Genomic DNA, 57,671 nt, shown 5'->3' with positions numbered 1-57,671 from the left:
GCAGACGGTGGCCGTATATTTATCGAGTTTGGACCGAAGAATGTATTAACCAAATTGGTTGAGAATATTCTTAATGATAAATCTGATGCTGTGGCTATCGCAGTAAATGCTAATCCAAAACAACCTGCTGATGTGCAAATGCGTCAGGCAGCCTTGCAAATGGCTGTGCTTGGTGTTTCGTTAGAAAATCTTGACCCGTACGACGCGGTTAAGCGCCCATTAGCTGCGCCGAAAGCGTCGCCTATGTTGATGAAACTGTCTGCTGCCTCGTATGTGAGTCCGAAAACCAAAAAAGCGTTTGCAGATGCCTTAACCGATGGTTGGACAGTGAAACAAGCAAAAGCTGCTCCAGTTGCCGTTCCACAGCCTCAAGTTATTGAAAAAATTGTTGAAGTCGAGAAAATAGTAGAAAAAATCGTTGAAGTAGAGAAGATTGTTTACGTTAATGCCGATGGTTCATATGTAACGCCAAATAATAACAATAGCACTAATAGTGCTGTTGCTAACAATGCCATTAGCAATAGTGATGCCGACCTTGTTGCCTCTATCGAGCGCAGTGTTGGTCAGTTTGTTGAACACCAGCAGCAATTATTAAATGTGCATGAGCAGTTTATGCAGGGACCACAGGACTATGCTAAAACAGTTCAATCGGTACTTGCAGCGCAAACGAATAATGAATTACCAGAAAGTTTAGATCGTACGTTGTCTATGTATAACGAGTTCCAATCTGAAACCCTGCGCGTACATGCAACTTATTTAAATAATCAGACGAGTAATATGACTTCAATGCTGACGGGCTCTGAAGATCACGAGATTACTTCGTCAACAACGCCTGTATTGGACACAACACAGCAGTCTGTACAAACTGCATCGCTAGTAATACCGGTTGTGGTTAATGATAAGGTGGAAAGTCCTGTTGTAAATACTGTTACTCATGTTGCTAGTAATGCAGCTGTTGCAGTTCAAACTGTGGCTGTAGCGCCTGTTCCTGTTAGTTCTCCGGTTGTTGCCGCTATATCTGCACCTTCATTGGTTGCTGTTGTGGCTGAACAGGAAGTTAGTCCTGCTGTTGCAACTGTGACTGAATCAGTTGTTATACCTGAGGTTGCTCAAGTTAGCATTGATGTAGCAACGATCAATAAAGTGATGTTAGAAGTTGTGGCTGATAAAACCGGTTATCCAACAGATATGCTTGAGCTGAGCATGGACATGGAAGCTGACTTAGGTATCGACTCTATCAAACGTGTTGAAATATTGGGTGCTGTGCAGGAACTGCTCCCAAATCTTCCAGAGCTTAACCCTGAAGATCTCGCTGAATTGCGCACGCTTGGTGAAATTGTTGATTACATGAATGCTAAAGCTCAAGCGATAGTATCAACAACAGTACCAACAATCAGCGCATCAGCTACACCAGCAGTAGCTGGCATTGATTTAGCCCACATCCAAAATGTAATGCTGGAAGTTGTTGCTGATAAAACCGGTTATCCGACAGGCATGCTTGAACTGAGTATGGATATGGAGGCAGACTTAGGTATTGATTCAATCAAACGTGTCGAAATCTTAGGTGCCGTACAGGAGATTATTACTGATTTACCTGAGCTAAACCCAGAAGACCTAGCAGAACTACGTACTCTAGGTGAAATTGTTACTTATATGCAAAGCAAGGCTCCTGTAGCAGAAAGTGTACCTGCGGTAACGACAGAATCTACAGACGCTGTCGTAACAAGTGCTACACCAACTATCGACTTAAATCATATCCAAACGGTAATGATGGAAGTGGTTGCAGACAAGACGGGTTATCCAACAGACATGCTTGAACTAAGCATGGATATGGAAGCTGACTTAGGTATTGATTCAATCAAACGTGTAGAAATCTTAGGTGCAGTACAGGAAATCATCACCGATTTACCTGAGCTAAACCCAGAAGACCTAGCAGAACTACGTACTCTAGGTGAAATTGTTAGCTATATGCAGAGTAAAGTGGAATCTCCGGTTGTAGCTGACGTTGTTAATACTGTAGTGACTACCGTGATTGATTTAGACCGTATTCAAAATGTAATGATGGACGTTGTTGCGGATAAGACAGGTTACCCAGCCAGTATGCTAGAGCTAGCAATGGATATGGAAGCGGATTTAGGTATTGATTCAATCAAACGTGTCGAAATCTTAGGTGCCGTACAGGAGATCATTACTGATTTACCTGAGTTAAATCCAGAAGATTTAGCCGAATTGCGAACACTAGAAGAAATCGTTACTTACATGCAAAGTAAGGTTACTGGCAGTGTTGCAACTAATGCTTACTCTACTTCTGAACAAAGTTCTGTTTCAGATGTATTTATGCATGACAGTGTTGCAACAATCTCTGCAGTAGAACAGAAAATAGCATTTCAACCAGCCCCGAGTGCCACAGTTGCTATTACGAGACTTAGTTCTATCACTAAAATCAGTCAAGATAGTCAAGGTGCTAATGCCTTAATTGTGGCGGATGGTAGTGATAGTGCAGTGCTATTAGCGGATAAGTTAATTCAGTCTGGCTGGAATGTCACTGCATTACAACCGAGTTGGATCACAATGAATCGTACTAAAACGTTTGCTAAGTCAGTAAATGTTGTTGTGCTAAACGCTGTTGATGAAATTGAAATTAACAATATCATTACTACTAATGCTCGACTTGATGCGGTTATCTACCTGCATGCAAGCACCGAGATAAACCATATTGAATACCCGCAAGCATCTAAGCAAGGCTTAATGTTAGCGTTCTTATTAGCTAAATTGAGCAAAGTGACTCAAGCAGCTAAAGTACGTGGCGCTTTCATGGTTGTTACTCAACAAGGTGGTTCATTAGGAGTTAGCGATAGTGATAAGCCTGAGTTAGTAAATAGTGACTTAGTACAAAGTGGCTTAAACGGTTTAGTTAAAACACTATCACACGAATGGGATAACGTATTCTGTCGTGCAGTCGATATGACAACATTATTAACTGCAGAACAAGTAGCTAGTTTTGTTAGCGATGAATTACTCGATGCTGACACTACATTAACTGAAGTCGGTTACCAGCCCGCAGATAAAAATGGCGTTGAACGTGTCACTTTAGCAGGCGTAGTTACTGACAGTTATGCACTCACTGCAGGTAATAACATTGATGCTAACTCAGTATTCTTGGTTAGTGGTGGTGCTAAAGGTGTTACTGCACATTGTGTTGTTCGTATTGCTAAAGAATATCAAGCTAAGTTCATCTTATTAGGACGTTCGAAGTTCTCAACAGACGAGCCGAATTGGGCACAGGGCATTAGCGATGAAGTTGCGTTAAAAAAAGCTGCTATGCAGGCTTTAATTGTTGCTGGTGATAAACCAACACCAGTGAAAGTAGTGAAACTGATCAAACCTATCCAAGCTAATCGTGAAATAGCACAAACTTTAGCAGCCATTACCGCTGTCGGTGGTCAAGCTGAGTATGTTTCTGCTGATGTAACCAACGCGGTAAATGTACAGGCAGCAGTGAAACCATCTATCGCTAAATTTGGCGATATCACAGGTATCATTCATGGTGCTGGCGTTTTAGCTGACCAATTCATTGAGCAAAAAACACTGAGTGATTTTGAGTCTGTTTACAGCACCAAAATTGACGGTTTGTTATCACTGCTATCAGTGACTAAGGCAAGTAACATCAAGCAATTGGTATTGTTCTCGTCAGCCGCAGGTTTCTACGGCAACCCAGGGCAGTCTGATTACTCAATTGCCAATGAGATCTTAAATAAAACAGCGTATCGTTTTAAATCATTGCACCCACAAGCACAGGTATTGAGCTTTAACTGGGGTCCTTGGGATGGTGGGATGGTTACGCCAGAGCTGAAGCGTATGTTTGATCAACGTGGTGTGTATATTATTCCGCTTGATGCTGGCGCGCAGTTGTTACTGAGTGAGTTAGCAGCGAATGATAATCGTTGTCCACAAATTCTAGTGGGTAATGATTTATCAAAAGATGTTGAGAATGATGTAAAGAGTAATGCTGTAAAAAAGCCACAAGTTAGTCGTTTATCAGATGCTTTAGTTATTAAAAGCATCAAAGCGACTAACAGTAATTTCCAAGTCAACAACAATTACTTTTTAGCTGATCACATGATCAAAGGCAATCAGGTATTACCTACGGTATGCGCGATTGCTTGGATGAGTGATGTGGCACAAGCAACTTATAGTAAGCGAGACTGCACATTGAAATATGTTGGCTTCGAAGATTATAAATTGTTTAAAGGAGTGGTTTTTGATGGCAACGAGGTGGCTGATTATCAAATTCAATTGTCGCCTATAACAGCTGTTTCGGAACAGGAAAACCTTGTCCGTATTGCTGCAAAAATATTTAGTCTGAAAAGTGATAGTAATCCCATTTTTCATTATGCTGCAACGATATTGTTAGCTCCTCAACCGCTAGAAGCTGTGAAGGTTAATTTACCTTCATTAGTTGCGGATATTGAGGGCTGTGCCGTTAACGAAAGCGTGGCTGGTGAAGCACAAGCCTTATATAGCAATGGCACCTTATTTCATGGTGAAAGTCTGCAGGGTATTAAGCAGATATTACGCTGTGATGAGCAAGGACTGTTATTTGCCTGTCAGGTAAGCGATGTTGCGGCGGCTAAGCAGGGCGGGTTCCCCTTAGCAGCGAACAATATTTTTGCTAATGACTTGGTTTATCAAGCTATGTTGGTATGGGTTCGTAAGCAATTTAACTTAGGTAGTTTACCTTCCGTAACAGCAGCCTGGACTGTATATCGTGAAGTGGCGATTAATGAGTTGTTTTATTTGCAGCTTAACGTTGTTGAGCATGATCTGTTGACATCACGAGGTAGTAAAGCCTGTTGTGATATTCAATTAATTGGTGCTGATATGCAATTAATTGCAGAAGTTAAATCAGCGCAAGTCAGTGTGAGTGACATTTTAAATGACATGTCTTGAGTCTGTACTTGTAAATAAGTAAACATTAGCAGTAGACGTCATGGTCAACATGGCGTCTGCTTTTATTAATCATTTCAATTTTTCAACAATGTTAATAGCTAAAGCAGTTGGCTTAAATTCCTGTGGCCAGTGTTTTTAGCTATTACTATTCGAGATAGGGTATTACAGAGAATATGACGGAATTAGCTGTTATTGGTATGGATGCTAAATTTAGCGGACAAGACAATATTGACCGCGTTGAACGTGCTTTTTATCTAGGTGCAAGTATTTGCACGAACACTCGCGGTATTAATAATGCTGAGGATCAACATAGCGCTGAGAATAAAATGGCGACGACAGTGTTAACGTCTGTAGCATTATTAGCAGAAACTAATCAGTTGGATATGGCTAACATAGCGGTATTACTTATTACTGATGTGAGCAGCTGTGCTGATGACCAGCTTGTACAACAAGTGGCACAACAGTGTGCGAGCTGTGTTGTTATTACTGATCTAGGCCAAGCATTAAAGCAAGCAACCGATTTAGTTAATAACCAAGATTGTACTGTTGCTGTGATTGGTATTAATAACGCGGTTAATGTGCCCAGTACTGATATTAAAGCTAACAGTGATATCGACGCTGCTGAAGAAGCCGTGGCGACAATCAGCTTTGATGAAACGTTTAGTGGTTATAACAATGTGACTGGCTTCGCTAGTTTACTTATCTCTTCAACCGATTTTGCGAATACTCATCAATGTTATATATATGCCAACATTAAAGGTTTCGCTCAGTCGTCTGAAAACACTGAACTCAATGTTGCAAACATTGCTGATACTGCGAGGCTCGCATTACAGCAAGCTCAAGTCACCGCCGAGCGGGTAGGTTTATTAGAAGTAACAGCAGATTCTAAATCGGAATTGGCGTTATCTGAAAGCCAGGGATTAATGTCTGCTTATAATCATACTCACACTTTACATACAGCATTAAGCTGCGCGCGAAGTGTGACCGGTGAAGGCGGATATTTCTCGCAGGTTGCGGGTTTATTAAAAGCAGTTATTAGCTTACATCAGCGTTATATACCAGCTATTAAAGATTGGCAGCAACCTATCCAAACACAAATTTCACAGTGGCAACGTTCGTCATTCTATATGCCTGTTGATGCCAGACCTTGGTTTCCACATACAGATGGCAGTGCACATACAGCTGCTTATAGTTGTATTAGTCACTCCTTACCTTCATCGGCATTAGAGCAGGGCTATTGTCACGTCATTTTACAAGAAAATAAGGTCAGGATTGATGGGCAAGATCATCCAGTTAGCGATGTGCGTGGTAATGGTTTTTTTGCCGCCAGTGACTTAGCTCTGGTTATTATTCAAGGTGATGACGAAGCGCAATTACGCAGTGAATTAGAGCGTATTGCCGGTCAATCAATGACGACCGGTATTAAAAAAATAGCGACGGATTGTTATGTTCGTAGTGATAGCAACAAAGTTTATAGCGCAGTGCTCATTGCTGAGACAGCCGAAGAGTTGAGTAAAGAGATCACGCTTGCGTTCGCTGGCATTAGCAGTGTATTTAATGATGCGAATGTCAGTGAATGGAAAACCCCTAAGGGCAGTTATTTTACTGGGCTGCCAGCTAACCGCGGAACAGACCACTGTACACAAGGTGGTATTGCATTTTTATACCCTGGGATTGGTGCGACTTATGTTGGTTTAGGCCGTGATCTATTTCATTTATTCCCACAAATTTTTCAGCCCGTTGCGGCCTTAGCGGATGACATTGGTTCGAGTCTTAAAGATACCTTACTTAGCCCACGCAGTATCAGTCGACATAATTTCAAACAGCTGAAACAGCTGGATCTAGATCTACGCGGCAACCTAGCTAATATTGCTGAAGCAGGTGTTGGTTTTGCTTGTGTGTTTACCAAGGTTTTCGAAGAAGTATTTGCGGTTAAAGCAGACTTTGCCACGGGTTATAGCATGGGTGAAGTGAGTATGTATGCAGCATTAGGATGCTGGCAACAACCGGGGCTAATGAGTGCACGTCTTGCACAGTCAAATACCTTTAATCATCAGCTTTGTGGTGAATTAAGAACCCTACGCCAGCATTGGGGGATGGATGATGTTCCAAGCGGTACTTTTGAACAGATATGGGAAACGTATACCATCAAGGCGACTATTGAACAGGTAGAGATTGCAGCTGCAGATGAGGACCGTGTGTACTGCACCATAATCAATACGCCAGATAGTTTATTACTGGCTGGTTATCCAGAAGCTTGCCAGCGGGTGATCAAAAAATTAGGCAAACGGGCGATGGCATTAAATATGGCCAACGCGATCCACAGTGCCCCAGCTTATGCCGAATATGACCATATGGTTGAGTTATATCATATGGATGTCACTGAACGTATTAAAACCAAAATGTATTCAAGCTCATGTTATTTAGCTATTCCACAACGCAGCAAAGCGATCTCACACAGTATTGCTAAATGCTTGTGTGATGTGGTGGATTTTCCGCGCTTAGTGAATACCTTACATGATAAAGGCGCGCGGGTATTTATTGAGATGGGGCCTGGACGCTCGTTATGCAGCTGGGTAGATAAGATTCTTGCTCATGAGCAAGATGATAGTCGCCATGTATCCGTCCCTGTGAATGCTAAGGGCACCAGTGATGAACTGACTTATATTCGCGCGATTGCTAAATTAGTTAGCCATGGCGTGAATTTGGATTTAGATAGTTTGTTTAACGGGTCAATCCTTGTTAAAGCTGGCCGCCTCGATTGTTAATACATGACGCTTTGCTAGTGCGGGCAGATATTAAAAAATCAACAAAATAAGATAGACAGTCCAGGCGGGGTGTTCTCCGTCAGTTGAAATATGGATTTAAAGAGAGTAATTATGGAAAATATTGCAGTAGTAGGTATTGCTAATTTGTTTCCGGGCTCACAAGCTCCGGATCAATTTTGGCAGCAATTGCTTGAACAACAAGATTGTCGCAGTAAAGCGACAGCCGTTCAGATGGGCGTTGATCCTGCGAAATACACCGCTAACAAAGGTGATACGGATAAATTCTACTGTGTTCACGGTGGTTATATCAGTGATTTTAATTTTGATGCAGCAGGTTATCAACTTGATAGCAGTTATTTAACGGAGTTAGATGATCTAAATAAGTGGGGGCTTTATGTTACTAAACAAGCCCTTGCAGATGCAGGTTACTGGGGCAGTGATGTGCTGGACAATTGCGGGGTTATTTTAGGTAATCTGTCATTCCCAACCAAGTCATCGAATCAGCTGTTTATGCCGTTATATCATCAAGTTGTTGATAATGCATTAAAGTCAGTATTGCATCCAGACTTTCAATTAACACATTATACGGCACCAAAAAAAACACATGCTGATAATGCCTTGGTCGCAGGTTATCCAGCTGCTTTGATCGCCCAAGCTGCTGGTTTAGGTGGTTCACACTTTGCATTAGATGCGGCTTGTGCGTCATCTTGTTATAGCGTTAAATTAGCCTGTGATTACCTGCATACCGGTAAAGCTGACATGATGTTAGCTGGTGCGGTATCAGCAGCAGATCCTATGTTTGTGAATATGGGATTCTCGATTTTCCAAGCTTATCCAGGCAATAACGTTCACGCCCCGTTTGATAAAAATTCACAAGGTTTATTTGCCGGTGAAGGCGCGGGCATGATGGTATTAAAACGCCACAGTGATGCAGTACGTGATGGTGATAATATTTACGCCATTATTAAAGGCGGCGCATTATCGAATGATGGTAAAGGTGAATTTGTATTAAGCCCAAACACCAAGGGCCAGGTATTAGTTTATGAACGCGCTTATGCGGATGCCGGTGTGGATCCCGCGGCTGTTGATTATATCGAGTGCCACGCTACCGGTACCCCGAAAGGTGATAATGTTGAATTACGCTCGATGGAGACCTTCTTTAGTCGAGTTAATAACAAACCGCTGTTGGGGTCGGTTAAATCTAATCTTGGTCATTTGTTAACGGCTGCTGGTATGCCGGGCATGACCAAAGCTATGTTAGCATTGGGTAAAGGCCTTATTCCAGCCACGATTAATCTGAAAGAACCACTGCAGTCTAAAAATGGTTACTTTACTGGCGAACAGATGCCGACGAGTACTGTGTCTTGGCCTACTTCTCACGGGTCAAAAACGACTGGTCTACGAACAGCTGGTGTCAGTGTCTTTGGTTTTGGTGGCAGTAACGCCCATTTGGTATTACAACAACCAACACAGGCGCTTGAATCTAACTTTGGTGTTGCTAAGCCCCGTGAGCCACTGGCTATTATTGGTATGGACAGCCATTTTGGCAGTGCGAGTAACTTAGCGAAGTTCAAAACCTTATTAGATAATAACCAAAACACCTTCCGTGAGTTACCTGAGCAACGCTGGAAAGGGATGGAAAGTAACGCTAACGTCATGCAGTCGTTACAGTTAACCAAAGCGCCTAAAGGTGGCTATGTTGAACAGCTAGATATTGATTTCTTGCGCTTCAAAGTGCCACCAAATGAAAAAGACTGCTTGATCCCACAACAATTAATGATGATGCAAGTTGCTGACAATGCTGCGAAAGATGCAGGACTCGTTGAAAGTAGTAACGTTGCCGTGTTAGTTGCCATGGGGATGGAACTGGAATTACACCAGTATCGTGGTCGTGTTAATTTAACAACACAAATTGAAGACAGTTTATTACAACAAGGTATTAACTTAACGGTTGAGCAATGTGAAGAACTGACTAATATTGCCAAAGATGGTCTCGCCTCTGCCGCGCAGCTAAATCAGTACACCAGTTTTATTGGCAATATCATGGCGTCACGTATTTCGGCGTTATGGGATTTCTCTGGCCCTGCTATTACTGTATCGGCTGAAGAAAACTCGGTATATCGTTGCGTTGAATTAGCTGAAAACCTATTTCAAACCAGTGATGTTGATGCGGTTATTATTGCCGCTGTTGATTTGGCTGGATCAATTGAAAACATTACCTTACGTCAGCACTTTGGTCCGGTAAGTGAATGTGGTCCAGTAAATAAAAAGGGTACAAGTAACAACATTTTTGATGAGCAGAAATGGCTGGTCGGTGAGGGGGCTGCGGCTATTGTCGTCAAGCCTGTATCTCAAGTTGCATCACAACAAGTTTATGCCAGCATTGATGCGGTTAGTTTTGCATCAGGCTGCGATGCTCAAGCCATTGCGAGTGCAGCGGATAAAGCCTTAACGTTAGCAGGTATCAGTGCTGCGGATGTGGTGTGTGTAGAAGCACACGCCAGTGGTTTCAGTGCCGAAAATAGTGCTGAAAAAACCGCATTATCACAATTGTATCCAAACGTTAATATCAGTTCTGTAAAATCTACTATTGGGCATACATTCAATGCGTCAGGTATTGCCAGTATTATTAAAACTGCGTTGATATTGGATCAACAGAATACTTTATCCTCAGATCAAAAAAACAAACATATTGCTATTAACGGCCTCGGTCGTGACAACAGCTGTGCACATCTGATCTTATCTGGTTCAGAACAGGTACATCAAGCTGCACCTGCTCCTGTCGGTAAACGCCGTCCGCAGCTGGTCAAAACCATCAAGCTCGGTGGTCAGTTAATTGCCGACGCAATAGTGAATAGTGCCAGCTCATCTTTAGATGTTATCAAGGCGCAGTTTATTGGTAAAACGTTAGGTGAGGTTAAGCAACCTGTCGTTATGGATAACCTGATACCTCAGCATATTCAACTTCATTCAAAAAGTGAACATAAAGCAGTTAATACCAAAGCTTCTAATATCAACGTTGCGCCAATTAAAGTTCCAACTGCAACGTCGACCATTTCCCAATATCAACATACAGCGCAGCCCGTAACGGCTCAGAGCGTTGTTGGAGTGACAGTGAAAAGTAAATCCAGTACAGAAATTTATCAGCAAGCGTCTACGCATCAGGCATTCTTACAAAACCGCTTAGCTGCACAGAAAAACCTTTCACAACTTATCGAACTGCAAGCGAAAATATCGGTTGGTTCATCAGTGCAAGGTCGACCTGAAGCTTCAGCCTCAGAAGTGGCTACGCCATTAACGGTAGTATCGACTGTTGTTTCAGAGAAGCCAGTAGTCGTTGTTAATCTGACAAGTGTAGAAGCACTGGTACAGGCTGAAGCGACACAAGCTGGTTTCCAGATCAAAGGACCTGTTGGTTACAACTATCCGCCATTGCAGTTGATTGAGCGTTATAACAAACCAGAAAATGTTATTTATGATCAAGCTGATCTGGTTGAGTTCGCTGAAGGTGACATTGGTAAAGTATTTGGTGCAGAGTACAACATCATTGATGGTTATTCACGTCGTGTACGTTTGCCAACCTCGGATTATTTGTTAGTAACACGCGTTACCGAGCTTGATGCTAAGATTAATGAATATAAAAAATCATACATGTGTACGGAATATGATATCCCGGTCGATGCACCGTTCCTTATTGATGGTCAGATCCCTTGGTCAGTAGCGGTGGAGTCAGGTCAGTGTGACTTGATGCTGATTTCCTACATAGGTATCGATTTCCAAGCTAAAGGAGAGCGTGTTTACCGATTACTTGATTGTGAATTAACTTTCCTTGAAGAGATGGCTTTCGGCGGCGATACATTGCGTTACGAGATCCACATTGATTCTTATGCACGTAATGGTGAACAGCTATTATTCTTCTTCCACTATGATTGTTATGTGGGTGATAAGAAAGTACTTATCATGCGTAATGGTTGTGCTGGTTTCTTTACTGATGAGGAACTTTCTGATGGTAAAGGTGTGATTCAAAACGATAAAGATAAAGCTGAATTTTCAAATGCAGTTAAATCATCATTTACACCGTTATTGCAGCATGGCCGTAGTCAATATGACTACAGTGATATGATGAAGTTGGTTAACGGTGATGTGGCTGGTTGTTTTGGTCCGCAATATGATCTTGATGGACGTAATCCATCGTTAAAATTCTCATCAGAGAAGTTCTTGATGATTGAGCGCATTACCAAGATAGATCCAACAGGTGGTCACTGGGGCTTAGGGCTATTAGAAGGCCAAAAAGACTTAGATCCTGAGCATTGGTATTTCCCTTGTCACTTTAAAGGTGATCAAGTGATGGCGGGGTCTTTGATGTCGGAAGGCTGTGGCCAGATGGCGATGTTCTTTATGCTCTCACTAGGCATGCATACCAAGGTTAATAATGCACGTTTCCAACCTCTGCCTGGTGAATCGCAAACGGTACGTTGTCGTGGTCAGGTATTACCGCAGCACAATACGCTGACTTATCGTATGGAAGTGACCGCGATGGGGATGGCACCGTACCCGTATATGAAAGCCAATATTGATATCCTTCTTGATGGCAAAGTTGTTGTTGATTTCAAAAATCTTTGCGTGATGATTACTGAACAAGATGAAAACTCAGATTATCCAGTAACGCTGCCGAGTAATGTGAAGCTGAAAACGCTCACGTCCCCAGCGGTTCCAAATGTTTCAGCACCTGTGGTTGTAACAGCCAACAGTGCGGATCTGGACGAACGTGGTGTTGAACCATTTAAGTTCCCCGAGCGCCCATTAATGCGCGTAGAATCAGATTTGTCAGCACCGAAAACGAAAGGTGTAACGCCGATCAAACATTTCGAAGCACCAGCGGTTGCAGGACACCATAGAGCGCCTAATCAAGCTCCGTTCACGCCTTGGCATATGTTTGAGTTCGCAACCGGAAACATTTCTAATTGTTTTGGTCCTGACTTTGATGTCTATGAAGGTCGTATTCCACCGCGTACGCCTTGTGGTGATCTACAAGTCGTCACTCAGGTCGTTGAAGTGCAGGGTGATCGCCTTGACCTGAAGAATCCGTCAAGTTGTGTGGCTGAATACTATGTACCGGAAGATGCTTGGTACTTCACGAAAAACAGCCATGAAAATTGGATGCCATATTCATTGATTATGGAAATTGCACTACAACCAAATGGCTTCATTTCAGGCTACATGGGCACGACGTTAAAATATCCAGAAAAAGACCTGTTCTTCCGTAACCTTGATGGCAGTGGAGCACTACTGAAACAGATCGATTTACGCGGTAAAACTATCGTTAACAAATCGGTATTGGTTAGTACTGCAATAGCTGGTGGCGCGATTATTCAAAGCTTCACATTTGATATGTCAGTTGATGGCGAGTTGTTTTATACCGGTAAAGCGGTATTTGGTTACTTTAGTGGCGAGTCTCTGACTAACCAGCTGGGGATTGATAACGGTAAAACCACCAATGCTTGGTTTGTTGATAACAATACACCGACAGACAATATTGATGTGTTTGATTTAACTAATCAGTCATTAGCTTTGTATAAAGCACCTGCTGACAAGCCTCATTATAAATTGGCTGGCGGTCAGATGAATTTTATCGACACTGTGTCAGTCGTTGAAGGTGGTGGTAAAGCTGGTGTTGCTTATGTTTATGGCGAACGCACTATTGACGCTGATGATTGGTTCTTCCGTTATCACTTCCATCAAGACCCTGTTATGCCTGGTTCATTAGGTGTCGAAGCCATTATTGAGTTAATACAAACTTATGCACTGAAAAATGATTTAGGCGCGCAGTTTAGTAATCCACGTTTCATTGCAGCAATGACTAAGGTTGATTGGAAGTATCGTGGACAAATTACGCCGCTGAATAAGCAGATGTCACTGGATGTTCATATTACCGAGATCATTACTGAAGCAGGTGAAATACGTATCGTCGGTGATGCTAATCTATCTAAGGATGGTCTGCGCATTTATGAAGTGAAGAATATTGTATTAAGTATTGTTGAGGCGTAGCGTCTGCTCAATGTCGCATTGGTTAAAGACGCTTAGTTGGCTTACTTTAATCAATACGACCGAGGTGCTCCCATTAGAAACACTGTGAACTCATTAGATAATAAACGGAATAGTTCGGCTGTTGAACTCACTATTATTTAAAATATAAATAAAGTGTTAAGCAGCTGCAAAAATAGGAATGAAGTATGTCGAGTTTAGGTTTTAATAATAGCAACACGATCAATTGGGCTTGGAAAGTCGATCCAGCGTCAGTGCATACGCAAGATGTAGAAATTAAGGCCGCCTTGATGGATCTGGCTAAGCCGCTTTACGTGGCGAATAGTGTCGCTAATAATTCGGGTGTTATGGGTATTACTAACCATACTTCAGTATCTGGTGCAATCAGCAACAATGTTGACGTTGATGTACTGGCATTTGCACAAAAACTTACCCCAGAAGACCTAGGCGATGCAGCTTATAAAAAGCAACACGGGGTTAAATATGCCTACCATGGTGGCGCAATGGCGAACGGTATTGCGTCGGTTGAACTTGTTGTCGCATTAGGGAAAGCGGGACTGCTATGCTCTTTCGGTGCCGCAGGTTTAGTTCCTGATGCAGTTGAAGATGCAATCCGTCGTATTCAAGCAGAATTGCCTAATGGCCCATACGCGGTTAACTTGATCCATGCACCAGCGGAAGAAGCACTTGAACGTGGCGCGGTTGAACGTTTTCTAAAGCTTGGGGTTAAAACCGTAGAAGCTTCAGCTTACTTAGCGTTAACTGAGCATATTGTTTGGTACCGTGCTGCTGGCTTATCTAAAAATAGTGATGGCACTATTAATATCGATAACAAGGTTATTGCTAAAGTATCGCGTACAGAAGTTGGCCGTCGCTTTATGGAACCTGCACCGCAAAAATTACTGGATAAGTTATTAGTACAAGGGAAGATTACACCACAACAAGCGGCATTAGCACTGTTAGTGCCAATGGCCGATGATATTACTGCGGAAGCTGATTCAGGTGGTCATACTGACAACAGACCATTTTTAACGCTATTGCCGTCTATTATTGGCCTGCGCGATGAAGTTCAAGCTAAGTATAACTTTTCTCCTGCATTACGCGTAGGTGCTGGTGGTGGTATCGGTACGCCGGAGGCTGCACTCGCTGCATTTAACATGGGCGCAGCTTACATAGTGTTGGGCTCTGTTAATCAGGCTTGTGTCGAAGCTGGTGCATCTGAATATACTCGTAAACTATTATCTACCGTTGAAATGGCCGATGTGACAATGGCACCTGCGGCTGATATGTTTGAAATGGGCGTTAAACTACAAGTATTAAAACGTGGTTCTATGTTCGCTATGCGTGCGAAGAAACTGTATGACTTGTATGTCGCTTATGACTCGATTGAAGATATTCCTGCAGCGGAACGTGAGAAGATTGAAAAACAGATTTTCCGTTCAAACCTTGACGAGATTTGGGCTGGTACTATTGCTTTCTTTACTGAACGAGATCCTGAAATGTTAGCGCGTGCGATGAGCAGCCCTAAGCGTAAAATGGCACTCATCTTCCGTTGGTACCTTGGTTTGTCTTCACGCTGGTCAAATACAGGTGAGAAGGGCCGTGAAATGGATTACCAGATCTGGGCTGGTCCAAGTCTAGGTGCATTTAACAGTTGGGTGAAAGGATCTTATCTTGAAGATTATACCCGTCGAGGTGCTGTTGACGTAGCTTTACACATGCTAAAAGGCGCCGCGTATTTACAACGTGTAAACCAGTTGAAGTTGCAGGGTGTGAGCTTAAGTACTGAATTGGGGAGCTACCGAACTAGCGACTAATATTAGTTACTGAAATTAAAATATAAAAAGCTTCTTGGGAGACTGATGATCCCCTGTTATAGCTGCTTAAGCGCAGGTGACGGGGGAACAATAAGCTAAGATGATAATTAAAGTTGTAGATTTACCAGCCGCTAAGGTCGAACTTTTTATTAGATGTTTCTGACGCTACGTATGGTTAGCCTCAGAATTATACATTATTCATTCTAAGTAAATAATGTATTTGATTTTATGCGTATTATGATTATCTCATGTATATGTTATAAAAGTTTTTCGGCTAATAGCTTTACAGAGAATTTTATGAACAAAATATTAAAAAGCATTGTTATTTCATTACCCTTACTATTTATTTCAAATGCGTATTCAGCTGAACTGAAGCCGGAAGTTATAGTTTCGGAACAATTATCGGATACTACTTCGCAGTTAGAAATAAAAGCAGCAATGACGTATGCTAAATTTTGGAATACAGGTAAGGAATCCTATGCCCGTGAAGCATTAGCAAAAGACTTTATTGATATGACACCACCCGAGGGGCGAATTCCTGGTGTTGAAGGAGTACTAAAAGCATCGAAAGACTTTCGCAGTGTTGTCCCTAATCTTTCGGTTGATGTCGAGCACCTTTTAGTTGCCGGTGACTATGTGACAGTTCGTTACCGTTTCAAAGGTAACTTTACTGGAACAATGGGGAATATAAAAGGAAGTGGACAACAAATCAATTTTAATGCTGTTGACGTATATCAAATAAAGAATGGCCAAATTTATAAAAACTGGCATTTAGAAGACTATGCAACGTTTAATCAACAGGTTGAAAGTGCTATTTAGACAGAGGTATCTCATTATATTTCAGGTGGTTAGCTAGAGTTTTGGAGTCTATCGCCAGTTGATTCGTTGCCAGCATCTGCAATTGATATAATTACGTCTGCGTTACTGTACCGTGCTACTGATTTATTTTTCGCAGATTCTACTCCCTGTTTAACTAAAACTGTGATTTGATCAACTATTTGGGGCGTAGTTTTGCAGGATGATGTCTGACCAATGGTTCCGTTTTATTATTATATTAATTAATGGAATAACTTAGGTTTGAAGATGAAATTAAATAAAATAAGTCTTGTACTCATGCTTGTAAGCCCAAGCTTGTTTGCTTCACCCAATCTAACCATCTCAACCAGCACTACTAGTCGAGATTTCTTGCTCACTAGTGAGTCTCCGCTGGTGGTTCCACTTACCAAAGCAAGCTATACCTTAAATGTTACTGGAATTGAAGGAAGCTGCATTAAGCCAAAAGAACAAAAGGTAAGGTTTAGTCAACCACTGGCTTTAAATTGCGATTCACCGACTGAATTGCCTATTAAAATCAGGTTTAATGGTGATTATGCATTCATATTTGATGCTGAAAATAAAACACTGTTAATAAAACGTCAGCCCAAAAAATCCACTGACAAAGCATTCAAACGTCCTTTACCACAAGTGCAATGTGACGTCTATAAAGGTGGAGAGGTTACTATTAACCTTGCCGATACCTATAAAGATGGCACTCAATTAAAAGATAAACTAAGCGGGCAAGTTGTCACTGTTATTCAACAGCAAGTAACCATTACGCCTGCAATTAATAGTGGGGGATTAATATTATTAGAGCCACTAAAAGGTCAACTCAAAGAAGCTAAATTTAACTGGCGCAACGCAAATATTTATTTTGTTATGATTGATCGTTTTAATAATCAAGATACAAGCAATGATAATAGTTATGGTCGCCGTAAAGATGGAAAAGATGAGGTTGGAACCTTTCATGGTGGCGATTTAAAAGGGGTTATTGAGAAGCTTGATTATATTAATAGCTTAGGAACAAGTGCTATTTGGCTTTCACCTATTGTAGAACAAGTACGGGGATTTGTCGGTGGTGGTAACGCTGGCTCGTTTCCATTTTATAGTTATCACGGCTATTGGGCTCGTGATTTTACTAAAATAGATGCGAATTTTGGTAATGAAAATGATCTCAAGCGTTTGGTTGAAGAAGCGCATAAGCGGGGCATTAAAGTGTTACTCGATGTCGTCATAAACCACCCCGGATATGCCACTTTAACAGATTTACAGTGTGATCAAATTCCTGTCGTAATTCCCTCTCAAAGCTGGCCTGCGCAATGGAGCGATTGGCAACCTATTGCGGGGCGAAATTGGCATAGTTTTAATGACAATATTGATTATGATAATGCTGCATGGAGTCAGTGGTGGGGAGGTGATTGGGTCCGTGCTAGTTTACCTAATTATCCAAAACCAGGCTCCAATGACCTTACGCTTTCACTTGCAGGGTTGCCTGACTTTGTCACAGAATCCACCAAGTCTGTTACTCCTCCACAATGGCTATTAAATAACCCCGGAACACGAGTCATTAGCCGTGATAACTATACTGTAGCGGATTACTTGATAGAGTGGCAAACCGACTGGGTGAAGCGTTTTGGTATTGATGGTTATCGTATAGATACTGTAAAACATGTGTCTGGTGATGTATGGATGCGCTTAAAACAAGCTGCAACCAAAAGTTTAAATGATTGGCGCGAAGCGAATGATGAAACAGGACAACCATTTTGGATGATGGGAGAGGTATGGGGGCATAGCGCTTACCGTGGCCCTTACTATGATGACGGTTTTGACGCTCTGCTCAATTTTGATATGCAGAAAAAAATGGATGAAGGGGCTCTCTGTTTTAGCAAGATGGCCGATACTTACCAACATTACGCAGATACACTCAAAGAAAAACCCGACTTTAATCCTGTGAGTTATATGTCATCTCATGATACAGAGCTTTTCTTTGGACGATTTAAGTCATTTGAAATGCAGCGTAATGCAGCCAGTGCCTTATTGCTAAGCCCTGGTGCTGTTCAAGTTTATTACGGTGATGAAGTGGCAAGAAATATAGGCGCTTATGCAGATGATTTCCATCAAGGAACCCGTTCTGATATGAATTGGTCATTGGATGCTAACCGCCAGCAATTACTTAAACACTGGCAAACACTCGGACAATTTAGACTGGCTCATCCAGCTATTGGTGCCGGGACTCATAAGGAGATTAAGCAACAAAAGGGCTATGCATTTTCTCGTACGTTAGGTGATGATAAGGTTGTTGTTGTATTTGTAGGTAAACAGGGTACAGAGACATTAAAATAATCACACCTTTGTGGTTATGATTACCTCAATGCTGGGAGTTGGCTATGGCTGACTCTTGGTCAAGACTCTAGCGCTAACACATTACCCTGCTTAATATTACATTCAGCATTATTTTCCCTACAACGTTTTATTTGTAACTGCGTAATAAACTGTTACAAATTATTTAATTAGAGTAAAAAATCAACAGTCTACTTGTTTTGTTATAACTATTGTCACTAAAGTGTGAATTAATTATTACAATTGTAAATGTTGTTTGCTAATATCGGCGCCGAGTAATTTTGACGGTATATTGATTCGAATGCATAGAATAAGAAATAAGCATGTATTTCAACAGGTAATGGCATTTTTTGTCATTATTGCTTTGCTATTTCAAATTTATATCGCCGCTACAATCGCTTTAAACCCAAGTGAAGTACTGCAAAAAAATTGGTTGAGTAAATTACAAGGTGAAAAGATCTTGCTGTGTACACCGCAAGGCTTTAAGTGGGTTAGTGTGAACGAACTCATTACTCAAAATAGTGACGGTTCTCATTCCGCAGAGGAAGACCATCAATCGCTGCAATTTAGCTGCCCACTTCTTAAAGCATTCCAACATTTTATTGTTTTTGCCGTTCTACTAGTATATTTACTGTCGGTATGGCTTAATCGCTCGACTCCTCGTGCCCCACAATATAACTATACAAGTTACCAACAAAAAGTATATTTATCATTCGCGCCTAAACAATCACCGCCTTTTGCCTTTTATGCATGATATATGGCGACAAGGCTAAGTTAACGTTTAAATATAACTCAGTCTAGTTATCCCATTATTACGCATTTCCATCACTAAACATTTATTTTCACTTGCTCCAATCTCGTGATGATTTTACGCACGTTTTTAACGATGTTTTGCGTCTATTACCATTGGTCTTGTGATTTTTTGGCTGCCTGTTAGCAGCCTATATTTTGGAAAAAGAGTTAAAAGGAAGTCAAATATGTGGACTAATAAATTATTGGCAATGGCAATTGTTGGCGCTTTATCTGGTTGTGCTAGCAGTACTACTAGTTCTGAAAATTCGGTGCAGCAACCCCCAACCCCAAACGTGATAACCACACAGAACGTCGAAATAAAATTTGCTGCTCGTGTCGGTAACGAAGATATTTCATGCGTGCCTATGTTGGCTCCTGTTGGTCTAAGTAACCAGATCCCTGAGTTTAAAGATGCGCGTATCTATATTTCAGAAGTCGCGTTGCTGAATGATGCTGATGAGCTGGTTAGCGTAACGCTAAATCAAGATAAAAAATGGCAGTACCAAAATGTTGCTCTTCTGGATTTTGAAACCGGGACAGACAGTTGCAGCAACGGTAATACAGCGATTAATAATGTGATTAAAGGTACCGTTCCAAGTGGCAACTATAATGGTATTCAATTTACCTTAGGTGTTCCTGCAGAGTTGAATAACTATGGTATTGATGGCGATGATGCAGTATCTCCGTTAGATGTTATGGGGATGAATTGGAGTTGGCAGATGGGGCATAAACATCTGAGAATGGACATTAAAGGCTTGATGATTCACCTCGGCACTACGGGATGTGAACTTGTAGATGCGGATGCTGAAAGCGTGGATTGCAGCAGCTCTAGACCAAATCGTCCGAAATATCAATTTGATAGTTTTAATCCTGCGAACAACAGTATTGTCTTTGACTACCAAGAATTGGTGTCAGGTATTGACATTTCTGATACAGCATCGTCAATGTGCATGTCATCAAATTCAGGTAGTGTTTGTCAGCATATTTTTGATCGCTTAGGTTTAGATCTAACGTCAGGCCAATGCGTTGATGGCGACTGTAGCGCTGTGCAAACTTGGATCGAAGTGGAGTAATAATAATGTCAGCAAACCATATGATTCGTTTGCTGACATTACTCGCCATGGCAATCATGGCGGGTTGTGACAGTGAATCGAGCTACGAAGTTATACCACCGAGTACGCATAATACCAACCAGTTTGATTTTCAAACCGGTTCATTACCTATGCCTAAAGAACCTGCAGATAACTTGGCGACCGAAGCTAAGTTTCAGTTAGGTCGGCACCTGTTTTATGATAAACAATTATCGGGTAATCAAACATTCTCATGTGAGTCTTGTCATCATCAAGAACTTGCATTTAGTGATGGCTTAAAAACGCCGAAAGGTTCAACCGGAGAAGTGTTGCACAGGAACTCTCAAACACTGACCAATATCGGTTATAACGCCAGTTATACTTGGGCAAATCCTTTGCTCAAAGAGATTGAAGACCAATTGATTATTCCTATGTTTGGAGAGTTTCCGGTGGAGATGGGGATCCATGATGCCAATCGTGATGATATTAAGGCTCGTTTTAATAACGAGGCAAAATACCAGAATATGTTTGATATGGCGTTTCCAGACCAACAGCAGGCAATTTCCTTTCCAAATATAATTAAAGCACTAGCGGTGTTTAACCGTGCCCTTATTTCCAAGGACTCTGATTTTGATAAAGGCCGACTAAGCTCCTCTGCGCAGCGCGGTCAAAATTTATTTAATAGCGAAAAAATGGAATGCTTCCATTGTCATAATGGTTTTAATTTTAGTGACTCGACACTCCATGATAAAACGGTATTTGTGAGTAGACCCTTCTTCAACACCGGGCTTTATAATTTGGATGAGGAGGGCGGCTATCCTGCAATTGATCATGGCTTGTTTACTGTAACTCAAAAAACTGAGGATAAAGGTAAATTTAGACCACCGACATTACGAAATATTGCTTATACCGCACCGTATATGCATGACGGCAGTGTAGACACATTGGAAGAAGTATTAGCCTTCTATGCTGCAGGCGGCCGTAACATCACCAGTGGCGAATATGCTGGTGATGGGCGACAGAATCCGAATAAAAGTGAGTTTGTAACGGGTTTCTCAATGAGCGAGCAAGAGCGTGATGACTTGTTGGCTTTTTTGAATGCGCTCAGTGATCCTGTTTTTATTCGTAATCCCCGTTATTCCAATCCATTTAAGGCGGAGTAGGTACAATGAAAAAGAAGTATATTTTAGGTTTGGTCTGCACCCTGTTTAGTGCATCCCTATTGGCACATGGAGATGAATCAAATCTTCTTGAACGTAGTGATTTTGGTGGTAGCCTGTTTGCCCAATTTGGTTATTATCAAGACAGTCGACAGGCTGAGACTTGGTCTATTCCTGGGGTTATCACAGGTGATAACGCTGTACACCGTGAGCAAGGATTACAGCTGATGCATGGTGAAGTCGCTTTCACCGTGAGTATCGAATCAGTACTGGCCGGACACCTTATACTTGGTAGTCATCATGCTGAATCTGCAACTGTTGAAGAACTCTGGTTACAACCTGATATTGGGGAAAACTGGCAACTTCGGATTGGCCGACAACTGACAGATATAGGTCTGTATAACGCTACTCATGACCATGATTGGTTGTTTGTTGATGCTAATTTATCACAACAGGCGTTTTTAGCCAGTCAATATAGTGATGATAGTATTCAATTGAGTTGGTCCGATGATACGCAGCAGTTTACTACTTGGATTGGTCGTGGAAACGGCTACCCGGCATCAGTGGATAAAAGCAGCGCTATACCACATGCTTATGGTGTAGCATATGAGTGGCAGTGGTTTGGAGAGCAAAATAGCGTGTTGCTTAAAAGCTCGTTGACGCACTTTAACGCATATCAGCGCGGTGACGATGAGAAAACTGGACATACGCACGGTAACGGTAACGATATTAGTTTTACGGGGGATACAAACTTAGTCAGTCTGGGACTACAGTGGCAGTGGATGGCGTTAGGCTGGGATATTGAATGGATGGCACAACAAATTGATGCAGACCTAATTGATAGCCAGCAATTTCAAACTAAACTCGATGCTACAAACCAGGGCATAAGCTCACAGTTATATTGGCAATGGCAGGATGTCCAAGTGGCATTTCGTTACGACGCCTTACTCACTGATAATAAAGTGACCCAAAATAGTACTGAATTTGCGAACGTATTAGACAGTAAAGGCCATAATCCTGAGCGACTCAGCCTCGTTATGAACTGGTTTGTTGACGATAATCAAATCTTGCGTGTCCAAGGTAACTTTGACCAAACCCAAGAACAAAAAGAGCAAGCTTTCTGGTTGATTTATCAAGGTAATTTATATTGGTAAATCGTGCTTTCTAAAAACAAATAAATAATAGGTTTAATATGATAAAGAAAATAATTAGTGCATTCCTGATCATGACAAGTTTTGCTTTTTCTACACTCGCCGTAGCCCATGATTATACTCAAGCACATATGCGAATTGACCATCCTTGGAGTCGATTAGCAGCACCAAACAGCAAAGTAATTGCGGGATATTTTCAGCTTAAGAATAACTCAACGAAAGACGATTACCTGATTTCGGCATCTACGCCTATTGCTGATAAGGCTGAGATCCATATGCATGCTATGCAAGATGGCATGATGATAATGAAAAAGATTAACAAGGTAAAAATTGGCTCGATGAAAACAAAAAACTTTGAACCAGGTGGATTGCATTTAATGATCTTCAATCCTAAATATTTACCGAAAAAAGGAGAACGATTTCCATTAGAGTTGAATTTTAAATATGCAGGGAAAATCACCGTTGACGTCGCGATTGAAATGCAAGGCCATGTACATGACCACCATTAGTGATTAATATAGTTAATTAAGCTACGTCAGGGGGATTCCCTCTGACGCTTGATAGCAGGTAACTATGTTAACAAGCGCAGTTCTTCACTGTTCAATGCGATAGTGTGAATTCTCAAAAATCATACGCAGAATTATCAGGCTTAATCCGAATAATGCCACCCATAAGCCTGAAGTCGAATTTCTAGACGCCAAAATAAACCTCTCTTAACAAAATTGGGAAGGTTATGAGCTCAGATAGACTCATTACCAGTCAGTACAAAAAGCCCAGTGAATAAACAACATTTCAACCGAGCCTTATCAATTTTAATATTCATTTTTCTCAGCCAAAGCTATAAGCAGTAAGATAAAGACCTATAGACGTAATGGATAATGATGCCGTAAGTCCGAATGTTATTAGTTCAATCATATTTTTACTTTAGTGGTGGGGGATGCACTAAAGCTAGCCCTCGATTTATCATTGGCAAAAGCAATGAATACTTTGGTTTAAAGTTGTGAGTTAGTTTACTGTCATTAACATTGGGGTGTGATGCTTGTCTTTATTTTGAAGATAAAGCTTAAAAATTGTTGTTTTACTTGGGAATTAAATAATGTAGCATTCTCTATGAGGCTTGCTCCGAGCCGCCTGCTCGCGGAAAGGATATAAAAACCAGGGGTTGGTATTACACTCATTTGAGTGGTGAGAAATTGCATATTTACCTTTTCTTTCTAATGGCGAGCTTAGAAATAAAGAATGGTGAATTTATGAATACACGAAATACATTTGTATTAAATTTAGGTTATCTAAAATCTCAAGCTAAACGCCGTCTTAGGCTTCTCAAATCAAACGAAGAGCGACAATGGACTCTCGTTAGACAATATCATCCAAAGCAAAGTCTCACATGAAAATCAATAAAGTTGACAGATATTCAGCTAGTTATTGCGAGGGATATGTGTGTCAACAGTTGGTCAGCGCTTAAAGCACATATCCAAAATAAGAATGCTCACCTAACAGCAATAAAGCTTGGTGATGAACCACTTGATAGTGACTTAAACACGCTGCATGTGCGGTGCGGTCATGATTTACAAAAACTACTGACCTCGGCAGGATTTGTGGGTAAGTTTCTTCCATGGATTGATCCTTATTGTGTTGGACCTCTTTATCTCAACGAAGACAAAATGTCAGTTACCAGAGCCAAATACGTTGTCGATAACTATTTGTCTGTGATGACACCAAATGAAGCTGTCTGTTTACTCATATCACATAATTTACAAGAATTAATTGAAAAATGGCCTGTATTACTTAGTGACTTCAATTGCAAAAAGTAGATTAAGTAGTTGAAAAACCACCTTAAATGAATAAATTTTAATGTCCTCTGACATGACGCATGTTATTCTTATTTATCAATCTATGTTCTGATTAATAAACGGAGATAGAATATTTGAGTTATTGTCACCTGCTGATTTTAGATGATAACAAATGAAGTGAATACAACGTATTTAATTTATTTATCTGGATGATAGTACTAAGGATTTCGTATATGAAAAAATTAATATTAATAACGGTATTTATTATGTTCGCTATCGCAGCAATAACAAGTATCACCTCTACCTCTTATATATCCAATCAAAAAATTGATGAGATTATATTGAAAAAATCTCAAGCAAAGGCTGAAGTAATTGCTAAAAACGTCGAGTATGTATTACAAAAGTCTTCCCAGCCATTGGTTGATTTACAAGAGTTAGTACTGTCACTTTCAGAGCGTTCAGATATTATCTACGCGGTTTTCATAGACCGAAAAATTCAGGCCGTTGCACATAGCGATATAAACAAGTTAAATAAGATTTATAAAGATACCTACACTATTGAGGGGGCTGGGAAAGGAGAGCAAAAGTTCTCTAAATGGTATGCGGATGTACAAAAAATGTGGGTGTATGACATAATGGTTCCCGTTTATGATAAGAATGGTGAGCTATTGGGTGCTTTTGATATTGGCATCCCAATTTCAGAAGTAGATAATGCTGTAGTAGATATTGTTATCACTCAGTTAATTGCAATCGTTACTATCTTTCTGATATGTGCCTTCGTGTTGATGTGGCTACTGGGTCGATTTTTCAAACCGCTTGTTGGCTTGCAACAGGCATTAGAAGATATATCAAAAGGCGATGGAGATCTTACCGTTAGATTACCAGTACAAGGAACAGATGAAATAGCCCATATTTCTGAAGCATTCAATATTTTTGTGGGTAATATTAATGAAATAATTTCTCAGGTTGTAGAAACGGGTTTAGGTATAGGTCGTTCAGCGACTGAACTTCGCAGTCAGTCTCTCGTTGGGCTATCAAGAGGTCAAGTGCAAAGCGAACGAACGTTATTAGTAGCAAACTCAATAAATGAAATGATTGCGACTATTAATGAAATATCGCAAAATGCTTCGGGTGCTGCAAATTCGGCTAATGGTGCAAATAGCGAAACTCAAGCTGGGCGTAAAACATTGCAAGACTCATCTAATACCATCAATAACCTTGGTGGTGAAATGAATAACATGTCATCGGTTATAACATCATTAGCTGAAAGAACACAGTCAATCGGGTCCATACTCGACGTGATAAGAGGTGTTTCAGAGCAGACTAATCTCCTTGCTCTTAACGCTGCAATTGAAGCAGCCCGAGCAGGTGAGGCTGGCCGAGGTTTTGCTGTAGTAGCAGATGAAGTTAGAAATCTAGCTACTAAAACGGCACATTCAACTGATGAAATTCAAAGTATGATTAATCAGTTGCAGCATGAGGCAAAAAATGCAGTAGAGGCGATGGAGAGTAGTCGATCTTTAACAGAAGAAGGTACGAGAACCACGACACAAGCGCAGGAAGTACTTGAAAAAATATCAGTGCAAGTAATGGCTATCCTTGATATGAATACCCAAGTCGCAACGGCTACCGAAGAGCAATCTTGTGTAGCGAATGAAATCAATATCAACATGGATTTGGTGAATAACTCTGTTCAGGAAGGCTTAATTTCTAGCCAGGAGCTTGAAGCTTCGAGTAAAACACTGGAGCAGCTTGCTCAAACTTTAGATCTTCATGTCGGTTCGTTCAAAATATAATATTGAAGGCTTCTTATTCTAAGGGCTCTTTATTATTTTCAAATAGTGAGTGTGACGACGTCATGCTCACTATTCAATTAACCTTTCAGTCATCATTCTCAACTCAGACTTATTTCCCATACTATAAACAACTTATCCTGAACTTATCATCTAAGTTAAGTGGTAAAATTAATGTACTGAATTTAAGATCAATTGATGTACTGCATATTTTAATTTTATCTGTTACATATTCTTTTTTATATTCAGCATTCAAAACTGCTTTGTTATTTTCAATGAAAGGCAACATCAATTCGCATTCATCATATTCAAAGCATTGTTCATTTACTGCAAAGTCATAATAATCGACGAGCTGAACTATTTGGTCTACATCATTTTTTAAAGCGACTGAGAGCCCATTTTTATGTGCTTCGTTTGCTAAGAATCGGTTATAAGCAAGCTGTTCATCGGCACTAATGTTAAAGCCTGAATTATTGACATAACCATCCATATTATCAAGTTCAACACCATCGCAACCTTTTTCATAAGCAAGTTCCAAACGGTTTTTCATAATTTTATGAACATTGTTTGAACGAACATCTAGCCACATTTCTCCTTCCCAACCGTCTAAAGTGTTGCGGTAATCATTAGTTGAAAATTTATTAGCATCAATACGCCAATTCTCATAAGAGCCCGCTGAAAAATAACAAATGACCTTTTTACCTGAACTTTGTAAATCGAGAATTAAATTTTTAGACGAATCAAATAAATCAATATCATAAATTTCAGCATTATACTTGTTATTAATTTCACCTAATAACTGCCACTGCCAAGTAACATAAGGTTGTGGCCGATACCAGTCCCCCTCATTAAAAGGCGCAACATTAACCGGAAGTAAAGTATTAATGATTTTATCACTTGGTTCTTGCACAGTTGAAGAGCTGCCTCCATCACAACCAAGCAGTAAAGTAGTAATGAAGATAGGTAATAATTTCATTTTCATAATATGTTTCCTTTAAATTTAATCATATTTACTGTTGGTATTTTTATTATGATTCAACAAACTTGTTGTATTTAATATTCTTTCAATAACAGTATGTCGTGTCCATAAGTTATTATCTCGGTATTCCTCTGACTTTACTCTAATACCCAGTTATATAACTCATCACCGTAGTATCTGGAGAATAACAATCAGTACTGTTCCATTGCCATTTAATTAAACTTATCTGTGATTATCTTTATCGCTGAATTTTTATTGTTTATTGGTAAATTAGCGATGATCTTGATTGTTCATAATATTCAATTTTTAGGATGTAGATCAATAGGAGTAGACATTATAGTGTTAAATTATATCGTTTCATGTGGTTATACAGTATATTCCTTCGCCACAGGATAAAGTGATGTTCCTGAAATCACAGTTCTAAAATCATTTAAGGTTTTATTATGAAACCAATAATATGTCTACCATTAATATAATAAAAAGGAGGGGGTAATGAGTGCCAGAAATAAGCTTATGCTGTCTATAGGTATTTTGATTGCTCTAATTATTACTGTACTATCTGTTCTGGCTTATCGCCAGATTAATGATTCGTCAACCCGTGACTACCGCAACAATTTGTCTAACGAATCTTTTCTAATTGCTAAAGCTGTTGAAGGTAAAGTTGAAAGCTATTTTGTTTCATTGGAAAGTTTATCTGCGGCACTTGCAGTAGAGCAAGGTAGAGTCGTTATTGATGACAGAGCAATCGAATTACTCGTCAACAATAAGGAACGCATGAAAGTTCTAAACTTTTTTGTCGGTATGCCTGATGGTACAACATATGACGTGTCCAACAAGGGGGAAATTCCCCAATTTAATGCTAAGCAAAAGCAGCGTGAATGGTTTATTAAGGGGATGTCTGGAACCGACAGAACAGTAACCAATCCATTTATGGGTACAACTGGTGATTTAACTATGGCCATAGTGATACCTCTGAAACAACATGGTCAGGTAATCGCGGTAATCGGTATGAGCCTTAAAATGAGTGATATCACTGATTACGTTAATGAATTATCCTCGAAATCTAATCTCTTTGTTGCTAGAGAGGACGGTTTTTTGATGGCTGCCAGTTCCCCTGACTTTATTGGTGAGAACCTCTTTGATATACGTCCTAGCTATAAACAATACGCAAAAAAAAGCAGTAGTGAGCACACGTATACGCTGCCTAAAGGTGATGTTTATGTTGTTTCGTCAAAAATTGATTCATTGCGTTGGACTGTTTGGGCTTGGGTTATGTGGGATGACATAAATGCTACGTCAGATTCAGCTGTAAAGAGTAATTTGATTTTTGGTTTGATATTTATGGTTCTGGGTATTTTTAGTGTTTACTACCTTATCACCAAGCTAATGTATGTTCCAATTGGTGGAGAGCCAAAAGAAATTGAAGCTTTAGTGGATAAAATTGCTAGTGGTGATTTAACCAATATTCCTCAACTCGATACGGATAGTGTTGGTGTGTATCGCTCTACGCTTATTATGGCAAACAATCTCAAAGATATTATTTCTGATATTAATCAATCCTCTCAAGAACTTCTTCATGTTTCGACCCAACTGGGAGATTCATCGGGGAAAGTAGACAGTTCGTCTAAATCTCAAATGATGCAGTTGGAGCAAGTCGCTACAGCAATGAATGAAATGACGGCTACTGTGGCTGACGTCGCTCAGAATGCAGTTGAAGCTTCACGCTCTTCAGACGGTGCAACTCAAAGTTCGAAGCATGGCCTAAGTGTTGTGGCCCAAATGAATGAGGATATTACCAGATTGGTTGGTAATATTGGCCATGTGCAGGAAGTCATAACAAGTGTTCAAAGTGAAACTGAAAATGTTGGTGGGATACTAGATGTGATCCGTGGGATTGCAGACCAGACTAATTTACTTGCGCTAAATGCAGCCATTGAAGCGGCTCGTGCAGGTGAGCAAGGCCGTGGATTTGCAGTTGTTGCAGATGAAGTTAGGACGTTGGCTACAAAAACGCAAGAAAGTACTAACGAAATACAGTCGATGATTGAAACTCTTCAAGTACAGGCTTCTCGCTCAGTTAGCTTGATGATAGAGAACGCATCTAGTGCAGAGCAGACATTGATTAAATCAGACGAAGCAAGTAGTTCGTTGGCTAAGATTGAAGCGGAAATTCAGCTCATTCAGGATATGAATAATCTGATAGCTACCGCAGCGGAAGAGCAATCTCAAGTTGCGGCTGAGATAAATGAAAATGTGGTTAACGTAAATGATTTAGCAACGAGTACTGCTGAGGATGTACAGGAAAATGTGCATACAGCAGATAGCCTAAATGCTATGGCTACTCGACTTAGTGATACTATTCGAATATTTAGAGTATAGAATAATCCTGATAGTATTGACTCCAAAGCTGAACGTTATATTTAAATGACAAAGCCTCAACTAAAGTTGGGGCTTTGTTGTATCAGCGAAATGAAAAATAATAGTATAGTTATGCATTACTCTTCTTTATTTATCTCATTATAAAAATTAGGCAAGTTGGTGCTGGAGATAACGTCAAGCACGATACCTACGCAAAAAAAGAAGAATGATGATGCTGCGAAACTAGCTTTATACACCTTCGATAAATCATCCATATATATGAGCAGTATACCTGCACAAAGAATAGCCATTACAAAGCTGCACCGATAGGTGAATGCTGATAGTTTCTGTAATATATGTTTCTCTCTGACTGGCTGCATTAGTTATTTCTCATTGATGTGATTTCAATATCCTAAGTGTAATCATGAACGTTGAATGGTGCATTGACTTTAGTCAACTATGACTAGTTGATATTTACACTATATCTCTCGTTTTAGCTTAAAATAACAAAGGAAACTTGATAACTTTTATATGTGCAATACATGTCATTTTATTTTTATGCAATATGTATATATTGTCAGCTCAAATAAAAATAAGGTAAGTCTATGAAATATGAAATTTTATCTCTTTCTATAGCACTATGTGCTTTACAAGGTGTATCCGCGCAAGTTAATAATGGTGATTTTGAGCAATGGAGCGGAAATACTCCTGAGGGGTGGTCTACTATAGATAGTGGTTTAAGTGTATTCGCCTCATCTGAACAAACAAAAACGGGGGCACACTCGGCAAAGATAATCGTCAATACTGGTACTCAAAGTAATACTGATTTCTTACAATCCGTAGGTGTGACAAAGGGCACCACTTATCATTTTTCTACGTCGATCTTTCACACCGAAGGCAAGGTAAAAGCCCGTTTGTATGTCGATGGCTATCGTGATTACAGCATTCCAACTAAAACTAATGAGTGGCAAAATATTAGTTATAGCTACATAGCAACAGCAAGTAAGGATATTGTTGTAGGCGTGCGCTTTTATGATATCGCTGGTTTTGATGGTTCAGAAGCTGTTTATTTAGATAATTTCCAACCGACAGAATCAACCTCGATACCACCAACCCCACCTGCAAGTTGTAGTGATGCGACAGCGACATTTACATTGGTGACAGACAACTATGCATCTGAAACTAGTTGGGTACTAAAGAATAGTGCCAGTGATGTAGTGTTTTCTGGCTCTGGTTATAATAATGATACAACCAATATTAAATCTATGTGCTTAGTTGATGGTGATTATACCTTTGAAATCAGTGATTCGTATGGCGATGGTATTTGCTGTAATTCCGGTAATGGTTCTTTCAAGATTGTATCTAATAATAAATTACTTATTTCTGGTGGTGAATTTCAAAAAGTTAAGACTGTCAGTTTCAATATTGGTAATGCTGAACCTACGCTACCAACTAAGCCTCCCGTGTTTGATACTTACTATAAACAAGCTGAAGGGCTAACTGGATTTCCACTAAAGTCAGCACTTTATAATATAATCCGTAACCATAACAGCCAAGGCTATGGTCGAATTTGGGATTTAGTCAAAGTTGCAGACGTGGATTCTTTTTATGAAAAAGATGGTTCAATTTTAGACATGTACTCTGAAAAACCTGTGACTAAAGACAATATTAACTTTACTAAAGTGGTTGATCAATGTGGTCAATATAAACAAGAAGGTGGTTGCTATAACCGTGAACATTCATTTCCTAAAAGTTGGTTTGGCGGTAAAGTTGAACCGATGAACTCAGATGGACATCATCTTTTTGCTACGGATGGTTTTGTTAATTCGAAGCGAAGTAACTGGCCATTTGGTGAAGTAGGTCGTGCAACTTATACATCAAGTAACGGTTCTAAATTAGGAACTGCTCGTTCAGGTCTAGGTTATTCAGGTGCAGTGTTTGAACCTATTGATGAATTTAAAGGAGATTTTGCCCGTGCATATTTCTATATGGCCACGCGTTATGAAAATGAAATTGCAAGTTGGGAAGGTAATAGCAGGAATGCTAATGAGGTACTTAACGGTACAAATACTACCGTATTCGAACCATGGTTGCTGGATATGCTGAAACGCTGGCATAAAAATGATCCAGTTAGCCAAAAAGAAGTTATTCGAAATCAAGCTGTGTTTGATTTTCAAGAAAATAGAAATCCATTTGTGGATCATCCAGAATTTGTAAATGCTATTTGGGGGCTTTAGTAATTATTCGCAGCCGTCATTAGTATTATATTTGAATTACAAAGCCTCAATGAAAGTTGGGGCTTTGCTATTTATGGAATAACCTTTAAACATTTATTCTGTTTATATCTTATAAAGATCTGTGTAATTGATTTTAGTCGACCAATATTACCCTGTACTTTTGAGGTGAAGGGGAGGTAAGCAAGTCTACAGCTTAATAACATGCTGAAAGTGATTCACCAATCAAATAAAATTAAAAGAATGTGAATTTAATAACGTTTTATAATTTGTCTACTTGAATGGCTGCTTATTTTTGTTATCTATACACTTGCTGAAACGATTCAGCATGATAGAGGATAATATTATGAAGTTAATTTCTTTATTTACCACTTTGCTTCTTACTTTCCCAATAATTTCAAATTCATCAGAATTTATTCTTACGGATGCTAAGACTGGTGTAGATGTTGGTGATTGGACTATGAATAACATGAAGCTTGGTATTCAATCTAAAGTGGACTTTTCCATCGAGAAAAAACGTTTGTACGGTGGTAAGCAGGCGGGGGTTGATATTGTTATTGTGCGAAATGGTGAGATGGAGATTACTCTTGTTCCGACTCGAGGAATGGGGATCTTTAATGTTAAACAGAAAGATCAGCGCATATTAGGTTGGGACTCGCCTGTAAAAGAAATTGTTAATCCTATTTTTATCGATCTGGAAAGTCGTAACGGAGTCGGGTGGTTAGATGGCTTTAATGAAATGTTGGTTCGTTGTGGTTATGAATGGACTGGACATCCAGGCATTGATGATAATGGACAACTATTAAGTCTGCATGGGAGAGTGCAGAATACCCCTGCTTCTAACGTAAAAATTGTTATTGAAGATAATCCGCCTTACGCAATTTCTGTTATTGGGGAGGTCTCGGAGCTGACGTTTAAAAAATCGAATCTCGTTACGACAACAAAATTTAGCATTATTCCTGGTAGTCAGTCATTTTCTGTTCATGACACCCTAACTAATAAATCTGATTATGATGACGAATATCAGGTTATTTATCATTCTAATTTTGGTTCTCCTATATTGGAAAAAGGTGCAAAATTTACCGCCGCTGTTAGTGAAATATCTCCTTTTAATAATTATGCGAAAGCTGGACTTAAAAATTGGGGAACCTATTTAGGGCCAACAAAAAACTTTGATGAAATGGTTTTTAACTTCAAGCCAATAGGGGATGAAAATGGTAATACTCTGGCAGTATTACACAACTCATTGGAAAATAAAGGGGTATCTGTTGCATACAATATTAAACAACTTCCTGTTCTTACCTTATGGAAGAATACAGATACGTTGAATCAGGGGTATGTAACGGGGATTGAACCAGGTACCAGTTATGCCTATAGCACTAAATATCAGCGACCACTGGGTTTAGTACCGAAAATTAAAGCAGGCCAGTCAAAGCAATTTGATGTGACTTATACTGTATTAAATAGCTCATTTGAGGTGAAGTCAGCCTTGGGGAAAGTGTTGGAAATACAGGGTAATCAGGTAATTAAATTAATTGAACAACCAATTGTCGACCTAACGAATATAAGCGAATAGCAGTGACTACATCTGATAAGCAGAACTTTGAATTCGCAATTGGAAGGTCGTTGATAATTAGGGGGTTACTGATTTTATCAATGGTTGTGTAAACCGATTAAATTGTCGATAACTCTCTATTTATACTTACTAAAATAAATCATAACCTTAATTTAAGGTTAGGCCATTATCAATATAATTAAAAGGAGGTGGTTGTGAGTGCTAAATATAAACTCATGCTGTCCATTGGTATTTTAATTGCTGTTATTGTTACAGTTTTATCCATACTGGGTTATACCCAAATTAATAACTCGTCAACCCGTGATTACCGTAATACTCTATCTAGCAAATCATTTTTAGTTGCAAAAGGCGTTGAAGGTAAAATTGAAAGCTACTTTGTTGCATTGGAAAGTTTATCAGCGACATTGGAGATTCAACAAAATAAAGTCATGGTAGATGACAGAGTTATCGAATTGCTTATCGAGAATAAGAATCGCATGGAAGTACTCAATTTTTTTGTTAGCTTACCTGATGGTACAACATATGGTGCGTCTAATAAGGGGGAAATTCCTAACTTTAATGCTAAGCAACTGCAGCGTGAATGGTTTATTAATGGAATGTCTGGAGTCGATAGAACAGTAACCAATCCATTTATGGCTACGACGGGCCATTTAACTATGGCAATGGTGACGCCTTTGAAGCAAAACGGTGAGGTTATCGCAGTAATAGGTATGAGCCTTAAAATGAGTGATATAACTGACTATGTTAATGAACTATCCTCAGAGCCTAATTTATTCGTTGCTAGAAAGGATGGTTTTTTGATGGCTGCTAGTGATCCTCAATCCATTGGTAAGAACCTTTTTGATTTACGCCCTAGCTATAAAGAATACGCAGATAAAAGTAGTAGCGAGCATTCATATACTGTACCTGAGAAAGGTGACCTCTATGTCGTATCATCAAAAATTGATTCATTGAATTGGACTGTTTGGGCTTGGGCAACGTGGGATAATATAAATGCGACGTCTGATGCTGCTGTTAAGACCAATTTTATTTCTGGCATGATATTTATTGTATTGGGTATTTTTATTATTCACTATCTTATCAGTAAGTTAATGTATCTTCCGGTAGGAGGAGAGCCAAAAGACATTGAAGATTTAGTTGATAAAATTGCGAGTGGTGATTTAACTAATGTCCCTCAGCTTGATGTGGATAGTGTTGGTATCTATCGCTCGACGATTATTATGGCACATAACCTTAAAGGTATTATTTCTGATATAAATAAATCCTCTAATGAGCTTCTCAATGCATCGACTCAATTGGGAGATTCATCAGGAAAAGTAGACCGTTCTTCTAAATCTCAAATGATACAGCTGGAGTTAGTCGCTACTGCAATGAATGAAATGACAACGACAGTAGTTGAAGTCGCTCAGAATGCGGTTGAAGCATCACGATCTTCAAATGATGCTAGCGAAAGTTCAAAGCAAGGTTTAGATGTTGTGGCTCAAATGAATGAGGAAATTACCAAATTGGTGGGTAGTATTGGTAATGTGCAGAAAGTTATAGCAAGTGTTCATACTGAAACTAAAAATGTTGGTGGAATACTAGATGTGATCCGTGGGATTGCTGATCAGACTAATTTACTTGCGCTAAATGCAGCCATTGAGGCAGCCCGTGCTGGTGAGTATGGCCGAGGCTTTGCTGTTGTCGCAGATGAAGTTAGGACTTTAGCTACAAAAACGCAAGAAAGTACTAATGAAATACAGACTATGATTGAATCGCTTCAAGAACAGGCCTCTCACTCTGTTCGTTTGATGTACGAGAACGTATCTAGTGCAGAGATAACATTAGCCAAGTCAGATGAGGCAAGCAGTTCTTTGGCTCTAATTGAAAGGAAAATTCAGCTCATTCAAGATATGAATCATCAGATAGCAACTGCTGCAGAAGAGCAATCTCAAGTTGCGGCCGAAATAAATGAAAATGTGGTAAATGTAAACGACTTAGTGGTAAGCACTACTGAAGATGTACAGGAAAATGTGGATATAGCAGATAACCTGAATAATATGGCAACTCGACTTAGTGATGCTATTCGTACATTTAGAATGTAGAGTAACCATATAATGAATAAAATACTTTATTATTAACAGATAAGTATTAAATTTAGTCGATTACGCGAGTACCTAATCACCTTGAAAATATATTAATACCTTGTATCCCTAATCAGACTAGGTATTAATATAATCAACTACAACATATTCAATAACTCCATTTTCGCCATTAATAAATTCAAATAGCCCATGCCAATCTAAAATATCTTCCCGTTAACTCAATCATTTTTGACATTTTTTTTACATTCCCTTTATATTACAAGTGATTACAATTAATACAAAGCCTTACATTCTTGTGGTTGACCAAAAGGTTACCTACCCATTAAGTTATGGATGCAGGTGCGAGGAACCCATTAAGAGATGTGTGCTCGTATTGTGCTTTTAGTTGTTATATTTCAGCTAATAAATCCATTGTATTTGTTATCAATTTACAATCCTATTAAAGGAAATTATTCATGAATTTAAATAAAACACTTATTGCTATTGCTATCGCATTTACTTTTAATGCACATGCTTATGATAACTATTCATTGTTTTCTGACGGAATTGATCAGAATTTGGTTACGGCGAATTTAAGCCGCTTGGTTAAACTTACCAAAGGGGATGAAGTAAAGTCGGCTTATGTTTACGATGATAATGGTCGTATTACTCAACGTGATTATACAGACAGTACATTTGATTACACGTATAACTCAGACGGAACTATAAAATCAGCCCGTGCGCTGATGAAGCGAAACCCTAATAGTTTTATAAAACATACCAAAGAAAACTTCATCTCTGAGTATATATACGATAGTGAAGGTAAAGTTATTCGTGAAGATAAGAAGGTTTTTAATGATTTAGATACTAACTTTGAGGGTGTTCCCAAAGCTACTTATCAAATTATGTATTTGTATAACAATACTGGACAATTGACGACGCGTGATCAGGTTTTACAAAGTGGTGAATTAGGTGTGAACCTCAAGGTAAATTATACCTATTATGATAATGGTCGTTTGAAAGACATTCAGGAAATAAAAGCCTCGTTAGAGTCTCATAAGAACACTCTACTGTTGAAATATTACGAAAATGGAGAAATAAAACAGGCTACTCAAACAATATTCGGTAGCGGGACGAAGACGTTCGACATCGAGTACGTTACAGACTTATCTATGATTTATGGCGTATATTATGTAGATCCGCTTAAAGAGTGGAAAGTAGATATGGACTTTTTTGGACTTGCATTTCATCCAATTAAGAAATTAACTGAGACAGCTGGTGATGTGATAACAAGTTATGATTATACCTATCAGAATGATGATAGTGATTTTCTGGCAGATACACTATCATTGAAAGTTGTGTCTAAACATTACAAATTTAATAATGAGTATAAAATGACTAATCAGCCATAAATTGAAAAACAATTACTTTAGTAAAAGTCAGAGTGTTAAGCGAAGTTAATGCTTTTGGTGAGGCAGGGTTAGCTACGAATTGAAGCCAACCCTGCCACTTAGATTTGCTATATTACGAATTTAATTGAGCTAAAACAGCACGTATAATCCCATCAGATAAATTACCAACCTCTTCTAACCATGAACAAAAGATTTTATTGATATGATATCAGCTGTGGACATAACCCCAATACTTCAATAAACATGACAATATGCATAAAGAACACGACAGAATTGTCGAGCTTTATACGTTTATATACCTTTATATGAGATTCTTGAAAAGAACAGTATTTACTGAATAAGAAAATTACTTATGTAAGGAAAGATATGATACGTAAATATGCAATATTTAGTAAAAACTATCCGGTGTTGCACCTATTTATTTGCAGTTTTTTATTGTTGTTGATAACAGTGCTAATTTATTCTTGCCTGTATTTTGAGAATATTGAATTATTAATTACGATGCCTTTTATTGGATTTATAATATTGTTTTTTGGACATGCTTCAAAATATAAGAAATATTTTTAAAAGGTCAGGGTGATATTGTGGGCTCTGAATATAAAAAGTTCCTATAGTTATTCACAGTGATTCGTTTGTTCTATCCCACTTGGCTTTGTATCTAAAAATTAAAATAAAGCGTTGAAATTGAATTAGGTATACTACATAATGATATTGATTCCTATTCGCGTTTGTGGTCGGGTAGATAAAGAGGTGAAAAATGGTAAATCCTATCAAGTTGATGCTCTGTGATCTTGAAACAAAATCAGCAGAATCTAAAAATGAAGATCGAGATACCGAACAGATTATAAGAAAAATGGAAATAATTATTGAGGAGCTCCTCCAGGGACATGGTTAATTAAACCTTATCTGTACGATGTTGAGCTGTATCAACTTCAAATGAACCATAACAAAAGTACCCAACACTACGTACGTATTGATTGATGATGACAGTTGCTTTTTGTTGTAGGCTGTCTGACATGAGGGCGAGCTACTGCCCTCATGTCCCAACACCGCATTTTTATTTTTCAATATTTAAATTAAATCTTCTTGCCCTTTATCTGCTTTTGTTAACAGACTCTCCGCTTTTTGAATTACTTTTGACCCTGATTTGATTTTACCTGTCACAATTAGTTTTAAGTAACGATTTGCTAAGTCTCGGCGTAGCTTGATTAAAGGTTTAAAATTGACGGGTAGTGATTTCTTATACGTGTCTTGTTGATTATAAATTTGGTCTAATGTTCGCTGACTTGTCGCTACTTTCACTGTAGCAATCCATGTATCAAATCTATCTCGATAAAATGGCTCAGCAGCATCGAAAGGAAACTCACCCATTTTGTCCGAGGTTTTATAATTGGTCAGTATTTTGATTGCAGAGGTTAATTCTGGCTGTTTCAATAATATTTGTAACTCAGGAACTGAATCTTTAAACAGTAGCTTACCCGGTGCAATTAATGTATTGATCACAGTATAGTTATAATTTTTTATAGCTATGTCTAGTTGTTTACAATATAAATCTACAGCTTGCTCTGAAGGGACAATCTTATAATCCGTATTAACTTATTTCATATCCTGACGTAGTGTGAATATATCGGTGCCATCGCTGTCAGGTAGATAGTTTGCACGCAGAAGACGTTGCTCAATACTCGCAAGCAATATTGCTCTTGCTGACTCTCTTTGGTCTTCAACAAATAGCCCATATCGGTAAGTTTAATCGAGTCTAGATATAAAATGATTCATTTGGGTTTGTTAATGTGATCAGTCAACAACATCCTGCCGCGTACAGTTATATTTATAACGATACCGTCGGTACACTCGATTATATTTTAGTAGGCAGTGAAACTGCATCAAAAGTGGTCGATGCAAATGCTTGGCATATCAATGCATCAGAATCAAAGTTGTTTGAGTATTCGTCAAAATATACTGCAGACTTAGCTAAGTACCCTGATTTATTTCGGTCGTCAGATCATGAACCAGCTATTGTCATTTTGGATGTATTAGGTGATGCAGACCAACCAACGCCACCGTCTGGTACTGATGACACAACAAGTAAGGATAATGACGAAGACGAATGGTATGGCGGCTCAACAGGCTTATTATCACTTGGTTTCTTAACCAGTTTTGCTTTGTTTCGACGCTTCGGTCAACGGTATATTAGGATGAACAGAGAATAAAATATGAGGTTATACCTGTAGAATCATTGGGTATAACCTCATTATTTTGATTTGTATTTACTCATTCACAGGTAAGCCACATGTCGATGGAACCACTGCCGTTTTTGCAGGGAAATATATGATATTAAGTATTAAAAAGTAAGATCGAATAACATTACCGCAAGGTTTGATCGATTTCACTAACTTAATAGGGCATAAATACGCTAAAATAGTCGGCTATTATCTTATTTCTGAGCTTTATATATTAATGACAACTGTCACAGCACCAGCAAACTTTACCGAACTTGGCCTTATTTCACCTTTGTTAGCTCGATTAACTGAGCTGGAATACCAGCAGCCAACGCCTATTCAAGCGCAAGCTATCCCAAGTGTATTAGCGGGACGTGACTTAATTGCAGGGGCAAATACCGGTTCGGGTAAAACAGCCGCTTTTGCATTACCTATGCTGCAGCACTTACATACTGAAAAGCAATCAGGTAGTACAAGCAGTAAAGGTAACTATGTTACTGGACTGATTTTGGTTCCTACCCGTGAACTCGCTAAGCAAGTTGCTGACAGTATTAAATCTTATGCAGTGCATTTCAATGGCGCGATTAAAACGGTTGCTGTTTTTGGTGGTGTATCAGTGAATACGCAAATGCTCGCATTACGCGGTGGCACCGATATTTTGGTTGCAACACCTGGTCGATTACTCGATTTGATTTCAAGTAATGCTATTAAGCTAGATATGGTTAAAACCTTAGTGCTAGATGAAGCCGACCGTATGTTAAGTTTAGGCTTTACAGAGGAGTTATCTTCACTGTTAGCTTTGTTGCCAAAGAAAAAGCAAATTTTATTATTTTCAGCGACCTTCCCTGAAAAAGTACAGACTTTAACGCAAGCCTTGCTTAATGACCCAATTGAAATTCAATTGCAAAGTGCGGATGCAAGTACCTTAGTTCAGCGTGTTTTTACTGTTAACCAAGGGGAAAAAACAGCCGTTTTAGCGCATTTGATCAATGAAAATCAGTGGCGACAAGTACTTATTTTCGTTAATGCTAAACACAGCTGTAATCACTTAGCAGATAAACTTGCTAAGCGTGGCATTACATCACAAGTGTTTCATGGCGATAAAGCGCAAGGCGCTCGTATTCGTACGCTTGACGGATTTAAATCTGGCGAGATTCAAGTGCTGATTGCAACTGATATCGCCGCTCGTGGTTTAGACATCGAGAAACTGCCAGTGGTGATCAACTTTGACTTACCGAGAAGTCCATCTGACTACATGCATCGTATTGGTCGAAGTGGCCGTGCTGGTGAAGTGGGCTTAGCACTATCGCTTATCGACCATGAAGATTATCATCATTTCAGCGTCATCGAGAAGAAGAACAAGATCCGACTTGAGCGTGAGCAAGTAGCGGGTTTTGAAGTAGATGAAACTATCGAAGCATATATACCAATGGCTCCACCTGAAGGCAGCGGTAAGAAAAAACGTAAAAATAAAGCACCAGTTAATGCCGATATCTGGTTGAATGATAATTAATCTACACAGAAGCTAAATCTAATATATAAGAGTAGGTGTCACGCAATGACATCTACCGATACACTGCTAGGTGTCATGAACCTGATACAACTAAATAACTCAGCCAAATTGCATTCAGTTCTACTTTAGCTAACACGAGTTAGACCATCATGCATGGTTGTTTGTAAATGGTGGCAAACTTTAAATACGCATATATCTTTAACTATTGAACACAAGCTCATCATAAAAGACGAATAATGTGCCTACAGTCGTTTCCGCTTTACTTGATCCCCGTTCAGGTCTTATTGATGTTTATTGCTTATCCAATACTTAATTCTGCCAGCAAATTATAAATGTAAGTGGTATTATCCACGCGATTAGTTTTCTACTGTTTTCAAGGAATTTAAATGTCTGAAGCTTTAACTCCCCAAGTATCACCAACCAAGGTACTTTTTACTCAAGGAACGACACAATCTTTAACTCAAGTGCAGTGGGTTGAGCAAACAGACACCAGTACTTATGTGGTTACTGAAAAGACGCCGTTCCACCCGGTAAGCCATATCTGGCCTGATCATCCTGCGGATAAAGGGTTTTTAGTATTTAACGGTAAGCAATACACAGTAACAGACTGTGTGACGGGGGCTTTTGATATTGATAATAGTAAATTGTATAAAGGCACTGATATACCGGTAAAGCGTGATGAACCCGGCTGGTATTTTGTTGTCGTACACGAATTAGAATTGGACATCGCATTAAACGTTAATGATGTTGTTGAATTAGTTGTTGATGAAAGCTATCAAGCCGCGTTAAGTCGAGGACACAGTGCTGGGCATTTGGCTTCTTATGCGTTAAATAAGGTTCTGGATCAAGATTACTGGCGTAAAGATGCATCACGCAAAGATATATTAAATAATCGTGACTTTCATTCATATGCACAAACATTAAGCTTGGTCTCTGAAAATACATCGACGGACAGTTACCGCTTAGGTAAAACGTTGAAAAAACGAGGCCTTAATGTGACAGAAATGCTTGCAGATCTATCACTCATTGAAGGGAGGGTTAATGACGTACTGCTAACTTGGCTTGAAACCAAAGCTCCTGTTGTGATGAAGTGTGAAGGTGATACGCTTACAGACTCTCGTTTTTGGTGTTGCGACTTAGGTATTGGTGAAAGTATTACTATGCCTTGTGGTGGTTCACACGTACAAAGTTTGGCTGAATATAAAGATATAACAATTGAGTTAACACTTAAGTCTGAACAAGAACTAGAAATGATTACAATTGCGCATTAGTACTGTTGAATAATTAGGCTGAGTTTATTTTACGCCTTTTTAATATTTATTTAATTATCTAGGTTTGATCAAAAACAAAGTAAAAGACAATGAGACTGATTATTATTTGTGTTTAATTTTCTGATTTGGATTGAACAATGATTTTTACACCGACCATGACGGGAATTTCTACACCCGAGCCGTTAAAGTTTGCGTTTACTGTAAAAACAAGTGCACATGCTGGGCGTGCAGGTAGCAGACCTCTCACGCTTGAGCAAAACAAATGGGAACAGTGGTGGTCTATTGACAGCAGTGCAGAAACAAGAGCTTTATATATTCATATCCCATTTTGTCGAAAACGCTGTAGTTTCTGTAATTTTTTTGAAAACGGAGCAAAACCAAGTCGGGTTACAAAATATGTAGATACACTTTGTAAGCAATTAGCAGATGCCGCCACAACTCAATTTGTCTTAAGTAAACCCTTTGATACAGTTTACATCGGGGGGGGAACACCAACTGATATGCAAGCGAATGAAATATTACAACTCGCTAACGTAATTCAATCGTTCCCATTAAAACAAAATGCAGAGATTACACTCGAAGGACGTATCAATGGTTTCACCAATGAAAAGTTTGAAGCTGCATTAACTGGCGGTATCAATCGGTTTTCTTTCGGTGTTCAAAGTGTGAATACCGAAGTAAGGCAAGCGGCAGGACGCTTTGATGATGAACAAACCCTATTACTGCGTTTATCTGAACTCGCAAAACATCCAACAGCAACAATAGTTGCAGACCTCATCTTTGGGTTACCTGGACAAACGTTTGATCACTGGATACATGACGTACAAGCTATTATTGACACCGGAATACATGGTGTTGATTTATATCAATTAATTAACTTACCTAATTCACGTATCGATATTAACGAGCAAAAGGGTAAGTTCCGAGAGCGAGCTGACACTCAAGATCGCGCTGTGATGTATGCTGCAGGAGCCGAGTTATTGGAGTTGAGTGGATGGAATCGTTTATCAAATTGTCATTGGCGTAGTGATAAACGAGAAAAAAGTATTTATAACACTGTCGCAAAGCAAGGGGTTGAAATTGTTCCTTTTGGTGCTGGTGCCGGAGGGAGTATTCACGGCCACGGTGTGATGAATGGCCGCGATCTGAAAGCATGGCATGATGCGAATAAATCCGGTACTAAAGTACCAGGTATGGTGATGTCAGTTAATCACAATGCCCAGGTGGACAGTATTATCAAAAAAGGCTTAGATAAAGGTGTGTTAGCCCTAGATGAACTACCAGTATCATTGCGTGAACATTTACAGGCATTGTTTGCTAAATGGCAAGAGAATGGTTTAATTGAGTTGGGTGATAACAGATTAAATTTGACACTAGCTGGACGTTTCTGGAATGTAAATATGCTAACAGGTTTGTTTGAGTATTTAGGTTCGAATCCATTATTGGAGCAGGTCGCATAAAGCTGGCAGAGCAAAGACACAAGGTGTATTTTTGCTCTGCTAGGTTTGGCTAAGCGCTAATGCCTGCATGGTAGCCAGGAACGCGAAATAGCTTACGGCATAAATCCAGAAATTGACCGTAAAACACACCAACAAAGCATGACACGACTGCGTTACTTGATACTGCTGTTACGATTTGTTCAAAATCAGCACCGACAGATAATAAAATTAAGGCATAAACAGGTGATTGGAAAGACACATACGCAAACGTATCACCAAATTGTTTTGTTAATTTGCTCTTAACGAATTTAGCACCGGTCTTAATAATAAAGTCACGATATAAACCATATGGATATGCAATGGCAATGTTCACTGGGATTGAAACTACACGAGAAGCTAAAGATCGTTCAAACGACATCCCAGAGACAAAGATCTCAATCAACATTCCCACAACAAAACTAAATACGACCATTGCGAATGTGTCAGCTGCGGCATTACGAACGCAGAAAGGGGCTTTAACTTGCACTTGCTTATCTCCAAGCTAGATTAATATCGTGTGTAAACCGATTGCTCCACCTATTATAAGCTGGCTGCTTATGTCATGGCGGGATATATAGCTATTAAATCACGTATTAAGCAGTTTTAATCACTAAAGATAAGTTGGTTTTTAAGTTTTTTATGTATTTAATACTGGGAATCTATGGAAAATAGAGAGTAAATTCTGGGTGATACAAAACACGCGGTAAATTAATGTGACAAGCTTCAAATTGCTGACCGAAATAAAGGGTCAGCATCTCGTAAGTTACAATTGTGTGTTGACATGTTAGTCAGTTAATTAGGCTGTTAACGTAATTTCGTAACTGGTGAATTTACGTATGTTGATCACGCCAGTATCAAAAAACAGGTATTGACCTTTAATACCTTGTAATATGCCTGATACAACAGGCTCTTTATCAAAGTTGTGTGAAACTATTTTAGTCGGGTGCTGAGTGACAGGGTAGTTAATGGTAACAATATCCGCTTCGAGTTCCTCAATTGCATCTAAGCCATACATCATTTCAATATTACCTAATTGTTCTTCAATTAAAGGCATTAAACGTACGGCTTCTGCTCTTAAATCAATATCTGTGTTTTCGCCTTTAAGCATGGTACGCCAGTTGGTCTTATCACCAATAAATTCAGCTAATGCGGTTTCGACTAACCCTGATATTTGTCTGGTTTTTACTTTAAAGATCGGCAGACCTTGTGTTGCACCTTGATCAATCCAACGGGTTGGTAATTGAGTATGACGGGTAATACCTACCTTTAATGCAGACGTATTTGAAAGGTACACATAATGGTCAGTCATACAAAAATCATCTGCCCATTCTGGCTGACGACAAGTTCCATGTTCGTAATGGCATGTTTCTGGTTTCATTATGCACATATCACAACTGGCTAACTTGCGTGTACAAACAAAACAATGGCCTTGTGAATAGCTCTTCTTTGTTTTCTTTCCACAGTTTAAGCAGTGTATGTTGCCAGTGTGTGTGAGTGTGATTGGTTTACCGATAAGTTCGTTTAACGGAATAAGTGTATCGTCGAGTGGTAATTGGTAACTGACACTATTATCTGGATTAAGTGTTGAAACCATTTTATTGATATGGCCTGTATATGACATTTTATGATATTCCATTGCTCGTGAAATTATTTTAGGCTTATATTTTTGTTGGTTTACATGTTTATTCTTATTATAGGGGGATAAATCCACGTAAGATTAACAAAAGCCGTGTAATTATAATGTAATTCTATATAATACTTGGTCTGAAATTTCTTTCTACTTATTGTTATCACTTTTAGTCTTTAGATGGCAAAATGCTCAGATTGAATTTTAGTTTTTTATTTACATTGGGTACGTTACTTTGTGTATATAAAAGAAAACTTATCACACGATGTTTAACCGCATCTTAATTTATGCAAACGCTGCATCGTAGGCAGCATCACTGCAAAAGGATATAAAATGCCTGTAATTACTCTTCCAGATGGCGCTCAGCGTCAATTTGACAACCCAGTAACGATTATGGAAGTTGCTGCAGATATCAGTTCTGGTCTTGCTAAAGCGTGTATCGCTGGACGCATTAACGGTGAACGTGTTGACGCATGTGACCTGATCACTGAAGACGCTGCAATTGAAATAATTACTTCTAAAGATGCTGATGGTTTAGAGATCCTACGCCACTCTTGTGCGCATTTACTTGGTCATGCTATTAAGCAATTATGGCCAAACACCAAGATGGCTATTGGCCCTACCATTGATAAAGGCTTCTATTATGATGTCGATATGGAAGAACCAATTAGTGAAGCTGATTTAGCTAAGCTAGAAAAGCACATGAACAAACTGGTTAAGACCAACTATCAAGTTATTAAGAAAGTTGTATCTTGGCAAGAAGCGCGTGACACGTTTGAAGAACGTGGTGAGACTTATAAAGTAGCTATCTTAGACGAGAACATCGGTAAAGATGAAACGCCTGCTTTATATTACCATGAAGAATACGTTGATATGTGTCGTGGTCCACACGTACCAGTAATGAAACACTGCCAGCATTTTAAATTAATGTCTCTGGCTGGTGCATACTGGCGCGGTAACTCAGACAACAAGATGTTACAACGTATATATGGTACTGCTTGGACTGATAAGAAAGAGCTAAAAGCATATATTCAACGTCTTGCTGAAGCTGAGAAACGCGATCACCGTAAAATTGGTAAGCAGCTTGATCTTTACCATATGCAAGAAGATGCACCTGGTATGGTGTTCTGGCATAACGATGGTTGGACAATTTTCCGTGAGTTAGAAAATTTCATTCGTGAAAAATTACGCGAATTTGATTACCAAGAAGTGAAAGGTCCACAAATTATGGATCGTAGCTTATGGGAAAAATCAGGCCACTGGGATAAATATTCAGAAGGTATGTTCTGTACTCACTCAGAAAACCGTGAATATGCGATTAAACCAATGAACTGTCCTGGTCACGTACAGATTTATAACCAAGGTTTAAAATCTTACCGTGATTTACCATTACGTATGGCTGAGTTTGGCTCATGTCACCGTAATGAGCCATCAGGTTCGTTACACGGTTTAATGCGTGTACGTGGTTTTACTCAAGATGATGCACATATCTTCTGTACTGAAAGTCAAATTCAACAAGAAGTATCTGATTGTATCAAGATGGTTTTTGAAACTTACGCTACATTTGGTTTCGAAAATATTGAGATTAAACTATCAACACGTCCTGAAAAACGTGTCGGTAGCGATGAGACTTGGGATAAAGCAGAAAAAGCACTTGCTGATGCACTTACAAATAATGGTTTAAGCTATGACTTGCAAGAAGGCGAGGGTGCGTTTTATGGTCCTAAGATTGAATTCACACTACATGACTGCTTAGATCGTGCATGGCAATGTGGTACAATTCAGCTAGACTTCTCAATGCCTGAGAAATTAGGTGCTGAATATGTGTGTGAAAGTAACGGTCGTGAAACGCCTGTTATGATTCACCGAGCGATTTTAGGTTCACTTGAGCGCTTCATTGGTATTCTAATTGAAGAATATGCAGGACTTTTCCCTACTTGGTTATCACCTGTTCAAGCTGTAGTTATGAACATTACAGACAAACAGGCTGTTTTTGCTACAGAATTTGTAGAAAAAATGAAGAAAGTAGGCATTAGAGCAAAATTAGACTTGAGAAATGAGAAGATAGGCTTTAAAATCCGCGAACATACTTTGAAACGTGTGCCATATCTTTTGGTTATCGGCGATAAAGAAGTCGAATCAGGGGAAATTGCAGTACGTACTCGTAAGGGCGTTGACTTAGGTACTATGAAGTTAGATGACTTCATCAGTAAATTACAAACTGAAGTCAATAGCCGCGGTAAAACAACTTTGGAGGATTCGTTATAAAAGGCGGAAAAAAAGGTCAACAACAAACGACCAGACAACATCGTATCAACGAAGAAATTCGTATACCTGAATGTCGCTTAAACGGTGCTGATGGTGAAGTAATTGGAATCGTATCTATAAGAGATGCACTTGCTAAAGCAGAAGAAGCAAGTCTAGATCTTGTAGAAATTAGCCCGAATGCCGAGCCTCCTGTTTGCCGTGTCATGGATTACGGTAAATTTATATACGAGAAAAGTAAGTCTGTTAAAGAGCAGAAGAAAAAGCAAGTTCGGGTTCAGGTTAAGGAAATAAAATTCCGACCTGGAACTGATATCGGCGATTATCAGGTAAAACTACGCAACCTGACTCGCTTCCTCGAAGAAGGTAACAAAGCAAAAATTACGCTGCGTTTCCGAGGTCGAGAAATGGCGCACCAGAGCTTAGGCTTTGATCTTTTAAATCGTATTAAAGATGATTTAAAAGAAATTGCAGTCGTGGAAGCTTTCCCGAAAATGGAAGGTCGCCAAGCTGTAATGGTGTTAGCCCCTAAAAAGAAATAGTAGGTGCTTCCAAGTAATATGAGTACTAAGTACTCATATTCGCCTTACTATTATTCATTAATATTCAACAATGCGGAGTTATAATGCCTAAGTTGAAATCGAATAAAGGCGCTGCAAAGCGCTTTAAGAAAACCGCTAATGGTTTTAAACGCAAACAGTCTCACCTACGTCATATTTTGACCAAGAAGAGCACTAAACGTAAACGTCACCTTCGTGGTACGCAGATGGTTGCAGCATGTGATGTTGCAGCAGTTTCACGTATGCTTCCATACGCTTAATTTTAGATATAAAAGAGGAAATTAGTTATGCCTAGAGTTAAACGCGGTGTTGTTGCACGTGCTCGTCATAAGAAAGTTTTAAAACAAGCTAAAGGTTATTACGGAGCTCGTTCACGAGTTTACCGTGTTGCTTTCCAAGCCGTTACAAAAGCTGGTCAATATGCTTACCGTGACCGTCGTCAACGTAAACGTCAATTCCGTCAATTATGGATTACACGTATTAACGCTGCTGCACGTCAAAATGGTATGTCTTACAGCCGTTTCATTAATGGCTTGAAACACGCCTCTATTGAAATCGATCGTAAGATCTTAGCGGACATTGCTGTATTCGATAAAGCGGCATTTACTGTACTAGTAAATAAAGCAAAAGAAGCAGTTGCTTAATTTTAATTAAGTAACCGTTATTAAAAGGAGGCCTCGGCCTCCTTTTTTAGTTTTTAGTATAATGATTAAGATTATACCTATAAATAATTAATACCCTTGCCCTATAAAATAGTTATAAATGCCTGTCTACACAGCCTTCTATATACTTGCATAATCCTTTTCTGTAATATCAATTATTCAATTTAAAATGATTTTGAGACTGATATTAAAATTTATGCATTCTTTATTGTCTTTACTATTTTTTATAATTTTAAGTCTACACGCAACTTTTGCACAAGCAGAAGGCGTCGTTATTGATTCTAACTTTAAGGTTGCCCGTCTTGGTACATCAATAGAGTATTTTGAAGATAAAACCAATTCCTATACATTCGATTACTTGTCACAAAGACAATCTGCAATTCCATGGGTTAAAGCTAATCAAGCTCATTTTAATTTTGGCTTTTCAGATAGCACATTTTGGTTTAAGGGTGAAATCGTTAATAAAACGAACCTTGATAAATACTTGATTATTGATTTTGGCGATTCGCTGTTAGATAAAATAGATCTTTATTTGATGCATAAAAATGGACAGTCGGTTGCAAAAAGACTCGGTACGCGTCGTCTGGATGAGGATAATATGTCTAAACTGACATTCGCTACGGGTTTTAAGGTTGAGGCGGGTGAAAGGGTAAGTTACTTCATTCGAATTAAAACAAGTGCCTTTTTACAAACCCCCCTCAGGATTTGGAATGCGAACGATTTCATTGATGAACAATCACAGCATAAATTAATGGTTGGTATGTTTACTGGCCTATTTTTAATGATGATATGTTATTTAATATTTTTATATATTCACCTGCAAGAACCACGAGTCATTCAATATGTGATATTTATCATGTGTTATCTCTCTGTGATATGGATTTTAGAAGGTTTTGGTTTTGTTTATAATGTAAGTTTCATAGCACATTATTATGATTCAATAATCGTGATACTAATGGGTGTGATTGGTTTAAACTTGAGTTTATTTTCACGCCAATTATTAAAGCTAAGATACCGCTCTTGGTTTTCGTTATCGACTAAAGTACTCATGTTCTTCTCGATTGTTGTTATTTTAAGCCCGCTATTACTTTCATTTAAAACAAGTATAGTATTGATGTCTATCTTAGCCCTCGGCATTACGTTATTGTCGATTTTTTGTGGCTTATTTTTCATCCATGATGAATCAAAAGATGTTCGTTTTTATGTACTCTCGTTGGTATATTTCATACTTGGTATTGATATACATATACTAACTCGTTTCGGGTTGCTTGGTCAGAATGAATTTTCTGATTATATTTCTCCATTTTCAGCATTAATTGTACTGGTTTATTTATGTTGGAATTTTGCAAAACAAATGGCACATGATCGGGTTGTAAAAAAGAATGTCGAAAAGCAAATGACATCGGTCAATGAACGCTACTACAGCGTGTTTCAAAATGCAGCCGAGGGTATGTTCACTACTTCACTTGAAGGGAATATATTGGCGATTAATAAGTCAATGTGTAGATTACTCGGTTTCAATAATTTTGACGATATGCAGAAATCAGGGCACTTAACAACGGATGAGTTTTATGCAGACACTGGCTTGCGTGAAAGAATAATAGAAAGACTACGTGTTGAAGGTGAAATTAATAGTATTGAAATGTCTGGTTATGATCGATATGGTGAAATATTCCACGGTGAAATTAATATGCGCCTAAATATACAGCCTGATATAACAGTCATTGATGGTTCGTTTGTTAATACGACAAAACGTAAACAACATGAAATAAAATTGGAATCTATTGCTAAATATGACCAGTTGACAGGGCTTGTAAATCGAATTCATTTTGAAAAGTTGGTTGGTGTATCTTTAGATAGTAAGTGTTCGGTATTAGAAGATAATATTTTACTTTATTTAGATCTTGATCAGTTTAAATTGGTTAATGATATTTGCGGGCATGATGTGGGTGATTCATTATTGAAAAAAATTACCGTGGTTTTAAAATCATTCCTTGATGAAAATGCAATATTGGCACGGTTTGGTGGTGATGAATTTGGTATTCTGCTTAATAACACGGACTTTGATAGTGCGTTGGAAATTGCAGACACTCTTCGCTGTGGTATTGAAAACTTTAGGTTTACACATAATGGGCGACACTTTGTGCTAGGTGTCAGTATTGGTGTTGTTACTTTAGATGAGTCAATTGAAAATTTTTCACAAGCATTGAGTCTTGCGGATACGGCGTGTTTTACAGCAAAAGAGCAAGGACGTAATCGCGTTCATGTATACAGTAAAAGTAATGATGTAATGCTTGGTCATCAACGTGAAATGCGTTGGATCGGTGTATTGCGTGAAGCGTTAGATGCAAATAGATTCGAGCTTGCATTTCAAACTATCAAGCCTTTATCACCTTCAGTTAATGAGGGATATCGCTATGAAATTCTACTTAGATTAAGAGATGAGCAAGGTATTTTACAATCACCAAGTGAGTTCATCGCCGCCGCTGAAAATTATAATTTTATGTCGCAGCTTGATCGTTGGGTTGTTAAAACGTACTGCCAATGGTTATCATCTAACCCTAAACATCTCGAACTTCTTACTTCAGCTTCAATTAATTTATGTGGACAATCTTTAGTTGATCGCAGCATGCATACCTATATAGAAAAAATAATTTCGGCCTATGGTATACCCCCTGAAAAACTGTGTTTTGAAATTACAGAAAGTCAGGCAATTATGGATTTCGATCGAACGATATTGTTCATGAACAAGTTTAAAGATTTGGGTTGCCGCTTTAGTTTGGACGATTTTGGTAGTGGTTTTTCTTCATATAGTTACATTAAACGATTGCCAATTGATCAACTTAAAATTGATGGTTCATTTGTTAAAAATATTGAAACAGATCATGTTGATTACACTATGGTTAAGTCATTTAATGAAATTGCAAAGGCTGTTAATATTAAAACGGTAGCTGAATATGTGGAAAATGAAAACATCAAAAATATCCTGTCTGGAATAGGGATTGATTATGTTCAAGGCTATTTAATAGCCAAACCCGCACTTTTAGTCGATTTAGTTGATATTGAGCACCTAGATTCTGCTTAAGTACTAGCACTTCGGCTTACTTTTGAGTAAAATCATCCATTACTGAATGAATCTATTCACTTTTCCTGCCAACAGGGTGATAAGAAAAACATGCAACACCTCAAAGAAATAATAGTACAGGCCGTAGAAGCCGTAGCAAACGCAACTGACCTCGCAACATTGGACATTGTTCGTGTTGAGTACCTTGGTAAAAAAGGTATTTTAACTGAACAGATGAAAACATTAGGTAAACTGCCTCCAGCAGAAAAACCTAAAGCTGGCCAAGCGATTAATATTGCTAAGCAAGAAGTTCAAAAAGTCATTAACGAGAAACGTGATGCATTACAGCAAGCTGTTTTAGATGCTAAATTAGCAGAAGAAATGATTGATGTGACTGCACCAGGTCGTACCAACCTTAATGGTGGTTTACATCCTGTAACACGTACTATCGAACGTATTGAATCATTTTTCGGTGAATTAGGTTTTGCTGTTAAGTCTGGTCCAGAAGTTGAAGATGATTATCACAACTTTGATGCATTGAATATCCCTGAGCACCATCCTGCTCGTGCGGATCACGATACATTTTACTTTAATCCTAAATTAGTACTAAGAACACAAACGTCTGGTGTTCAAATTCGTACGATGGAAGTTGAAAAACCACCTATTCGTATTATTTCTCCAGGCCGTGTTTACCGTAATGATTACGATCAAACTCACACACCAATGTTCCATCAAGTAGAAGGTCTATTTGTGGACGAAAAGGTAAGCTTTAGCGAGCTAAAAGGTGTGTTACATGATTTCCTAAATAACTTCTTTGAAGAAGATTTAGAAATTCGTTTCCGTCCTTCTTATTTCCCATTCACAGAAACTTCTGCCGAAGTTGATGTTATGGGCAAAAATGGTAAATGGTTAGAAGTACTAGGCTGCGGCATGGTTCACCCTAACGTATTAACCTCTGTTGGAATCGACCCTGAGAAATACTCTGGCTTTGCCTTTGGTATGGGTGTTGAACGTTTAGCGATGCTTCGCTATGGCGTTAACGATTTACGTTCATTTTTCGAAAATGATTTACGTTTCCTCAAGCAGTTTAAATAAGATAGGACTCAATAATGAAATTCAGTAATGAATGGTTACAAACTTGGGTTAAACCAGGTCTTACAAACGAAGAGCTAGCTCATCAAATAACGATGGCTGGCCTAGAAGTAGACGGCATTGATGCTGTTGCGGGTAATTTTACTGGTATCGTTGTGGGTCACGTTGTTGAATGTGGTCAGCATCCAGATGCAGATAAATTACAAGTAACTAAAATTGATATAGGCGCAGAAGAGCTAATCGACATCGTATGTGGTGCAGCTAACTGCCGTGCAGGGCTAAAAGTTGCGGTTGCAACGGTTGGTGCTGTATTACCAGGCGATTTCAAAATTAAAAAAGCAAAACTACGTGGTCAACCATCACACGGTATGCTTTGTTCTGAGTCTGAAATGGGAATGGCTGAATCAGCTGATGGTATCATTGAATTACCCGCTGATGCAGTACCTGGTACTTGCATTCGCGAATTCCTTGGTCTTGATGATGTTACGATCGAAGTTGATCTAACACCTAACCGTGCTGATTGTTTAAGTATCGCAGGTATTGCTCGTGAAGTCGGTGTTTTAAACAACATTGCTGTAACGGCACCTGAATGGACTAACGCAGCGGAAACAAGTTCTGAAACGGTAAGTGTTTCTGTAGACGCGACAGCGCTGTGTCCTCGTTACCTTGGTCGTGTGATCAGTAACCTAGATGTGACAGCGAAAACACCTTTATGGATGGTAGAGCGTCTACGTCGTTGTGGTACTCGTTCAATTGATCCAATCGTTGACGTAACAAACTACGTATTGTTAGAACTAGGTCAACCAATGCATGCATTTGACTTAGCTACTCTAACAGGTGGTATTAATGTTCGTCTTGCAAACCAAGATGAAAAATTAACACTACTTGACGGTAATGAAGTTAAGCTAAATGACAATACACTTGTTATTGCAGATGATAGCGGTGCGATCGCAATGGCTGGTATCTTCGGTGGTGAAAAAACGGGCGTAACGACTGCAACAAACTCTATTTTACTTGAATCTGCATTCTTTAGCCCGCTAGCGATTACTGGTCGCGCTCGTGCATACGGTCTGCATACTGATTCTTCACATCGTTTTGAACGTGGTGTTGATTCAGAGCTTCAGTATCAAGCGATGGAACGTGCAACACAGTTGATAGTTGAAATCTGTGGTGGTGAAGTCGCTCCTATTGTTGATGTGACTACTGAGTCTGCATTACCGGTACATGCGCCAATTAACTTACGTCGTCATCAATTAGATAAAGTAATTGGTTTTCATGTTGAAGATGCGAAAGTAACTGATATTTTAAACAGCTTAGGTTTATCACCTACGTTTGAAAATGATACATGGACAGTTTCTTCTCCATCTTTCCGCTTCGATATCGAAGTTGAAGTAGATTTAATTGAAGAAGTAGCACGTGTATTTGGTTACAACAACATCCCAAATGTTGCACCTGTTGCTCCATTGAAGATGACAGATCATAATGAAGCAACATTACCTGTTCGCCGCATTCGTGATTTAATGGTTGACCGTGGTTTCCAAGAAGCAATTACATATAGCTTTGTTGACCCAAAACGTCAGTTATTATTACACCCTGAAGCAGACCACCTTGTATTACCACATCCAATTTCGATTGAGATGTCAGTAATGCGTGTAAGTATGTTTACAGGTTTGGTAGAAGCTGTTGTAGCTAACCAAAAGCGCCAGCAACAACGTATTCGTTTATTTGAAACTGGTCTTACTTTTATTAAAGATGAATCAGTTGAAAATGGCGTGCTTCAAGTTCCAATGCTTGGTGCAATCATCGCGGGTACAGCAAATGCTGAATCGTGGAATCAAGAGAGTAAGTCTGTTGACTATTTTGATCTTAAAGGCGATTTAGACGCATTATTAGATCAAACATGTAACACTGATGCATTTGTACTTAAACGTGCAAGTCATCCTGGATTACATCCTGGTCAAAGTGCTGAAATCTTCTGTGGTGATCGTTCTGTTGGTCATATTGGTACTATCCATCCTTCACTAGAGAAGAAGTTAGGCCTAAATGGTTCAACTATTATTCTTGAGATTGAACTAGCTACATTAACATCCCGTAAATTGCCGCAAGCTGTTGAAGTTTCTAAGTTTACTTCGAACCGTCGTGACATTGCTATGATTGTTAAAGACGACGTTAACGCTGGTGATGTTCTCAACTTCATCAAAAAAGTTGGCGGGAATCAGTTAGTTGGCATAAACTTGTTTGATGTATACCAAGGTACTGGTGTTGCAGAAGGTCATAAGAGCCTAGCAATCAGCTTAACCTTACAAGATATCTCACGCACCTTGGAAGAAAAAGAAATATCTGAAGCAGTAAATAATGTTGTGGAAGCTATCTCATCTGAATTCAATGCATCCTTGAGGGATTAATTTATGGCACTAACCAAAGCTGATATTGCTGAAACTTTATTTAACGACGTTGGTCTGAGTAAACGTGAATCTAAAGAAATGGTAGAAGCTTTCTTTGAAGAAATTCGCTTATCTTTAGAAGTTAACGAACAGGTCAAAATATCTGGATTTGGTAATTTTGACCTTCGTGATAAAGGTGAACGACCTGGTCGTAATCCTAAAACAGGTGAAGATATACCAATTACAGCTCGTCGCGTTGTGACTTTTAAACCAGGTCAGAAGTTGAAAGCGAAAGTTGAAACTATTTCAAAAGATTAGAGTTTAATCTGATAATAAAAAACCGGCCAATGCCGGTTTTTTTATGCCTGTTATAAACGAATGTTCATTACAGTTACAGATATATTATTACCCTACAACGTAATAAAAGAAGTAGGGCTGTAATGGTAAGAGCTTATCCGCCTAGCTTATCTGATGCGATATGGTATTCAGGGTCTTCAATTAAATTAACCTCGATCATATCACCAGCACGTTTCATTAGTTGCTTACATTCTAATGAAAGATGGCGTAAGTGTAATACTTTACCTTCTGCAATATAACGTTCAGCCAGTGTATCGATAGCTTCAATTGCTGAGTGGTCACATACGCGTGAGTTAGCAAAGTCGATAATTATATCTTGTGGATCTGCAGATGCATCAAATAACTCTAAGAAATGGCTAACAGAACCAAAGAATAATGGACCATTCACTTTGTATACTTTACTACCAGATTCTTCGATAGATTTTTCTGCATTGATATGTGCGGCATGTTCCCAAGCAAAACGTAATGCAGACACAATAACACCGATGATCACAGCAACAGCTAGATCAGTAAATACAGTAACAACCGTAACAAGGACAATTACAAATGTATCTGCCTTTGGGATTTTACGTATTACACGGAAAGTTGCCCATTCAAATGTACCAATCACAACCATGAACATTACACCCACAAGTGCAGCTAGTGGAATTACCTCGATAAGTGATGAGAAGAATAGGATAAAGAGTAATAGTGATATTGCAGCCGTGATACCAGATAAACGACCGCGACCACCAGAGTTGATGTTGATCATTGATTGGCCAATCATAGCACAACCACCCATAGCACCAAAGAAACCGTTAACGATGTTTGAGGCACCCTGTGCAACACATTCTCGGTTACCTTTACCACGTGTACCAGTCATCTCATCAATAACGGTTAATGTTAATAGTGATTCAATAAGACCAACAGCTGCAAGAATTAATGAATAAGGTAAGATGATATAGAGTGTTTCTAGTGTAAACGGCACACTTGGAATACTAAAGCTTGGTAATGAACCTGAAATAGTCGCATTATCATCGCCCGTCATTGAACGAACAAAATCAACAACTGTACGCGTATCTAGTCCCATGTAATAAACAATTAGCGTCACTGTTACAATCGCAACAAGTGAAGAAGGTACTGCTTTTGTTAGTTTCGGTAGGAAATGAATAATAGCCATTGTAAGGGCAACAAGACCTAACATGATATAAAGCTGTGAGCCTTGTAACCAAGCTAGATCACCATTAGTGTCAATGAATTTGAATTGACCTAATTGCGCTAAGAAAATGACGATAGCTAGACCATTCACAAACCCCATCATTACTGGGTGTGGTACGATCCGAATAAACTTACCGAGCTTGAATACACCTGCAAGTACTTGCAATAAACCGGCAAGCACAACGGCCGCAAATAAATATTGTACGCCATTGTCAGCTACAAGCGATACCATTACAACTGCCATCGCACCCGTAGCACCAGAGATCATACCTGGACGGCCGCCAAAAATGGCTGTGATTAAACCGACCATAAATGCTGCATATAAGCCGACTAGCGGTTCAACACCTGCAACAAAAGCAAATGCAACAGCTTCAGGCACAAGTGCGAGTGCGACGGTTAAGCCAGACAAGACATCATTTTTTACTGATGCTATGGAATATTTTGGAAATTCAAACATAAATTATAAGTTACCGAGTTGTCATTAATGAATAAAAGTAACAGAGTTATGTCAATTTGACATGACCTGTGTTTAAAAATAGTACTAAAAAAGCCGCATTTTATGCGGCTTTTAAATTTAGCTAATTGTTATTTTTATTTAGCTAATGTGGTTGGCGATTTACTCTGTGAAGAAGCAAATTGGCTACCAGCAGGTCCAGCTGCAACATCAATTGATGAGCGCTGTACTACACCTACTTTAGCAACAAAATTAATTGTTGAAGGTGAAACTTTCTGAGGTGTTGCCATCTTAACTGTGAAGTTAGTTTTCTTTGAAGTTGTCCCTTGTGCTTGTAATGCAGGTAAAGAGATAACTTCAATAGGTTGATAGGCAAAAGGTTCGTCAATCCCAAGAGGAGCTGGTGCTTCA

At 39.1% G+C, this 57,671-nt stretch carries 37 protein-coding genes (1 of these 37 running past the window's edge); 30 read left to right on the top strand and 7 right to left on the bottom strand.

What is annotated here, in order from left to right; genetic code table 11:
• The 13 genes from BT797_RS24785 to BT797_RS20040 all read left to right on the top strand — a co-directional run.
• Positions 1–4,950, top strand: the 3' portion of a protein-coding gene (locus BT797_RS24785) for a type I polyketide synthase (protein ID WP_075473272.1). The gene continues 2,622 nt to the left of window position 1, outside the view; only the last 4,950 of its 7,572 coding nucleotides appear in the window; the start codon falls outside the window, past its left edge; the stop codon is at positions 4,948–4,950.
• 173 nt (positions 4,951–5,123) lie between these two features.
• Entirely contained in the window at positions 5,124–7,718 is a 2,595-nt protein-coding gene (locus tag BT797_RS20095; RefSeq protein WP_075473271.1) for a PfaB family protein, read from the top strand.
• Between the two features lie 111 nt (positions 7,719–7,829).
• A complete protein-coding gene (locus BT797_RS20090) occupies positions 7,830–13,766 on the top strand; it encodes a hotdog fold thioesterase (RefSeq protein WP_075473270.1) in 5,937 nt (1,978 codons plus the stop codon).
• Between the two features lie 185 nt (positions 13,767–13,951).
• Positions 13,952–15,580: a PfaD family polyunsaturated fatty acid/polyketide biosynthesis protein gene (locus tag BT797_RS20085; protein ID WP_075473269.1), complete on the top strand. Its 1,629-nt coding sequence runs from the start codon at positions 13,952–13,954 to the stop codon at positions 15,578–15,580.
• 297 nt (positions 15,581–15,877) lie between these two features.
• Positions 15,878–16,399, top strand: a complete 522-nt coding sequence (locus tag BT797_RS20080) for an ester cyclase (RefSeq protein WP_075473268.1) — start codon at positions 15,878–15,880, stop codon at positions 16,397–16,399.
• A 264-nt stretch (positions 16,400–16,663) separates the two neighbouring features.
• On the top strand, positions 16,664–18,739 hold the full coding sequence (locus tag BT797_RS20075) for an alpha-amylase (RefSeq protein WP_075473267.1): 2,076 nt from the start codon (positions 16,664–16,666) through the stop codon (positions 18,737–18,739).
• A gap of 298 nt (positions 18,740–19,037) precedes the next feature.
• On the top strand, positions 19,038–19,490 hold the full coding sequence (locus tag BT797_RS20070) for a hypothetical protein (RefSeq protein WP_075473266.1): 453 nt from the start codon (positions 19,038–19,040) through the stop codon (positions 19,488–19,490).
• A 223-nt stretch (positions 19,491–19,713) separates the two neighbouring features.
• On the top strand, positions 19,714–20,601 hold the full coding sequence (locus BT797_RS20065; RefSeq protein WP_075473265.1) for an MbnP family copper-binding protein: 888 nt from the start codon (positions 19,714–19,716) through the stop codon (positions 20,599–20,601).
• 5 nt (positions 20,602–20,606) lie between these two features.
• Positions 20,607–21,761: a methanobactin export MATE transporter MbnM gene (locus tag BT797_RS20060; RefSeq protein ID WP_075473264.1), complete on the top strand. Its 1,155-nt coding sequence runs from the start codon at positions 20,607–20,609 to the stop codon at positions 21,759–21,761.
• A gap of 5 nt (positions 21,762–21,766) precedes the next feature.
• Positions 21,767–22,912, top strand: coding sequence for a hypothetical protein (locus BT797_RS20055; protein ID WP_075473263.1), 1,146 nt, complete (start codon positions 21,767–21,769; stop codon positions 22,910–22,912).
• A 38-nt stretch (positions 22,913–22,950) separates the two neighbouring features.
• A complete protein-coding gene (locus BT797_RS20050) occupies positions 22,951–23,418 on the top strand; it encodes a copper chaperone PCu(A)C (RefSeq protein ID WP_045110319.1) in 468 nt (155 codons plus the stop codon).
• A gap of 927 nt (positions 23,419–24,345) precedes the next feature.
• The gene (locus tag BT797_RS20045) at positions 24,346–24,723 is read left to right on the top strand and encodes a hypothetical protein (protein ID WP_075473262.1); all 378 of its coding nucleotides are present in this window, start codon (positions 24,346–24,348) and stop codon (positions 24,721–24,723) included.
• Positions 24,724–24,935: 212 nt separating this feature from the next.
• Positions 24,936–26,498, top strand: coding sequence for a methyl-accepting chemotaxis protein (locus BT797_RS20040; protein ID WP_045110320.1), 1,563 nt, complete (start codon positions 24,936–24,938; stop codon positions 26,496–26,498).
• Positions 26,499–26,619: 121 nt separating this feature from the next.
• Here the strand turns inward: BT797_RS20040 and BT797_RS20035 are convergent, their stop codons facing one another.
• Positions 26,620–27,477, bottom strand: coding sequence for an endo alpha-1,4 polygalactosaminidase (locus tag BT797_RS20035; protein WP_045110321.1), 858 nt, complete (start codon positions 27,475–27,477; stop codon positions 26,620–26,622).
• Between the two features lie 489 nt (positions 27,478–27,966).
• On the opposite strand from BT797_RS20035, the gene BT797_RS20030 reads away from it, so the two are divergent.
• The 5 genes from BT797_RS20030 to BT797_RS20010 all read left to right on the top strand — a co-directional run bounded on the left by BT797_RS20030 (position 27,967) and on the right by BT797_RS20010 (position 37,117).
• On the top strand, positions 27,967–29,853 hold the full coding sequence (locus tag BT797_RS20030; RefSeq protein WP_075473261.1) for a methyl-accepting chemotaxis protein: 1,887 nt from the start codon (positions 27,967–27,969) through the stop codon (positions 29,851–29,853).
• A 584-nt stretch (positions 29,854–30,437) separates the two neighbouring features.
• Entirely contained in the window at positions 30,438–32,069 is a 1,632-nt protein-coding gene (locus BT797_RS20025; RefSeq protein ID WP_075473260.1) for an endonuclease, read from the top strand.
• A 343-nt stretch (positions 32,070–32,412) separates the two neighbouring features.
• Positions 32,413–33,642, top strand: coding sequence for an aldose 1-epimerase family protein (locus BT797_RS20020; protein ID WP_045110324.1), 1,230 nt, complete (start codon positions 32,413–32,415; stop codon positions 33,640–33,642).
• A gap of 194 nt (positions 33,643–33,836) precedes the next feature.
• Positions 33,837–35,726 carry a methyl-accepting chemotaxis protein gene (locus tag BT797_RS20015; protein ID WP_045110325.1) on the top strand — a complete coding sequence of 630 codons (1,890 nt, stop codon included), beginning with the start codon at positions 33,837–33,839 and terminating at the stop codon, positions 35,724–35,726.
• A 455-nt stretch (positions 35,727–36,181) separates the two neighbouring features.
• Positions 36,182–37,117 (top strand): hypothetical protein, encoded by a 936-nt coding sequence (locus BT797_RS20010; protein WP_045110326.1) that lies wholly within the window; start codon positions 36,182–36,184, stop codon positions 37,115–37,117.
• 895 nt (positions 37,118–38,012) lie between these two features.
• Here the strand turns inward: BT797_RS20010 and BT797_RS24620 are convergent.
• Both BT797_RS24620 and BT797_RS20005 read right to left on the bottom strand, forming a co-directional pair.
• Complete coding sequence (locus BT797_RS24620) at positions 38,013–38,135, bottom strand: hypothetical protein (RefSeq protein WP_256597912.1); 123 nt, start codon at positions 38,133–38,135, stop codon at positions 38,013–38,015.
• Positions 38,136–38,188: 53 nt separating this feature from the next.
• Positions 38,189–38,620: a hypothetical protein gene (locus BT797_RS20005; protein ID WP_045110327.1), complete on the bottom strand. Its 432-nt coding sequence runs from the start codon at positions 38,618–38,620 to the stop codon at positions 38,189–38,191.
• A 287-nt stretch (positions 38,621–38,907) separates the two neighbouring features.
• On the opposite strand from BT797_RS20005, the gene BT797_RS20000 reads away from it, so the two are divergent.
• The 4 genes from BT797_RS20000 (at position 38,908) to hutW (ending at position 43,580) form a co-directional block, all read left to right on the top strand.
• Positions 38,908–39,327: a hypothetical protein gene (locus BT797_RS20000; RefSeq protein ID WP_045110328.1), complete on the top strand. Its 420-nt coding sequence runs from the start codon at positions 38,908–38,910 to the stop codon at positions 39,325–39,327.
• 247 nt (positions 39,328–39,574) lie between these two features.
• Positions 39,575–40,849: a DEAD/DEAH box helicase gene (locus BT797_RS19995; RefSeq protein WP_045110329.1), complete on the top strand. Its 1,275-nt coding sequence runs from the start codon at positions 39,575–39,577 to the stop codon at positions 40,847–40,849.
• Positions 40,850–41,235: 386 nt separating this feature from the next.
• Positions 41,236–42,120: an alanyl-tRNA editing protein gene (locus tag BT797_RS19990; RefSeq protein WP_045110330.1), complete on the top strand. Its 885-nt coding sequence runs from the start codon at positions 41,236–41,238 to the stop codon at positions 42,118–42,120.
• A 137-nt stretch (positions 42,121–42,257) separates the two neighbouring features.
• Positions 42,258–43,580 carry a heme anaerobic degradation radical SAM methyltransferase ChuW/HutW gene (gene hutW, locus BT797_RS19985; RefSeq protein ID WP_045110331.1) on the top strand — a complete coding sequence of 441 codons (1,323 nt, stop codon included), beginning with the start codon at positions 42,258–42,260 and terminating at the stop codon, positions 43,578–43,580.
• A 49-nt stretch (positions 43,581–43,629) separates the two neighbouring features.
• On the opposite strand, the gene BT797_RS19980 is transcribed toward hutW, so the two are convergent.
• Positions 43,630–44,085 carry an L-alanine exporter AlaE gene (locus tag BT797_RS19980; RefSeq protein WP_045110332.1) on the bottom strand — a complete coding sequence of 152 codons (456 nt, stop codon included), beginning with the start codon at positions 44,083–44,085 and terminating at the stop codon, positions 43,630–43,632.
• Positions 44,086–44,394: 309 nt separating this feature from the next.
• Positions 44,395–45,219, bottom strand: coding sequence for a DUF2797 domain-containing protein (locus tag BT797_RS19975; protein WP_045110333.1), 825 nt, complete (start codon positions 45,217–45,219; stop codon positions 44,395–44,397).
• 339 nt (positions 45,220–45,558) lie between these two features.
• Between BT797_RS19975 and thrS the strand changes: the two genes are divergently transcribed.
• From thrS to ihfA, 8 genes are all read left to right on the top strand, one after another.
• Complete coding sequence (gene thrS, locus BT797_RS19970) at positions 45,559–47,493, top strand: threonine--tRNA ligase (RefSeq protein ID WP_075473259.1); 1,935 nt, start codon at positions 45,559–45,561, stop codon at positions 47,491–47,493.
• The gene (gene infC, locus BT797_RS19965) at positions 47,490–48,032 is read left to right on the top strand and encodes a translation initiation factor IF-3 (RefSeq protein ID WP_075473258.1); all 543 of its coding nucleotides are present in this window, start codon (positions 47,490–47,492) and stop codon (positions 48,030–48,032) included. The genes thrS and infC overlap by 4 nt, the downstream gene beginning before the upstream one ends.
• A gap of 83 nt (positions 48,033–48,115) precedes the next feature.
• Positions 48,116–48,310, top strand: coding sequence for a 50S ribosomal protein L35 (gene rpmI, locus BT797_RS19960; protein WP_045110336.1), 195 nt, complete (start codon positions 48,116–48,118; stop codon positions 48,308–48,310).
• A gap of 27 nt (positions 48,311–48,337) precedes the next feature.
• Positions 48,338–48,694: a 50S ribosomal protein L20 gene (gene rplT / locus BT797_RS19955; RefSeq protein ID WP_019439702.1), complete on the top strand. Its 357-nt coding sequence runs from the start codon at positions 48,338–48,340 to the stop codon at positions 48,692–48,694.
• A gap of 226 nt (positions 48,695–48,920) precedes the next feature.
• On the top strand, positions 48,921–51,797 hold the full coding sequence (locus BT797_RS19950) for an EAL domain-containing protein (RefSeq protein WP_244534259.1): 2,877 nt from the start codon (positions 48,921–48,923) through the stop codon (positions 51,795–51,797).
• 90 nt (positions 51,798–51,887) lie between these two features.
• Entirely contained in the window at positions 51,888–52,871 is a 984-nt protein-coding gene (pheS, locus tag BT797_RS19945) for a phenylalanine--tRNA ligase subunit alpha (RefSeq protein ID WP_045110338.1), read from the top strand.
• Between the two features lie 14 nt (positions 52,872–52,885).
• On the top strand, positions 52,886–55,273 hold the full coding sequence (pheT, locus tag BT797_RS19940) for a phenylalanine--tRNA ligase subunit beta (RefSeq protein WP_075473257.1): 2,388 nt from the start codon (positions 52,886–52,888) through the stop codon (positions 55,271–55,273).
• A gap of 3 nt (positions 55,274–55,276) precedes the next feature.
• Complete coding sequence (gene ihfA, locus BT797_RS19935) at positions 55,277–55,570, top strand: integration host factor subunit alpha (protein ID WP_006033911.1); 294 nt, start codon at positions 55,277–55,279, stop codon at positions 55,568–55,570.
• A gap of 133 nt (positions 55,571–55,703) precedes the next feature.
• Here ihfA and BT797_RS19930 read toward each other — a convergent pair whose 3' ends face one another.
• Both BT797_RS19930 and BT797_RS19925 read right to left on the bottom strand, forming a co-directional pair.
• Positions 55,704–57,263, bottom strand: coding sequence for a SulP family inorganic anion transporter (locus BT797_RS19930; RefSeq protein WP_045110340.1), 1,560 nt, complete (start codon positions 57,261–57,263; stop codon positions 55,704–55,706).
• Positions 57,264–57,397: 134 nt separating this feature from the next.
• Positions 57,398–57,671 (bottom strand): hypothetical protein (locus BT797_RS19925; protein ID WP_139291713.1); only part of this gene is annotated, 274 nt, incomplete at its 5' end.

Origin of the sequence: Moritella viscosa (genome assembly GCF_900120065.1) — a bacterium.
GTDB lineage: Bacteria > Pseudomonadota > Gammaproteobacteria > Enterobacterales > Moritellaceae > Moritella > Moritella viscosa.
This window is presented reverse-complemented; position numbering and strand designations above follow the sequence as displayed.

Coding starts and splice junctions, on each gene's coding strand:
- BT797_RS20030 (WP_075473261.1), top strand. CDS start 27,967: ATGAGTGCCAGAAATAAGCTTATGCTGTCTATAGGTATTTTGATTGCT.
- BT797_RS19975 (WP_045110333.1), bottom strand. CDS start 45,219: ATGTCATATACAGGCCATATCAATAAAATGGTTTCAACACTTAATCCA.
- BT797_RS20055 (WP_075473263.1), top strand. CDS start 21,767: ATGAAAAAGAAGTATATTTTAGGTTTGGTCTGCACCCTGTTTAGTGCA.
- BT797_RS20085 (WP_075473269.1), top strand. CDS start 13,952: ATGTCGAGTTTAGGTTTTAATAATAGCAACACGATCAATTGGGCTTGG.
- BT797_RS20075 (WP_075473267.1), top strand. CDS start 16,664: ATGAAATTAAATAAAATAAGTCTTGTACTCATGCTTGTAAGCCCAAGC.
- BT797_RS20095 (WP_075473271.1), top strand. CDS start 5,124: ATGACGGAATTAGCTGTTATTGGTATGGATGCTAAATTTAGCGGACAA.
- BT797_RS24620 (WP_256597912.1), bottom strand. CDS start 38,135: ATGTCAGACAGCCTACAACAAAAAGCAACTGTCATCATCAATCAATAC.
- BT797_RS20040 (WP_045110320.1), top strand. CDS start 24,936: ATGAAAAAATTAATATTAATAACGGTATTTATTATGTTCGCTATCGCA.
- ihfA (WP_006033911.1), top strand. CDS start 55,277: ATGGCACTAACCAAAGCTGATATTGCTGAAACTTTATTTAACGACGTT.
- BT797_RS19995 (WP_045110329.1), top strand. CDS start 39,575: ATGACAACTGTCACAGCACCAGCAAACTTTACCGAACTTGGCCTTATT.
- rpmI (WP_045110336.1), top strand. CDS start 48,116: ATGCCTAAGTTGAAATCGAATAAAGGCGCTGCAAAGCGCTTTAAGAAA.
- BT797_RS20080 (WP_075473268.1), top strand. CDS start 15,878: ATGAACAAAATATTAAAAAGCATTGTTATTTCATTACCCTTACTATTT.
- BT797_RS20010 (WP_045110326.1), top strand. CDS start 36,182: ATGAATTTAAATAAAACACTTATTGCTATTGCTATCGCATTTACTTTT.
- BT797_RS20035 (WP_045110321.1), bottom strand. CDS start 27,477: ATGAAAATGAAATTATTACCTATCTTCATTACTACTTTACTGCTTGGT.
- BT797_RS20050 (WP_045110319.1), top strand. CDS start 22,951: ATGATAAAGAAAATAATTAGTGCATTCCTGATCATGACAAGTTTTGCT.
- pheT (WP_075473257.1), top strand. CDS start 52,886: ATGAAATTCAGTAATGAATGGTTACAAACTTGGGTTAAACCAGGTCTT.
- BT797_RS19990 (WP_045110330.1), top strand. CDS start 41,236: ATGTCTGAAGCTTTAACTCCCCAAGTATCACCAACCAAGGTACTTTTT.
- BT797_RS20060 (WP_075473264.1), top strand. CDS start 20,607: ATGTCAGCAAACCATATGATTCGTTTGCTGACATTACTCGCCATGGCA.
- BT797_RS20070 (WP_075473266.1), top strand. CDS start 19,038: ATGCATAGAATAAGAAATAAGCATGTATTTCAACAGGTAATGGCATTT.
- BT797_RS20045 (WP_075473262.1), top strand. CDS start 24,346: ATGTGTGTCAACAGTTGGTCAGCGCTTAAAGCACATATCCAAAATAAG.
- rplT (WP_019439702.1), top strand. CDS start 48,338: ATGCCTAGAGTTAAACGCGGTGTTGTTGCACGTGCTCGTCATAAGAAA.
- BT797_RS20090 (WP_075473270.1), top strand. CDS start 7,830: ATGGAAAATATTGCAGTAGTAGGTATTGCTAATTTGTTTCCGGGCTCA.
- BT797_RS19930 (WP_045110340.1), bottom strand. CDS start 57,263: ATGTTTGAATTTCCAAAATATTCCATAGCATCAGTAAAAAATGATGTC.
- pheS (WP_045110338.1), top strand. CDS start 51,888: ATGCAACACCTCAAAGAAATAATAGTACAGGCCGTAGAAGCCGTAGCA.
- BT797_RS20025 (WP_075473260.1), top strand. CDS start 30,438: ATGAAATATGAAATTTTATCTCTTTCTATAGCACTATGTGCTTTACAA.
- hutW (WP_045110331.1), top strand. CDS start 42,258: ATGATTTTTACACCGACCATGACGGGAATTTCTACACCCGAGCCGTTA.
- BT797_RS20020 (WP_045110324.1), top strand. CDS start 32,413: ATGAAGTTAATTTCTTTATTTACCACTTTGCTTCTTACTTTCCCAATA.
- BT797_RS20065 (WP_075473265.1), top strand. CDS start 19,714: ATGTGGACTAATAAATTATTGGCAATGGCAATTGTTGGCGCTTTATCT.
- thrS (WP_075473259.1), top strand. CDS start 45,559: ATGCCTGTAATTACTCTTCCAGATGGCGCTCAGCGTCAATTTGACAAC.